Annotated in this window: 49 protein-coding genes and 1 tRNA gene (1 of these 50 only partly in view); 20 read left to right on the top strand and 30 right to left on the bottom strand. The window is 62.6% G+C overall.

The annotated features are described in order from the left end of the window. The first annotated feature begins 19 nt into the window (after positions 1 to 19). Genes VGM51_10350 through ndk form a run of 7 tightly spaced genes read left to right on the top strand, consistent with a single transcriptional unit; the run spans position 20 to position 6,614 of the window. Positions 20 to 928 carry an NAD(P)-dependent oxidoreductase gene (locus tag VGM51_10350; protein ID HEY3413440.1) on the top strand — a complete coding sequence of 303 codons (909 nt, stop codon included), beginning with the start codon at positions 20 to 22 and terminating at the stop codon, positions 926 to 928. Beyond that, positions 928 to 1,287 carry a holo-ACP synthase gene (gene acpS, locus VGM51_10345; protein HEY3413439.1) on the top strand — a complete coding sequence of 120 codons (360 nt, stop codon included), beginning with the start codon at positions 928 to 930 and terminating at the stop codon, positions 1,285 to 1,287. The genes VGM51_10350 and acpS overlap by 1 nt, the downstream gene beginning before the upstream one ends. A gap of 53 nt (positions 1,288 to 1,340) precedes the next feature. Next, positions 1,341 to 2,822: an NAD(P)H-hydrate dehydratase gene (locus tag VGM51_10340; GenBank protein HEY3413438.1), complete on the top strand. Its 1,482-nt coding sequence runs from the start codon at positions 1,341 to 1,343 to the stop codon at positions 2,820 to 2,822. Continuing rightward, a complete protein-coding gene (locus tag VGM51_10335) occupies positions 2,800 to 4,050 on the top strand; it encodes an FHA domain-containing protein (GenBank protein ID HEY3413437.1) in 1,251 nt (416 codons plus the stop codon). The genes VGM51_10340 and VGM51_10335 overlap by 23 nt, the downstream gene beginning before the upstream one ends. 3 nt (positions 4,051 to 4,053) lie before the next feature. After that, on the top strand, positions 4,054 to 5,469 hold the full coding sequence (locus VGM51_10330; GenBank protein ID HEY3413436.1) for an FHA domain-containing protein: 1,416 nt from the start codon (positions 4,054 to 4,056) through the stop codon (positions 5,467 to 5,469). Next, positions 5,466 to 6,158: a class I SAM-dependent methyltransferase gene (locus VGM51_10325; protein HEY3413435.1), complete on the top strand. Its 693-nt coding sequence runs from the start codon at positions 5,466 to 5,468 to the stop codon at positions 6,156 to 6,158. The genes VGM51_10330 and VGM51_10325 overlap by 4 nt, the downstream gene beginning before the upstream one ends. A gap of 33 nt (positions 6,159 to 6,191) precedes the next feature. After that, positions 6,192 to 6,614 carry a nucleoside-diphosphate kinase gene (gene ndk / locus VGM51_10320; GenBank protein HEY3413434.1) on the top strand — a complete coding sequence of 141 codons (423 nt, stop codon included), beginning with the start codon at positions 6,192 to 6,194 and terminating at the stop codon, positions 6,612 to 6,614. A 75-nt stretch (positions 6,615 to 6,689) separates the two neighbouring features. On the opposite strand, the gene VGM51_10315 is transcribed toward ndk, so the two are convergent. The 4 genes from VGM51_10315 to rpsU all read right to left on the bottom strand — a co-directional run bounded on the left by VGM51_10315 (position 6,690) and on the right by rpsU (position 11,223). Continuing rightward, on the bottom strand, positions 6,690 to 7,784 hold the full coding sequence (locus tag VGM51_10315) for a redoxin family protein (protein HEY3413433.1): 1,095 nt from the start codon (positions 7,782 to 7,784) through the stop codon (positions 6,690 to 6,692). Between the two features lie 65 nt (positions 7,785 to 7,849). Continuing rightward, on the bottom strand, positions 7,850 to 9,817 hold the full coding sequence (locus tag VGM51_10310; protein HEY3413432.1) for an ATP-dependent DNA helicase: 1,968 nt from the start codon (positions 9,815 to 9,817) through the stop codon (positions 7,850 to 7,852). An 11-nt stretch (positions 9,818 to 9,828) separates the two neighbouring features. Beyond that, entirely contained in the window at positions 9,829 to 10,905 is a 1,077-nt protein-coding gene (rlmN, locus tag VGM51_10305; protein HEY3413431.1) for a 23S rRNA (adenine(2503)-C(2))-methyltransferase RlmN, read from the bottom strand. Between the two features lie 117 nt (positions 10,906 to 11,022). Continuing rightward, positions 11,023 to 11,223 (bottom strand): 30S ribosomal protein S21, encoded by a 201-nt coding sequence (gene rpsU / locus VGM51_10300; GenBank protein HEY3413430.1) that lies wholly within the window; start codon positions 11,221 to 11,223, stop codon positions 11,023 to 11,025. Positions 11,224 to 11,473: 250 nt separating this feature from the next. On the opposite strand from rpsU, the gene metG reads away from it, so the two are divergent. Together metG and VGM51_10290 are read left to right on the top strand one after the other, a co-directional pair. Continuing rightward, entirely contained in the window at positions 11,474 to 13,447 is a 1,974-nt protein-coding gene (gene metG / locus VGM51_10295) for a methionine--tRNA ligase (GenBank protein ID HEY3413429.1), read from the top strand. A 238-nt stretch (positions 13,448 to 13,685) separates the two neighbouring features. Continuing rightward, the gene (locus VGM51_10290; GenBank protein ID HEY3413428.1) at positions 13,686 to 13,979 is read left to right on the top strand and encodes a hypothetical protein; all 294 of its coding nucleotides are present in this window, start codon (positions 13,686 to 13,688) and stop codon (positions 13,977 to 13,979) included. 6 nt (positions 13,980 to 13,985) lie between these two features. On the opposite strand, the gene rnd is transcribed toward VGM51_10290, so the two are convergent. Next, complete coding sequence (gene rnd, locus VGM51_10285) at positions 13,986 to 15,137, bottom strand: ribonuclease D (protein ID HEY3413427.1); 1,152 nt, start codon at positions 15,135 to 15,137, stop codon at positions 13,986 to 13,988. Between the two features lie 160 nt (positions 15,138 to 15,297). On the opposite strand from rnd, the gene VGM51_10280 reads away from it, so the two are divergent. Then, complete coding sequence (locus VGM51_10280) at positions 15,298 to 16,146, top strand: arginine deiminase-related protein (GenBank protein ID HEY3413426.1); 849 nt, start codon at positions 15,298 to 15,300, stop codon at positions 16,144 to 16,146. A 305-nt stretch (positions 16,147 to 16,451) separates the two neighbouring features. Here the strand turns inward: VGM51_10280 and VGM51_10275 are convergent, their stop codons facing one another. The 5 genes from VGM51_10275 to VGM51_10255 form a co-directional block, all read right to left on the bottom strand. Next, positions 16,452 to 17,498 (bottom strand): acetyl-CoA carboxylase carboxyltransferase subunit alpha, encoded by a 1,047-nt coding sequence (locus VGM51_10275; GenBank protein ID HEY3413425.1) that lies wholly within the window; start codon positions 17,496 to 17,498, stop codon positions 16,452 to 16,454. A gap of 105 nt (positions 17,499 to 17,603) precedes the next feature. Beyond that, positions 17,604 to 18,494, bottom strand: a complete 891-nt coding sequence (locus VGM51_10270) for an acetyl-CoA carboxylase carboxyltransferase subunit beta (protein ID HEY3413424.1) — start codon at positions 18,492 to 18,494, stop codon at positions 17,604 to 17,606. Further along, positions 18,452 to 18,832 carry an aspartate 1-decarboxylase gene (gene panD / locus VGM51_10265; GenBank protein ID HEY3413423.1) on the bottom strand — a complete coding sequence of 127 codons (381 nt, stop codon included), beginning with the start codon at positions 18,830 to 18,832 and terminating at the stop codon, positions 18,452 to 18,454. The genes VGM51_10270 and panD overlap by 43 nt, the downstream gene beginning before the upstream one ends. Before the next feature lie 18 nt (positions 18,833 to 18,850). Then, positions 18,851 to 19,804 (bottom strand): CvpA family protein, encoded by a 954-nt coding sequence (locus tag VGM51_10260; GenBank protein HEY3413422.1) that lies wholly within the window; start codon positions 19,802 to 19,804, stop codon positions 18,851 to 18,853. 96 nt (positions 19,805 to 19,900) lie between these two features. Then, positions 19,901 to 21,652, bottom strand: coding sequence for a ribonuclease J (locus tag VGM51_10255; GenBank protein ID HEY3413421.1), 1,752 nt, complete (start codon positions 21,650 to 21,652; stop codon positions 19,901 to 19,903). A 198-nt stretch (positions 21,653 to 21,850) separates the two neighbouring features. On the opposite strand from VGM51_10255, the gene VGM51_10250 reads away from it, so the two are divergent. Both VGM51_10250 and VGM51_10245 read left to right on the top strand, forming a co-directional pair. Next, a tRNA-Ala gene (locus VGM51_10250) sits at positions 21,851 to 21,926 on the top strand. Between the two features lie 74 nt (positions 21,927 to 22,000). Next, positions 22,001 to 23,872, top strand: coding sequence for a beta-L-arabinofuranosidase domain-containing protein (locus tag VGM51_10245; GenBank protein HEY3413420.1), 1,872 nt, complete (start codon positions 22,001 to 22,003; stop codon positions 23,870 to 23,872). 50 nt (positions 23,873 to 23,922) lie between these two features. On the opposite strand, the gene VGM51_10240 is transcribed toward VGM51_10245, so the two are convergent. The 3 genes from VGM51_10240 to VGM51_10230 form a co-directional block, all read right to left on the bottom strand. After that, a complete protein-coding gene (locus VGM51_10240) occupies positions 23,923 to 24,258 on the bottom strand; it encodes a zinc ribbon domain-containing protein (protein ID HEY3413419.1) in 336 nt (111 codons plus the stop codon). Positions 24,259 to 24,271: 13 nt separating this feature from the next. Continuing rightward, entirely contained in the window at positions 24,272 to 26,167 is a 1,896-nt protein-coding gene (gene dxs / locus VGM51_10235; protein HEY3413418.1) for a 1-deoxy-D-xylulose-5-phosphate synthase, read from the bottom strand. 184 nt (positions 26,168 to 26,351) lie between these two features. After that, positions 26,352 to 26,918 carry a biotin transporter BioY gene (locus VGM51_10230; protein ID HEY3413417.1) on the bottom strand — a complete coding sequence of 189 codons (567 nt, stop codon included), beginning with the start codon at positions 26,916 to 26,918 and terminating at the stop codon, positions 26,352 to 26,354. A 99-nt stretch (positions 26,919 to 27,017) separates the two neighbouring features. Here VGM51_10230 and VGM51_10225 point away from each other — a divergent pair, with 99 nt between their 5' ends. After that, a complete protein-coding gene (locus tag VGM51_10225) occupies positions 27,018 to 27,992 on the top strand; it encodes a D-2-hydroxyacid dehydrogenase (protein HEY3413416.1) in 975 nt (324 codons plus the stop codon). On the opposite strand, the gene VGM51_10220 is transcribed toward VGM51_10225, so the two are convergent. Next, complete coding sequence (locus VGM51_10220) at positions 27,986 to 29,590, bottom strand: D-aminoacylase (protein HEY3413415.1); 1,605 nt, start codon at positions 29,588 to 29,590, stop codon at positions 27,986 to 27,988. The genes VGM51_10225 and VGM51_10220 overlap by 7 nt on opposite strands. A gap of 204 nt (positions 29,591 to 29,794) precedes the next feature. Here VGM51_10220 and gpmA point away from each other — a divergent pair, with 204 nt between their 5' ends. Beyond that, the gene (gpmA, locus tag VGM51_10215) at positions 29,795 to 30,538 is read left to right on the top strand and encodes a 2,3-diphosphoglycerate-dependent phosphoglycerate mutase (GenBank protein ID HEY3413414.1); all 744 of its coding nucleotides are present in this window, start codon (positions 29,795 to 29,797) and stop codon (positions 30,536 to 30,538) included. Between the two features lie 73 nt (positions 30,539 to 30,611). Here the strand turns inward: gpmA and VGM51_10210 are convergent, their stop codons facing one another. From VGM51_10210 to hisC, 3 genes are all read right to left on the bottom strand, one after another. After that, entirely contained in the window at positions 30,612 to 32,993 is a 2,382-nt protein-coding gene (locus VGM51_10210; GenBank protein HEY3413413.1) for an HD domain-containing phosphohydrolase, read from the bottom strand. Positions 32,994 to 33,174: 181 nt separating this feature from the next. Next, complete coding sequence (locus tag VGM51_10205) at positions 33,175 to 34,194, bottom strand: glycosyl hydrolase family 18 protein (protein HEY3413412.1); 1,020 nt, start codon at positions 34,192 to 34,194, stop codon at positions 33,175 to 33,177. Positions 34,195 to 34,503: 309 nt separating this feature from the next. Continuing rightward, entirely contained in the window at positions 34,504 to 35,604 is a 1,101-nt protein-coding gene (gene hisC / locus VGM51_10200; GenBank protein HEY3413411.1) for a histidinol-phosphate transaminase, read from the bottom strand. A gap of 261 nt (positions 35,605 to 35,865) precedes the next feature. Here hisC and VGM51_10195 point away from each other — a divergent pair, with 261 nt between their 5' ends. The 3 genes from VGM51_10195 (at position 35,866) to VGM51_10185 (ending at position 38,679) form a co-directional block, all read left to right on the top strand. After that, complete coding sequence (locus VGM51_10195) at positions 35,866 to 37,938, top strand: DNA topoisomerase subunit B (GenBank protein HEY3413410.1); 2,073 nt, start codon at positions 35,866 to 35,868, stop codon at positions 37,936 to 37,938. A 79-nt stretch (positions 37,939 to 38,017) separates the two neighbouring features. Continuing rightward, a complete protein-coding gene (locus VGM51_10190) occupies positions 38,018 to 38,299 on the top strand; it encodes a hypothetical protein (protein ID HEY3413409.1) in 282 nt (93 codons plus the stop codon). Further along, positions 38,296 to 38,679: a PIN domain-containing protein gene (locus VGM51_10185; protein ID HEY3413408.1), complete on the top strand. Its 384-nt coding sequence runs from the start codon at positions 38,296 to 38,298 to the stop codon at positions 38,677 to 38,679. Before VGM51_10190 ends, VGM51_10185 begins: the two co-directional genes overlap by 4 nt. 459 nt (positions 38,680 to 39,138) lie before the next feature. Here VGM51_10185 and VGM51_10180 read toward each other — a convergent pair whose 3' ends face one another. The 7 genes from VGM51_10180 to efp all read right to left on the bottom strand — a co-directional run bounded on the left by VGM51_10180 (position 39,139) and on the right by efp (position 46,013). Then, positions 39,139 to 40,221, bottom strand: coding sequence for a cellulase family glycosylhydrolase (locus VGM51_10180; GenBank protein HEY3413407.1), 1,083 nt, complete (start codon positions 40,219 to 40,221; stop codon positions 39,139 to 39,141). Positions 40,222 to 40,250: 29 nt separating this feature from the next. Next, the gene (locus VGM51_10175; protein ID HEY3413406.1) at positions 40,251 to 41,678 is read right to left on the bottom strand and encodes an FG-GAP-like repeat-containing protein; all 1,428 of its coding nucleotides are present in this window, start codon (positions 41,676 to 41,678) and stop codon (positions 40,251 to 40,253) included. Positions 41,679 to 41,815: 137 nt separating this feature from the next. Next, positions 41,816 to 43,354: an amidohydrolase gene (locus tag VGM51_10170; protein ID HEY3413405.1), complete on the bottom strand. Its 1,539-nt coding sequence runs from the start codon at positions 43,352 to 43,354 to the stop codon at positions 41,816 to 41,818. Between the two features lie 64 nt (positions 43,355 to 43,418). After that, positions 43,419 to 43,811, bottom strand: coding sequence for a hypothetical protein (locus VGM51_10165; GenBank protein ID HEY3413404.1), 393 nt, complete (start codon positions 43,809 to 43,811; stop codon positions 43,419 to 43,421). Then, positions 43,811 to 44,239: a biotin/lipoyl-binding protein gene (locus VGM51_10160; GenBank protein ID HEY3413403.1), complete on the bottom strand. Its 429-nt coding sequence runs from the start codon at positions 44,237 to 44,239 to the stop codon at positions 43,811 to 43,813. The genes VGM51_10165 and VGM51_10160 overlap by 1 nt, the downstream gene beginning before the upstream one ends. Positions 44,240 to 44,254: 15 nt before the next feature. After that, positions 44,255 to 45,406, bottom strand: coding sequence for a hypothetical protein (locus VGM51_10155; GenBank protein HEY3413402.1), 1,152 nt, complete (start codon positions 45,404 to 45,406; stop codon positions 44,255 to 44,257). Positions 45,407 to 45,452: 46 nt separating this feature from the next. Next, a complete protein-coding gene (efp, locus tag VGM51_10150; GenBank protein ID HEY3413401.1) occupies positions 45,453 to 46,013 on the bottom strand; it encodes an elongation factor P in 561 nt (186 codons plus the stop codon). A 323-nt stretch (positions 46,014 to 46,336) separates the two neighbouring features. Between efp and VGM51_10145 the strand changes: the two genes are divergently transcribed. The 3 genes from VGM51_10145 (at position 46,337) to VGM51_10135 (ending at position 49,453) form a co-directional block, all read left to right on the top strand. Beyond that, the gene (locus VGM51_10145; protein HEY3413400.1) at positions 46,337 to 47,137 is read left to right on the top strand and encodes an Hsp20/alpha crystallin family protein; all 801 of its coding nucleotides are present in this window, start codon (positions 46,337 to 46,339) and stop codon (positions 47,135 to 47,137) included. 214 nt (positions 47,138 to 47,351) lie between these two features. Further along, complete coding sequence (locus VGM51_10140) at positions 47,352 to 48,287, top strand: peptidylprolyl isomerase (GenBank protein ID HEY3413399.1); 936 nt, start codon at positions 47,352 to 47,354, stop codon at positions 48,285 to 48,287. A gap of 182 nt (positions 48,288 to 48,469) precedes the next feature. Next, positions 48,470 to 49,453: a peptidylprolyl isomerase gene (locus tag VGM51_10135; GenBank protein HEY3413398.1), complete on the top strand. Its 984-nt coding sequence runs from the start codon at positions 48,470 to 48,472 to the stop codon at positions 49,451 to 49,453. A gap of 106 nt (positions 49,454 to 49,559) precedes the next feature. Here VGM51_10135 and VGM51_10130 read toward each other — a convergent pair whose 3' ends face one another. From VGM51_10130 to VGM51_10105, 6 genes are all read right to left on the bottom strand, one after another. Beyond that, entirely contained in the window at positions 49,560 to 50,414 is an 855-nt protein-coding gene (locus tag VGM51_10130) for an alpha/beta hydrolase-fold protein (GenBank protein HEY3413397.1), read from the bottom strand. A 36-nt stretch (positions 50,415 to 50,450) separates the two neighbouring features. Continuing rightward, entirely contained in the window at positions 50,451 to 51,341 is an 891-nt protein-coding gene (gene folP / locus VGM51_10125; protein HEY3413396.1) for a dihydropteroate synthase, read from the bottom strand. Next, complete coding sequence (gene mtaB / locus VGM51_10120; protein HEY3413395.1) at positions 51,338 to 52,657, bottom strand: tRNA (N(6)-L-threonylcarbamoyladenosine(37)-C(2))-methylthiotransferase MtaB; 1,320 nt, start codon at positions 52,655 to 52,657, stop codon at positions 51,338 to 51,340. The genes folP and mtaB overlap by 4 nt, the downstream gene beginning before the upstream one ends. A gap of 121 nt (positions 52,658 to 52,778) precedes the next feature. Beyond that, the gene (locus tag VGM51_10115; GenBank protein ID HEY3413394.1) at positions 52,779 to 55,142 is read right to left on the bottom strand and encodes a DUF2961 domain-containing protein; all 2,364 of its coding nucleotides are present in this window, start codon (positions 55,140 to 55,142) and stop codon (positions 52,779 to 52,781) included. 81 nt (positions 55,143 to 55,223) lie between these two features. Then, on the bottom strand, positions 55,224 to 56,132 hold the full coding sequence (locus tag VGM51_10110; GenBank protein HEY3413393.1) for a PfkB family carbohydrate kinase: 909 nt from the start codon (positions 56,130 to 56,132) through the stop codon (positions 55,224 to 55,226). A gap of 163 nt (positions 56,133 to 56,295) precedes the next feature. Continuing rightward, a protein-coding gene (locus VGM51_10105) for an S-layer homology domain-containing protein (GenBank protein ID HEY3413392.1) crosses the window boundary here: on the bottom strand, positions 56,296 to 57,671 show its 3' portion. The gene runs 616 nt beyond the window's last position; only the last 1,376 of its 1,992 coding nucleotides appear in the window; its start codon lies off the right edge, out of view — the gene reads right to left on this strand; its stop codon occupies positions 56,296 to 56,298.

Genomic DNA, 57,671 nt, shown 5'->3' with positions numbered 1-57,671 from the left:
GGCCGCCAGAGACCAAACAATGGAAATCTGGATTGCCGGTGCGACAGGTGTACTGGCCAGGCAGGCCGTCCCGATGCTGCTTGCGGCAGGACACACTGTCGTCGGCCTCGCGCGAGACGCCTCGAAATGGCCCGGGGCGCCCCCCGCTATGCGCTTCGTTCCGTGTGACGTAACGGTGGCGGGACAGGTCATTAAAGCATTCTCCGGCGAAAAACCGGACGCCATCATCAACCTGGCCACGTCGCTGCCGTCCGAGCGCCCCAAGCACGGATATCTCGTGGCGCACGATCTGGTCCGCCGCGAAGGCACCCGCAATCTCGCGGAGGCGGCCCTTCTCGCGGACGCCTACTTCGTTCATCTCAGCTCGCACTTCGTCGCCGCGCCTCAGGGCGACAACTGGATCACCGAGGACAGCCCCTTTGCGCATACAACGCTGATGGACAGCGCCATCGACGCGGAGCGGATCGTCCAGAAAGCCCTTAACCAGGGCATGCCAGGCTGTCTGCTTCGCGCAGCCACCGTCTACAGCGCGGACAGTACGCAAACAAAGGCGATCGTGCACGGTTTGAAGACGGGGATGCCTATCCTGATCGGCTCAGGCCGCAACTTCTGGTCGTTCATCCATCCGTACGACGTCGCCACCGCAATCCTGAGGGTCTTGGAGGCACGTCCGGCGGGCGAGTCGTTCTGCATCACCGACGACCATCCCGAGCATATGGGCGAGTGCCTTACATGGCTCGCGAAGGAATTGCACGTCCACCCGCCAAAGGCGATCGCACCGTTCCTCGCGAAACTGGCGATCGGGGGCGACATGGTCGACCTGATGACCGGATCCCGTCGTGTTTCCAACGCGAAGGCGAAAGGCATGCTTGGGTGGACGCCGCGGTACCCATCGTACAAGGATGGCTTCCCGGGCACGTGGATCTGATGGACTCACTGGGCATCGACCTCATCGAAATCAGCCGCATCGCGGCCGCGGCCAAAAATCCGCGCTTCGCCCTGCGCATCTTTACCGCGCGGGAGATGGCCGCCCTCACAGGTCATCCACGCCGGATCGCCGAAGAGATGGCCGGCAAATTCGCGGCCAAGGAAGCGACCATCAAAGTGCTTGGCCGACGCACCATCTGGAAAGAGATTGAGATACTGAATCTGCCCTCCGGCAAGCCGTACGTCGTCCTTCACGGGCGTTGCGCCGAAATCGCCGCCGGCCGGGAGGTCGTGGTCAGTATTACCCATTCGCGCGAGTTTGCCGCCGCCGTCGCCGCCTATGCGGGGGCGGAAGGATGATCCCGAACCGTCCGTACGGATACCCGGTGTTCACGGCCGGGGAGTGTCGCCGGATGGACGCCGAATCGGAGCGTTACGGGATCCCAACCGCGCTCCTTATGGAGAACGCCGGCCGCGCCGTTGCCGATGCGGTCTGCCGGAGTGCGCCGCGCTCGGTGTGTGTTGTCGCGGGCGGCGGCAACAACGGGGGCGACGCCCTGGTGGCGGCACGGATGCTGTACGCTCGCGGCTGCAAGGTTGGAGTTGTCCTGTCGAAACCCCTGTCCGACCTGAGAGGTCTCGCGGCCCTCAACGCGCGTCGTTGTGCGGATGACGGCGTAACGCTGGAAGCCTCAGCGGAGTCCATATCCGCGTACGATATCATCATCGACGGCCTGCTGGGGACGGGAATCGCAGGGGCGCCGCGGGGAAGAACGGCGGAGCTGATCCAAGTAATCAATGCGTCGGGCCGGCCGGTCATAAGCATTGATGTGCCATCCGGTATCGATTCCGATGCTACCACCGCCCCGGAACTGGCCGTCCGCGCCACTACCACGGTCACGATAGGCTGCTACAAACCCGCGCTTGTGCATTTTCCGGCGGCGGAGAATGCCGGGCAGGTCCTTCTTGCCGATATCGGCTTCCCTCCCCTGTCCTTTCTCGCGGCAGATTCTTCGGTCCTTTCAGGGGGATACGTTCGGGAGCGCGTGCCCCAATGGCCGAAAGACGCGCATAAAGGCAGGCGTGGCGCTCTCCTCGTGGTGGCAGGCTCCCGCGGTATGACGGGGGCTCCGGCTATGTCTTGCAACGCGGCGGTCAATGCCGGCGCCGGACTCGTGTACCTGGCTTGCCCGGACCCGCTGGTACCGGTGATGGAGCGGAAACTGACGGAGGCGATGGCGCGGCCCGTGCCGTCGTCCGGGCGGCCGCGTTTTTCACCGGAATCGATCGACCCGGTTCTTGATCTCTTGAAAGCCGCGAAGGCCGTTGTGCTCGGCCCCGGTTTGTCCCAGGGTGAAGGCGTCCCCGAGTTCGTTGCGGGCTTCCTGGCGAGGGTTGGCAAGCCCACGCTGATAGACGCCGACGCGCTGAACATTTTGGCGTCTCTGGGACTGACCCCTCCGCCGAATTCGGTTCTCACGCCGCACCCGGGCGAGATGGCAAGGCTGTTGGGGACGACCGTGGCAGAAGTACAGGATGACCGCGTTTCGGCGGTCCGCTCCGCCGCGCGGGCATTCAACGCCACCGTCGTTCTCAAAGGGGCCCACACGCTCGTCTGCGGCCCGGACGGCCACGTGGTCGTCAACACAGTCAGCAGCAACGTCCTTGCGACCGGGGGCTCCGGTGACGTGCTCAGCGGGGTCATCGGCGCGCTGCTTTCGCAGGGACTGTCACCGATGGACGCAGCGCTCGTCGGCGTCCGTTGGCATGGAACCATGGGCGTTCTGGCGGCGTCAAGACTTGGTGGAACCGTAGGCGCGGCCACGATGCTGAAACTGCTGCCCCGCGCGCGGGAGGAGATGCTCACCACCCATGAAGCCGAAGTACTGGTCTAGCCCCCTCGGTGTGTTGTTCGCATGCGTGGCGTGTCACGCCGCCGTCACTCTGCAGTTCGCCAAGCCCGGCAAATACTCCGTATCCCTTTACGAAGACAGCGCCGTCCGACTGAGCCTGCCCGCCGAGAACGTGAAATCCCTGTCCCTCACAGACGCCTCCAAAGCCCTCACGGGCAAGGGCAAGCCCACCGTCCGGGTTATCGACCAATCCACCGGCAACTCCGCGATGGCGCCTCTGCCACCCGAAGGCACGATCGTTATCAAACCGGAGAGCTTCAAGTTCATTTCGGAAGTGATGATACGGGTCGCCGATGCGAAGGGTGGTATACCGGATACCGCGATCGCAACACTTAGGGACGGCGCAGGCATGGAGCAGTCCGTTCAGCTAAGCGCCCGGGACGAAGGAGCGGCGGTGTTCCGGTACGTCGCCAGCGGCGATGGCGCCGTAACCGTTCAACAGGGAGCGCTAACGAACCGGCAGACCATCTCGTTGCGCCTGCCACTCAAGCGGGAAACGCCCGTTCTCGAGCTGCCTGCGGTCGTCACGCTGCCGGATGGCATGAAAACTATCGCGCCATCACAGAGCAAGACGACCACGCAGCCGCAAACCACGCGCCCCCCATCCCTCCGGACCGGCGGCTTCCTGACCGGTTTCATCGGTTTTCTGATTGCGCTTCTCGCGTTCGGATTCGTCGGCCTTTACGTCGCCCGCTCGCTCCGGAACAAGGGAGTAACCGTGCAGTCCGCCCTCGCCGCGGCAGGCGTGCAATTGCCGGACGATTCGGAACCGATCCCCGTTGTCACTGCGGAACCACCCAAGCCGGTGGACCCGACAATCTGTCCCTTCTGTGGCGCGCGCAAGGATCCGAATGCGCCGTGCGCCAACTGTGCCGTCGCTCCCGGCGCACCCGTTTCAGCGTCCGTCGCCCCTGCGCCAGGCGGTGTGCCGAGGCTCGTGTGCGTGGCAGGCCCGAAGGCGGCGTCGACGTTCAATCTGGTCGGAACCATGTCGATCGGCCGCGATCCCTCCCGCGACATATCGATCCCCGACGACGCCTCGCTGTCGCGCCACCACGCCAGCGTCGAAACGGTGGGCTCCAGCGTCACGATGGTCGACAATGGCTCTTCCAACGGCACGTGGGTCAACGGCCGAAAGGTGGACCGTCAGATGCTCCGGGGCGGAGACGAAATCGTGATGGGCGCTTCGCGCTTCAGGTTCGAGGCATAGGGAATGCGTTCGAGGATTACACAGCAATGGCTTGCGGGCACCCTGGGCGGCTTCATCGGCTGGTGTCTGACGGAACCGTGCCCATGGATAACCGCTGACCGCGAGCCCGGCCAGGCGGTTGTACCGGTAACGTGGAGCCGGTTGATCGTATTCGGGATCGTGGTCGGAATGTCGATCGGCGCAGCGATTGCCGCGGCGTACGGCTCGGGTTCCAGCGGCCGCCGGAACCGCTATATGGGCCTCGGGCTGCTCTACGGGGCGATCGGCGGCGGGATCGGGCTCGCGCTCGGACAGACCATCTACCAACCCCTGACCGGTATGGCCGAAGCGCTCACGCACAACAGCGTTTTCGGCCCGTTCGGGTACCTGCTTGAAATCTTCGCCCGATCACTTGGCTGGGCCGGAATCGGATTCGGCCTCGGCGTCCTCCAGGGCGGCATCAACGGCAGCACCCAGCGCAGCCGCAACGGCGCCATTGGCGGCGTCCTGGGCGGATTCGTCGGTGGCTGTGTCTTCGCCCTTATGAGCGCGACAGTCGAATCCACTACGGCAGACGGCCGCAGCCCCTTCTTCTTCCTGACCGGTGCGATGATGCGAGGGACCGCCCTCACGCTCACCGGATCGGCCATCGGCCTCCTCGTGGGGCTCACGGAGCGGTTCCTTCGGAATGCCTGGGTGCGCGTGAAGGTGGGGCGAAACGAGGGCCAGGAGTTCCTGATCGAGAAGTCCCCCAGCACGATCGGACGCGACGAGTTGTCCGATATACCGCTTTTCGGCGATATGCAGATCGCCAGACAGCACGCGAGCATCATTGGCAAACGTGGCGCGTTTATGCTGCAGGCCGCCGCGCCGGGCGTGTATCTGAACAACGTGGCCGTCCAGAGCGCACCGCTTTCCGATGGCGACGCGATCCGGATCAGCACCCGGGAGATCGAGTTCCACCAGAAAGGCGCGCCGAGGGCGATTGGCTTGAAGGACGTCGCCAAGCCGGCCATCGCTCCCAAACCCCTTGCGCCGGAGGGCATCTGCGAGTTCTGCGGACAGCGAAAGGACGCGCTGGGCGGCTGTGCCTGCTCTCCCGCCAGTCCGGCCCCGCCGCTGCCGGGTCATGCGCCCTCGCCGGCGCGGGTGTTCCAGTTGCGCGCCCTGCGCGGTCCCTACGTCGGGCGCTCCTTCCCCCTGGAGAAGCCCGAGGTAACGCTGGGCCGCGGCGATGACCGCGATATTCGCCTGCCCGATGACACGTCGGTATCCCGCCGCCACGCCCGCTTTGTGGCCGGCCCGACCGGTATGGAGATGCTGGACGAAGGGTCGTCGAACGGGACGTGGATCAACGGCGCGCGGATCACGAGATCGCCACTGAAGCCCGGCGACGAGGTGCGATTGGGCAACTCCGTGTTCCGGGTCGAGGCGGCTTGAGCGCCCCGGTCGTCGAGTTGTGGGCCCGGCGCCTCATCGACGCGACCTCCCTCACAAAGGGTCAGACGTTCCTGGATGTCGGCGGCGGCGACGGCGCCCTGTGCGCGGCCATCGAGTCGCTCTCTGGTGCGATCGGCGCCGTTGTAGACCCTGCCGTCGATCCCAGCACCGCCGCGCCGAACCGGGTCCGAGGCACAGCGGAAGCCCTCCCCTTTCCCGATGCCGATTTCGACGTCGTATTGTTCAATCACGTAGCCCACATGCTGAAACGCCCCGTTGTGGCGCTGCGCGAGGCAGCCCGTGTTGTGTCTCCCGGCGGTCGTATCAGCGTACGCTTCTCCAGTCCCCAGAACCTGCAGAAACTTCCTTTGGCACGATGGGATCCGGAGGGATTCGAGGCCCTGGCATCGCGCGCGCCGACGATTTCGCGGATCCTGACATGGGGCAAGCGCGCCGGGTTGGGGATGTCCGCGTTTGATCTTGTCTCCACACCATTCGCCGGAACGTATGAGCAGTGGATCGCAGGAATGAGCCACATCGTGGAACAAGCCTGGCTGGAATCGGGTTGCAGAGGCAGTGTGAGCCCGGTAGCGGCGTTCGAGGCTGTTGTACGGCGGGCATACATCTCCCCGGAGCCATTCGAGGAAACGCTGCTCGTGTTTACCCGACCATACCCGCCGAATGCATAATGCACAAGGCGCAATGATCGCCCAGGAGGATAGATGGAACGCACTCTCGTAATAGTGAAGCCGGACGGGGTTCGCCGCGGACTTGTCGGCGAAATCATCGGCAGGTTTGAGGCCAAGGGGCTTCGCATCGCGGCCCTGAAACAATTGACCCCGTCGCGTGGTCTTGCGGAAGCCCATTACGAAGTCCATCGCGGCAAGCCATTTTTCGCGCCCGTGGTGGAGTTCATCACCTCCGGTCCGGTGGTTGCGATGGTCTTCGAAGGCCCCGAAGGCACAATCGAGATGGTGCGCCTGATGATGGGCAAGACAAGCCCTCTGGAAGCGGCCCCCGGCACCATCCGGGGCGATTTTGCCAACTCGACCCAGCAGAACCTGGTTCACGGTAGCGATGCCCCGGAGACGGCCGCGTCTGAGATCGCGCTGTGGTTCAACCCCGCGGAGATTGTCGGCGAATAGCCGGCGTGAGGCGAGGGGATATCGATGGGGCGGGCTTAGCCCCGCGTAGGCCGTGCCCGCCCCACGCCTCAAGAGCTACTCGGTGCACGAGCCGAAGGTGTACGAATACAGTCCGAAGCCCGAAGACGGCGACGATAGCCCCAGAACGTGCTGGCCGAACTTCGCATTGTGCGCGATCGCATACATGCGCGGCGAATCGACGTTCAAATACGGCCGGCCCTGCTCATCGAACAGGATATCGGCGCCCTTGTCGGCCACCGGGAGCGGCTTTCCATCCTGCGTGACGTAGACCCTCAGCGGCGTACCGCCTTCGGGCTTGATCACCGCGTAAAGGTCCAACGCGTGGTAGCGCAGCAATATCGCGTCATCGGGTCGCGTGGACGTGTGGATCAGCGCCTCCGGCGTGGCGCGCCACGAGCCTACCGCCACCGGAACCCCGTCCTCGTACCGGCCGGTATCCGCGTAATCCGCCGCGACGTCGCGACGGTACCCACCCCGGTTGCCCAGTTGCCCCCTTTCGTAGCCGACGTACGTCTCCCCGGTAACCGGATAACAGACCGCGTCCGGGCGGTCGGTCTCGCGGACCACATCCATCACCTTCGGCAGGGCCACTCCCGGGTCATACCGCTTCAGGAGAGATTGTATCTCGCGCTCGGTTTCGGAGTATCCGCCCTCTCCGGCATGGTCGCTGACGATGTAGCCTCGGGAGTCGATGAGGTAGTGGCGGGGCCAGTACTGGTTGCTGTAGGCGTCCCAGTTCCTGTGGTCCGAGTCAACGAGAATGGGATATGTCAGACCGAAGCGCTTGACGGCTTCCGCCACGTGTTTGCCGTCGTGCGCAAACCCGAACTCCGGCGTGTGGATGCCCACGATGAGCAGGCCCTTGTCCGAGTAGCGCTTGTTCCATTCCTTCAGGTACGGCATCGTGCGAATGCAGTTGATGCACGTATACTCCCAGAAATCCACGAGGATCGCCGCAACGGGCTTGCCGTCCGGCGTCTTGTGCGTCCGCAGGATCTCCTTCAAGGTGATGGGTGACGTGTTGATCCAGTCCGCCTTGCCGCCCACAAACTCCGGCGCGCGAACGCGCGCCTCGCTCGGCGGCGTATTCAATCCGCAGCCACTCAGCAAGATCAGAGTCGCCGCGGCAAGAGCCCAGTTCCTGGCCATATTCGTGCCTCCTGGTATATAGAAGACGCAGGGGCGGCATGGCGTTCCAACCGCCCGGACCGGGATCAGCGCGGGAAGAGACGCTCGAAGACGGGGTCATCGAGGCTGCGGATGAGAGGAGCGTTGGGCAGCGACTCGCGAACCACGCGGCCGTACCGCATGGTCACGAGGCGGGGGTCCATGATGCACACCACGCCGACGTCCGTATGCGAGCGGATGAGACGGCCGAAGCCCTGTTTCAGCGTGAGGATTGCCGCCGGCAGGCTGTATTCATTGAACCAGTCCCTGCCTTCCGCTTTGAGGCGTTCCGTGTTGGCTTGGACCACCGGGTCATCAGGATGAGCGAACGGGATCCGGTCGATGATAACGCAGCTCAGGTTGGACCCCGGCAGGTCCACGCCTTCCCAAAAGGATGCGGTGGCGCACAGGATCGGATTGCTCTCGCCGCGGAACCAGTTCAGCAGCTTGGGGCGCGGCCACTCGTCCTGGGTCATGATCGGATACGGCAGGCGGACGCTCTTCAGTATCTCGGCCACTTCCCGCATCGCCTTGTACGCGGTGAAGAGGAAGAGCGCGCGGCCTTCGGTCCGCTTGAGCAAGGGCACAGCGGTCCGCGCGACGGTTTCGTTGTAGGTTACGGCGTTGGGCGACGGCATATCCGCCGGGGCGTAGAGAGCCGCCTGCGTCTCGTAGTCAAAGGCCGGCGGCAGGATGACGTCCATCGCCATGTCCAGCCCCCACCGCCCCTTCACGTAGTTCAGAGAGTTCTCCGTCGCGAGGGTCGCGGAGGTCAACACGGCGGTCTTGTGGGGCCAGAGAGACTCCCGCAGGTGGTCGTCGATTCCCAACGGCGCGGATTTGAGCGTGAACAACGTTTGCGCCTCGCCTTGCGCGCCTTTGGAGCGAAGGCCGGAGGTCTGGCACTCCAGCCAATGAACGAAATCGTTGGGGCCATTGGGTTCATCGCTCATAACCCCGGCGAAGTGTTTCCATCGCATCTGCAGCCCCTGTGTTTGCAGGAGCAGCGAGTCCCGCTGGAGGATCGATTTCGCCTTCGCCGCTTCGGCGCTTTCCTCGAAGAGGTTGTAATCCTCGACCGGGGTGTCCTTGATGAAATCCATCGCGTCGGCGAGGGCGGCGTCAAACTCCTGCGCGATCTGGAGCAGTTTCGGATCGCGCCAGATCCGTCGAGTTCTGAAACTGCCGTGCGCTGCCCAATCGGCGTAGTGTTCGTCCGCATCCGCCAGCACCTGCTCGACGCGCCACGGGATACCCTTGATACGCTTAGCGATCTTTCGGAGGAGATTGCGGGCGGCGTAGCGGCCGATCTGGACGGTGAACGCGTCGGTCGCGGCGCTTTCGATTTTGTGGGCCTCATCGAAGACCACGATGTTGTGCTTCGGCAGGACAAATCCGCCGCTGGCCACATCGGTCATGTACAGCGCGTGGTTCGCCACGATGATGTCGGCGCCCTCGAGCGCGGCGCGGGCATCCATATAGGGGCATCGGTGGTAGTGTTCGCACCGCGGCCCGTGGCACTCCTCGCTGGCGCACGTCAGCTCCTGCCGCCAGAGGCGGTTTTCAACCCGAAACGGCAGCGTCGCGACATCCCCATCCCACGTATTGGCGCGCCACAACTCAATGATGTCGTCCAGTTGCTGACGCTCTTCGCCGATGGGTGGCAGCGCCCGGTCGGCCTCTTCCATGTGCATGGGGCAAAGGTAGTTCTGCCGGCCCTTCGCGAGCGCGAAATTGAACGGACGGCCGTACGTCTCGGCGAGGAAGACGAGGTCTTTGTCCATCAACTGGGACTGAAGGGCGATCGTGCCGGTGGATACGACGGCGCATCCCTCCTGGCCCAGAAGGGGAATCAGATACGCCATCGTCTTGCCGCTGCCGGTCCCGGCCTCCACAACGGCGCTGATGCCTTCGGCGATGGCGCGCTCAACGACCTGCGCCATGCGCGTTTGCTGCGGCCGCGGCTCATAACGCGGCAGCGCTCCGAGAACCTGTTGTAGTTTCTCTTCGACCATTCAACTGGCCACTACCTGCTCCCGGCAAGCTGTCCACACGCCGCCGCGATACCCTGTCCACGCTCCCGGCGCTGCGTCACGGCGACACCTGCCCGCTCCAGCACTGCGCGGAACCGGCGGATGTCGTCGCCACGGGGGCGCTCGAATGACCCGCGTGATTCGGCTGGGTTCCACGGGATGAGGTTCACGTGGGCGGGAACCCCTGATATCCTGTTGGCGAGCGCGAACGCCTCTTCGGGCGAATCGTTCACCCCTTTCAGAAGCACGTATTCATACGTCACACGACGCCCCGTGACGTCAAAGTAGTAGCGGGACGCCTCCAGCACCTGGTTGAGCGGGAACTTTCGCCCCACCGGGACGAGCGCCTGCCGGGTTTCCTCTGTGCCCGCGTGAAGGCTCACCGCCAGAGTGATCTGGAGATTGTAATCGGCGAGGCGCCGGATCTCATCCGGGATGCCGACGGTGCTGACGGTGATGCCCCGCATCCCGATTCCCACCTCCTCGTTCAGGAGGCGAATCGACTTGACGACATTCTCGAGATTCCACAGCGGTTCGCCCATGCCCATGTAGACCACGTGGTTGACGGCACGAGCGCCCGGTTGCTGCGAAGCGTACCACGGAGCGGATTCCAGAGCCCGTGCCGCGACCAGCACCTGGGCCACGATCTCCCCTGCGCTAAGGTTCCGCGTCAGGCCCAGCGTGGCGGTGGCGCAAAAGGTGCAGCCCGCGGCGCAGCCCACCTGGGACGAAACGCACACGGAAACGCGGTCGTCCGAAGGCAGGAGGACCGTCTCCACGCGCACCCCGTCGAAATCGAGAAGGAATTTGGCCGTGCGGTCCGGCGCCCCGGTGGCGGCGACGACCTCCGGGGTACCAACGCGGGCGCGCTCGGCGAGTTTGGCGCGGAATCCCTTGGGCAGATTGCTCATCTCGTCGATACTTGCGCACTTGCCGGCATACAGCCAGTCGGCAATCTGGTTGCCTCGGTACGCGGGCTGGCCCAACGCGGCGGCCATCTTGCACAGGTCCTCGCGGCTATGTCCCAGAAGCGTCTGGGCCAGCGCGGAAATGACAGGAAAATCGCTCATATGTTCTCAGTATACCGCGGCTGGCGCCGCCGGAACGCGGCGTTCGATGCGGCCCCAAAAACCGCGAGGCCCGTCCGGGGGGACGGGTCTCAAAGCCTTGGTGCGCACAAAGCTCAACTAGCGGATGTTATCCTTTTCGGCGGCCTTCGCTATTTTGCGAAGGCGGGCGGCTGCCGCCTTTCGGCGACGCTCGCTGGGCTTCTCGTAATGCTCGTGCTCTCGGGCTTCCTTCAAAATACCAGATTCCTGAATCTGCTTCTTGAACCGCCGGAGGGCGCTGTCGATGGATTCGCTCGGTTTGACTTGTACTTGCGCCATATATCTCCCCTCCTTCCGGTTCAGATTCACCGATGCGGAAGGGCTGATATCCCGCGGTTGCCGATCATCGCTTCAAGCGAACTCACTGGCGCAGGAAAGCCTCCCCCTCGGTGTACGGACAGATATTCGCGCACCCGATGAATCATACCAAGGCGGACCGCATGATGTCAACCCGTCGTGTTGGGTCTGTCTATACTGATACGGATGTCCGCGCCTCACCGGCGCCGTTCCGTACTGGAAGCGAGTTCAAATGGCCGAAACGTTCTATATCACCACCCCTATCTATTACGTAAATGGATTGCCGCATATCGGCAACAGTTACACAAGCATCGCCGCCGACGTGCTAGCCCGTTATCACCGGCTCCGTGGTGACGACGTCCTGTTCCTTACCGGAACCGATGAGCACGCCCCCAAAGTGTTCGAAGTGGCCCGCGAAGCGGGGCGCGATCCGAAAGAATATGTAGACGACCTTGCCGCGGAGTTCAAAGCGACGTGGAAACGGCTGGACGTCGACTATGACCAGTTCATCCGGACGACGGAACAGCGCCACATCAACCTGGTGCAGGATATCTTCGCCAGGCTGCGCGATCAGGGCGACATCTACAAGGGCACCTACGAAGGCTACTACTGCGTCCCCGATGAAACATTCTGGACAGACACCCAGGTGGTGATGGATGACGCCGGGGTGGCGCACTGTCCGAACCCGGAGTGCCAGCGCCCCGTGGAGCGCGTCAGCGAAGACAACTACTTCTTCCGTCTGAGCGCGTACGGCGACCGCCTGCTGCAGTACATCGAGACCCATCCGAAATTCCTCGGCCCATCGTTCCGTGGAAATGAGGTCGTGCAGTTCATCAAAGAAGGTCTGCGCGACGTCTCCATCACTCGCAAGGGCGAAGGCTGGGGCATCCCGGTCCCGGGCGATCCAGGGTTCGTCATCTACGTCTGGTTCGACGCGTTGATCAACTATCTGACCGCCGTCGGCTACGGAACCGACGACACGACGTTCAAGAAGTGGTGGCCGTGCAATGTCCAGCTGATGGGTAAGGACATCTTCGTACGCTTCCATTGCACCTTCTGGCCCGGCATGCTGATGGCCCTCGGGCTTCCGCTTCCGGACCGCCTGATCGGCCACGGGTTCTGGACCGTGGAGGGCGAGAAGATCGGCAAGTCTAAAGGGAATGCCGTCGACCCGTACATCGTCGCCCAGGAACTGGCGGAACAGAGCGGCTGCGACGTGAAAGTCTCTGTTGACGCGGTGCGCTATTTCATATTCCGTGAGGTCCCGTTCGGACAGGATGCGGATTTCAGCCGCGCGGCCCTGACCAAGCGCTTCAATGGAGACCTCGCCAACGATCTCGGCAACCTCCTGAATCGCACGCTGTCGCTGGTCGGCAAATTCTTCGAAGGTGTGCTGCCCAAACCATCGGGACTCGACCCGGCGACTTCGGACATCGTGACCAAGGCCGCGGCCGGCGCGGCGGAAGCGTTGGACGATGTTCAATTGCAGGCCGCGATCGAGTCGATCTGGACCATCGTCACGGCAGGCAACAAGTACATCGACGAGCAGGCCCCCTGGAAATTGATGAAAGAGGGCAAGGCGGAACAGGCCGGCACGGTGCTCTATACCGTGCTGGACTGCGTTCGGTCTGCGGCGATTCTGCTCCGACCGTTCATGCCAAACGCAACGGAGGCGATCTGGAAACAATTGGGTTGCACCACCCCGCTATCGTCCGAGACCTGGGCCTCCGCCTGCACTCCGCAACGTCTGGCGCCGGGCACACGCGTTGAAACCGGCACACCAATATTCCCGCGGATAGACCCCGCCCGCAAGCCTGAAGCCAAGCCAGCGGTGACGGCGCCTGCCCCGGCCGTTGCGGCTCCGGATATCCCTGATATTGAACGAATCACCATCGACGACTTCAAGAAGGTCCAGTTGAAGGTGGCGAAGGTTCTGACCGCCGAACGCATTCCGAAGGCCGACAAACTGCTGCAGATGACGATCGACGTGGGCGAGGACGAGCCTCGAAACCTCGTCGCCGGCATCGCGCAGCACTACACGCCGGAGGAAATGATCGGGCGCACTATCATAGTCGTCGCCAACCTTCAGCCGGCGAAGATCCGCGGCATTGAAAGCAACGGGATGCTCCTCGCGGCCGAGGCGGATGGGAGGGTGATCCTTCTGGGCCCCCAGGGCGATCTGCCGCCGGGCGCTTCCGTGCGATAGCGCGCGACTCTTGACAGGGACGTCCACCGGGACGTCCCTGTTTTCGCGTCAAGGCCGTTTAGGCGCGCTCCCCATTGGGTAAGCCAAATGCAGGACCAACGTCAAGATATCTGTTCGGCTTGGGTAAAGTGGGCGAACAAATGTACCGATTACTCCATGATGGCACTAACAAGGCGCCCGGTGTGTCCAGAAATGGAGCATCGATTTGATACCGTTAGGGCGCAATACGGGGGTAGCAGTGGCGCACAAAACACATTCGCCGTCTCATGGCGAAACGCCGGACCAGTCGAAAGGTTGGACCCGGCGCGTGATGTCGCGCGACGAAATCACGGTGCGCACCGGGATGCAGGCGTACGATGCGCAACGGAGCAGCCTCGTGATGGGGCTCAAGGCGAAGGTTTGGGCCGGCGACTACGACCCGGACCTCGACGAAGTTGCGGAATCGATGTTGTCTGAGCGCGAAGCCGAGTGTGCTCTCGCCAAAGCCGAAGAAGCCGCCGACCACCAAGACCGCACCGGCGACAAGGGCTGACCCGAGTCAGTCCCGCCGCCACTCCAGATGAACTTCCCGCGTTTCGGGGATAATCCGCGCCGTCGCTTTGCCTTCCAGGGTCGCGAGGAGATCGTCCCCAAACGCCTTTCGCCTCCACCCACGCATCAGCGCGATATCGGCCTCTTCCCCGCGAACCGCAAGCTGGCTCATGTCACCGCGCGTCGCCACCATGCCGGTCGCGACAGATTTCTCAACCGCAAGACTTCGCAGACACACAAACAGGAAGTCAACCGTTGGCTCCATGGCCGAGGGGAACGACTGCCTTGTAGGCGCTGGCGGAGGGGCCGCGCGGCCGCCTTCCACTACCGCTTCTATCATCTGCCGGCCGTATCTGTCGGCCTGCTGCGCGGTCAACCCCCGGATGTCACGCAGGTGGCGCGCATCGGGCGGAGGGCGGCGTGCGAGTTCCACAAGAACTTCGTCGCGGGCAATGCGCCCGGCGGGGATATTGTCGTTCCGGGCAGTATCTTCGCGCCACGCCACCAGTTCGCGGAGGATCGCCAGGGTTCGCCCATTCAGGCGATCAACATTCCGGATGCGGAGATAGAGCGTTGTAGGATCGGCGGGAGCCCACGTTTCATCCCGTTCGAGCCGGGCGAATTCCTCCGTGGCCCAGTCCAGGCGTCCCAACTCTTCCATCTGCCGGCGCTGCTCTTCATAGACGGGGATCAGGTAGCGTACATCGTCCAGCGCGTATTCCACCTGTCCCGCCGCGAGCGGCCTTTGCAGCCAGTTGGTGAACGAGTGCTCCTTGCGGAGACGCTTGCCGGTCAAGCGCTCCACGAGATTGACAAAGGCGATCTGCTCGTCGCTTCCCAGAAGGGCGGCGGCAAGCTGGGTGTCCCAGATCGGCCGCATGGCGCGTCCCATGAGGCGATAGAAAATCGCAAGGTCCTGGTTGGCCGCGTGAAAAACCTTGATGGTGTTTTCGTTGGCCAGAAGCTCCAGCAGGGGAGAGAGGTCGGGAATCGCGATCGGGTCCACGAGGGCGGCGACATCCGGCGTCCCCACCTGGATGGCCCCTATATCGGGGTAGTAGCGTCCCTCGCCGACAAATTCGGTGTCCAGGAACAAGGCGGGCGCATCGGCTATGTCGTTGCAGAAGATGACCAGGTCGCGTTTGGATTCAATTAGCATAGGCTTTGCGGCGACGTCATCCCCGGCATCTCGGCGGGCAGAACGCGCACTCCTTTGTTAATGTAGCGCGTTGCAGCGTCCGATATCACATACGGCAGGTGTCGGCCGACCTGATGAAGCGTCGCCCGCCAACCATCGGCCCAGTAACCGGGAGGTCGCTATGTGCGCGAATGCACGGCCCAGGATATTGATGTGCAGCCCCGAGTATTTCGGCGTTGAGTACGTCATCAACCCGTGGATGGCGGATCAGACGGGAAAAGTGCGCCCTCGGGAGGCCATGAGCCAATGGTCGGCCCTTTACGATGCTCTGAGCCCGCTGGCCGATATCACGTGTATTGCCCCGTCGCCACACCAGCCCGATATGGTTTTCACCGCCAACGCCGGTATGGTGTTCGGCGACCGGTTCGTTCCAAGCCGGTTCCGCCATCAGGAACGGGCCGGCGAAGAGGCCCATTTCGCGTGCTGGGCCGAGCATGCCGCGTACGCTATCACCCCGTTGCCCGACGATGTGTTCTTTGAAGGCGCCGGCGACGCCCTCTACGACCGCGGCCGGCCTGTCCTGTGGCTGGGATACGGTTTCCGGACGGGGCTGCCCGCGGCGTCGGCTTTGCGCGATATCGTAGAGCCCTCCGGTCTGTCGGTTCAGCCGTTGAGGCTGGTGGATCCCCGATTCTACCACCTGGATACGTGTTTCTGCCCCATAAGCGGTGGGAGGCTCCTCTATTATCCACCGGCATTCGACCCGGAGAGCGTGCGTCGAATAGAGGGAGCCGTGCCTGAAGATCAGAGGCTCGCCGTGTCCGAGGAGGATGCCGAAGCCTTCGCCTGCAACGCGGTCTGCCTGAACGGGGCCATTGTGATGAACCGCGCGACATCGGGCCTGAAGGCCCGGCTTGGGGAATGGGGGCTGCGGTGCGTCGAAACCCCACTGGGTGAATTCATGCGGGCGGGGGGCGCTGCGAGATGCCTTACGCTCCGCCTTGACGAACCTGAGCCCGTTGCGGCGTAGGCGTTTCGTCGCCCAGGATGTCCCAGGCCGCCAAGAGGCTCCACTGGAACGCCCAGACCATCGCGAAGGCAACCAGGCCGCGCCAGAATATGGTCGCCGGGGCAATCCCTTGAACAGAGGAAATCGAACAGGCGGCTATGGCGGACATAGCGGCCAGACAAATGCTCCATCGGTAGTTTACGGCACCGTTCACTGTTGAATCACTCCTCTTTTCCTCGTTCCACATTGAGGAAAGAGTTTTCAACAGTTTTTTTCCGCTGGCGGCGGGATATTGTCGCGCAGCGGCTCGTTCACCTCGGCTGCAGTTATCCGACGGCCGTCAAGCCATCCGCTACCAGAGGAGCATCAGGAAGCGACCACTGGCCCATTCGCCGGAATTTCTCATATCGTTCGCGCAGCAGGTCCTCGCAGGACAATTCGGCAAGGGTATCGAGGGCGGCCACCACGGCATCTTTCACAGCAAGGGCCGTAAGCTCTGGGCTTCTATGGGCGCCGCCGAGCGGTTCCGGCAGGACTTCATCGATCACGCCGAGGCGCAGGGCGTCCTGGGCGGTCAGTTTCAGGGCATCGGCCGCCTGGTCCGCCTTGGCCGCGTCGCGCCAGAGTATATTGGCGCAGCCTTCAGGCGGGATGACCGAGTATATCGCGTGTTCGAGCATGAGGATCCGATCCCCCACCCCGAGTCCGATGGCGCCGCCGCTGCCGCCCTCGCCCAGCACAACCACTACGGTCGGGGTCTTCAGCATGGCCATCTCTTCCATCGCCTTTGCGATCGCCTCGCTGATGCCGCGTTCTTCGGACCCCAGCGAAGAGTCCGCGGCGCTGGTGTCCACAAATACGACGACGGGCTTTCGCGCGCGCTCGGCAAGCTTCATCAGGCGAACGGCCTTGCGATAGCCTTCGGGCTTCGCGCTGCCGTAATTCCGGCGCACCTTCTCCTTGAGATCCCGGCCTTTTTCATGCCCCAGGACCAGCACGTCGCGCCCCGCAATACGGGCGATTCCGCCAAGGATGGCGGCATCATCCGCGTATTGGCGATCGCCGTGAAGCTCCAGGAAGTCCTCGCAAAGAAGGCGGATCATGTCAACCGTATGAGGGCGGTCGCGATGTCGCGCAACTTGTGTTTTTTCCCAAGGCGTCAGCTTGCTGAAGATGTCTTTCATGAGGCGCTCCCGGTCACGTTTGAGTTGCTGCAGGCCCGCGTCCAGTTTCGCAAATTCCGCGGCGTAGTCGCGGCCGTGGTCTCGGCACCATTGTTCCAGGCCGCCGTCCTGCAGTTGGGCCTGGATGCTCACCATCTCCGCGTCAAGTTCGGCGATTGGCTTCTCAAAATCGAGGGCGTTTTTCAACATATCTGATGAGTTTCGAGTATCAAGTTCGAAGTACGTGGCCAGACAGCGGACGGTAGTCCGCCGGAGTCCAACGGATGTGCAATTCGGTGCGTAAGGCGAAGGCTTCTATGCGGCCCACTGCAACGTACGGGCGATGGTATCCTTAAGGTCCTTGCGATGAACGATGGCGTCAGCCTGCCCGTGCTCCAACTGGAACTCGCTGGACTGGTAGTTTGCAGGCACCTTCCCGCTCTGTACCTGCGCCGATACGCGCTGTCCGGCGAACCCGATCATCGCACCGGGTTCGGCATAGGCAACGTGGCCCAGGCTGGCCCAACTCGCCAACGTGCCGCCCATGGAAGGGTCGGTGAGAACGGAAATGTAGAACGAGCGGGTTTCGGCTTTGAACCGGCCAAGCACGGCGGACGTCTTTGCCATCTGCATCAGGCTGAGGATCCCTTCCTCCATGCGCGCGCCGCCGCCACTGCCGCATACCAGCACCAGCGGGATCCGCCGGTCGATCGCACGCTCCGCGCACAATGCGATGCGCTCGCCCACCACGCTGTTCATCGTGCCCATCTTGAAATGAGGATCCGTGATGCCAAGCGCCACGGTAACACCCCCGATGCGGGCCTCGCCGGTGACGATGGCCTCGGACAAGCCCGTCTTCTCCTTATGCCCCTCGAGTTTCTCGAGGTAAAGAGGAAACGCGAGCGGGTTCACCGTGGTCAGGTCCTCATCCCAGCGCTCGAAGGCCTCGGGCTCATCCGCGAGAAGATCAATACGCTCCTGCGCCGTGAGCCGGAAGTGAAACGCGCATTTCTTGCAGACCTTCCAGTTCCGCACGAGTTCCGCGCTGTACTGGATCTCGCCACATCTGGGACACTTGTCCCACATGCCTTCAGCCACATCCGCGATGCGCTGCCGCACTTCGTCGCGTTTGAATCTCTTTCCAAACCAGCCTTCAGCCACGTTCAGACCTCCAAAGCCGTCAACGGCGGCTCCGAATCGAGCCATGACGCAAACCGGTTGTTTTCGTCCACAAGCACCATCTTGGGCTTGGACGGCGCATCCGTCAGGCAGAACGATGCGATGATCACCTTGTCGCCCACCTTCGCGTGATGGGCGGCGGCGCCGTTCAAGGAGATCACGCCCGATCCGCGCGGACACGGGATTACATAGGTTTCAAGCCGCGCGCCGTTTGTTACGTTCCACACATGCACGTGTTCGTTGGGCTGCAGTTCGGTCCGCTCCATCAGGTCCTCGTCAATACCCACACTTCCCACATAGTCGATGCAGCAATCCGTAACGGTAGCCCTGTGTATCTTGCTCTTCAGTATGGACAGTAACGTCATCCCGTCAACCACCGCTCCTCAATCCGTGAAATCCTGTGTAAACATCGTGCCGCGCACATCCGTGCGCATGGCGCCTATCCCCACTTTGCCGAACTCCGGGTCCAGTATATTGTCACGGTGACCCTTGCTGCGCATCAGGCGATCGTGCGCGGTCTCAACCGTCAGAGCAAGCGCCAGGTTCTCCCCGGCCACCCTATACGTGATGCCGGCATCCTGCATGCGGGTGAAGGGCGTCGTTCCATCCGGCGAGTTATGCGCAAAATAGCCTTTCGCCAGCATATCCGCCGAATGCCTCCGGGCGATTTTCCGCAACCGCTCATCGGCGGTCAACGGCTTCAAATGCCGCTTTTCACGCTCCGCGTTCAGAAGCCCCAGCATGGCCGCCTCCGCAACCGGGTCCGGCGCCACGTGGGTGGTCTTGAACTGCAGGCCACGGGACCCCAACACCTCACCGGACGGCCCGTACAAGTCCTGAATCTCGCTGATCGCGTCGCCAAACGTGTTGTACGCCGCCTTCTCCGAAGCCATGACCACCGAAACCATCGGCGGTCCCAGGCGGGACGCCTCGGCGTCGGACGAAGCGCTTCCGCCAGGGGAAAGGCTCAGCATGGTGGCGAAAAGCGCGGCGGCGACGAGACCTTTCATCCCGGCGGGCAGAAGCCCCAGTATTCGATTGGCCTGTGCCTTGCGGGTCTCCTCGGGAAGCCGTTTGTGCCACCAATGCACGGCCTGGCCAAGGACCAGTTGAACGCCCAGCCACAAGAGCACAAAGGCCACGCCCTGAGTGATGCCCGGCCGCCAGCCCCGTGCGTGTGACAGCGTCGAGCCCAACGGTCGAAAGAGCTCGATCGCAACCCCGAATGCAACGAATATCGTCAGTACCTCCGCGAATCCCGCGAGGAACCCTCGGCGCAGACCCGTGAGCGCATAGACGATGACGATGCCCAAAATCACGCCGTCAACCCAATTCACGGCGTTAGTATAGCACCGTCCCGGCGGCCGACCCGTCCGGCGGGACGAGAGAGAACCGGGATCCACTGCGTCGCGGCGGACGTGCGGCGCTTTCCACTAGACCTCCACAATCACCGGGAGAACCATCGGCTGGCGGCGCGTTTCCGCCCGGAAGAACTTGTTGAGCGCGCGGCGCAGGTCGGTCTTCACAACGGTCCATTCACCGGTATAATCAGGCTCGATGTCGGCCAGTTCCTTCAGGACGACTTCCTTCGCCCGCTCGTACAGATCCTCGCTCTCGGTTTCGAGAACAAATCCGCGGCTGACGATATCCGGCGCCGAGACGATGTCCCCTGTCGCGCTGTGGAGGGCGAGCGTTACGATAACGATGCCTTCATCGGCGAGATGCCGCCGGTCTCGCAGGACAACATCGCCGACGTCGCCGACGCCGATCCCGTCCACCATCACGCTTCCGCTGCTGGGCACACGCCCCACGATCTCGGCGCCCTCGTCGGTAAACTCCAGGATATCCCCCACCTCCGGCGCGAGCACCTGGTCCGGTTTAAACCCGAGGTCGGCGGCCATCCGTCCGAACGTAACGACGTGGCGATACTCTCCGTGCACAGGGACCAGGTATTGAGGACGCGTGAGGTTGATCATCATGGTCAACTCGTCGCGACTGCCGTGTCCGCTCACGTGGATGCCGGGGTTCTGCTCGCTGTAGATCACATTGGCGCCCAGGCGGAACAGGTTGTTCACCACCCGGTACACCTCGTTCTCGTTGCCGGGGATGGGGGTGCTGCTCAGCACGACGGTATCGCCCGGATCGATCTGAATCTTCTTGTGGTCGTCCGTTGCCATGCGTGAAAGAGCCGCCAGCGGTTCACCCTGACTCCCTGTCGTGATGATCGCCACCTGGGAAGCCGGCTGCTGCTCAACTTGCCCGGCCGTGATCAGCGTGCCGTCCTGGGCCTCGATGTACCCGAGGGCGATGGCGATCTTGACGTTCTTCTCCATGCTTCGGCCGACAACCGCAACTTTCCGCCCGTGCTTCTCCGCAACCTTGATGACCTGGCCCACGCGGTTGATATTGGACGCGAACGTCGCAAGGATGATGCGGCCGGTCGCCGTCCTGAAGATCTCGTCCAGCGCTTTGACCACCGTGCGCTCGCTGGGCGTGTGCCCCGCACGGACGACGTTGGTCGTGTCCGATACAAGGGCCAGTACCCCTTCGTCGCCATAGCGGCTGAAGGTCGCGTAATCGCTCGGCCGGTTATCCACGGGTGTCTGGTCGAACTTGAAATCGCTGGTCTGGATGACCGTGCCCATCTCCGTTCGAATAGCCAGGCTGCACGCGTCCGGGATGGAGTGGGCAACGTGGATGAACTGGACCTCGAAGGCGCCGGCCTTGACGGTTTCGCTGTCTTGGACCTCATGCGCTTCGATGTCATCCCACATGTCGTATTCATCGAATTTCGACTTGATGAGCGCCATGGTGAGCCGTGTTGCGTAGATCGGGACGTTTATCTGCGCGAGAACATACGGCAAGGCGCCGATGTGGTCCTCATGCCCATGGGTCAGGAATATCGCCCTGACCTTCGCCTGATGCATCAGCAGGTACGAGATGTCGGGGATGACGACGTCTACACCCAACTGTTCCGCCTGCGGGAACATAAGGCCGCAATCGACGACGATGATGTCGTTGCCTTGCTCGTAGACTGTCATGTTTTTGCCGATTTCGCAGGCCCCTCCGAGAGGGATAATCGACAAAGCGGTGTAGGGTTCGGTCTCTGGGATCAATTGGGCGTGGTAATTGGTTCCGGCTTTCGCTGCACCCGTGGGGGTTGCTGTCTCCATCTCGTCGTCCATAGGCTTTCTTCTCCGATTGCTGTTTCCCGCCCCCCAGCAGAAGGCCGCGATCTCCCGATTGAGGGACCCCGGTGTTCCGCCGAAGGGCAGGCGCCGAATAGTCGCGGCACTGTATTCCACTATAGGTCACCGTTGAACGGAACGGCCATTCCGGGGGTTTGACGCGCTTCCCCTCGCGTGTTATACTAAGCGTGGTCCGGGCCTGTGGCTCAGTTGGGAGAGCGCCTCGTTCGCAACGAGGAGGTCGGGGGTTCGAATCCCCCCAGGTCCACCATTCAGGGGTCGTTCGCGCGATGCGCGGGCGGCCCCTTGCATCTTGCCGGTCTTTTTCGCCTGAGGATTCCACACATGAGCCTTTACCCAGTCAATCGGCCACCCCTGAAGGCCGAAGCCCTCATACCGCTCCCTCTCGGCTCCGTAAAGCCGCTCGGCTGGCTGTTGGACCAGTGCCGCGTGCAGGCGAACGGGCTGACCGGACACCTGGAGGAATTCTGGCCGGATGTCGGCCCGGACTCCATGTGGCTGGGCGGCGAGACCGAGGGCTGGGAACGCGGCCCGTACTACCTGGATGGACTCATCGCCCTCGCTTACGTACTGGACGATGACCGGCTGAAAGCCATGGCTAAGCGGTGGACCGATTCGATTCTGGGGATGCAGACCGCCGACGGCTGGATCGGCCCCGTACAGGCGCTGGACAGGAAGCCTTACGATCAATGGCCTGTCGCCATTGTCCTGAAGGCCCTCACACAGCACTTTGAAGCGACCGGAGATGAGCGCGTGCTTACGGTCATGACAGGCTTCGCCCGCTATCTGAAGGACACGCTGGATGAACGCCCGCTGTTCGACTGGGGACAGCACCGCTGGGCCGATCTGGCGATCAGCCTGTTGTGGCTCTACCGGCAGACCGGCGAGGCATGGATCGCGGACGTAGCCGACACCGTCCGCAAGCAGGGTTACGACTGGCGCGACCACTTCGAGAATTTCCGGTACACGGTGAAAACCCCACCCGAAGACTGCACGCGGGACAACCACGTCGTCAACAGCGCGATGGCGGTCAAGTCCGGCGGCACTGCCTGGAGTATCACAGGTGACGACGGCGACCGCGCCAGCGTCTACCGGACGATGGAGATGCTGGACGAGTACCACGGACAGGTCACCGGCGTTTTCACGGGCGACGAGCATTATGCGGGGAAAGACCCGTCGCAGGGTACCGAGTTGTGCGCCGTGGTCGAGTACATGTATTCGCTGGAGTTGCTGACCGCGTGCCTCGGGGATCCCGCGTTCGGAGATCGCCTCGAACGCATCGCCTACAACGCGCTTCCCGCGACGTTCACGCCGGATATGTGGGCGCATCAGTACGACCAGCAGGTGAATCAGGTCCTGTGTACAGTCGCACCGCGACAATGGACGAACAATCTGCCGGATTCCAACACTTACGGCCTGGAGCCCAATTTCGGCTGCTGTACGGCCAACTACCACCAGGGCTGGCCGAAACTGGTTGCCCATATGTGGATGGCCACGCTGGACGGCGGATTGGCGGTTGTTGCGTACGGCCCGAGCGTTGTGAAGGCCAAAGTGGCCGGTGGAGTTGACGTCACGATTTCCGAGACGACCGCCTACCCGTTTGCCGGCTCGATCCGCTTGACCGTATCCATCGCCGAAGCAACCACCTTCCCCCTGCTCGTTCGCGTTCCGGCCTGGGTGAAGGGCGCGAGCATCACCGTCAATGGAACGCCCCTCGAGGACGTCAAAGCGGGAACGTACCATCGAATCGAACGGGAGTGGAAGGATAAGGATGTCGTGGACATCTACCTGCCGATAGAGACCCGGGTCGAGCGCCGCTATCACAACGCGGCATCCATCGTCCGCGGCCCGCTGGTGTTCGCCCTGCAGATGGGTGAGGAGTTCCGAAAACTGAAGGGCGAGGAGCCCCACGCGGACTGGGAAGTGTTCCCGACGACACCGTGGAATTACGCGCTTGACGTGAAGGCCGGCTTCACCACCGAAACGCGACCCCTCGGACCTGTTCCCTTTGCCCCGGAATCCGCCCCGGTGGTCCTGCACGCGAAGGCGAAGCGCCTGCCGGGGTGGGATCTGGTTGAGAACTCCGCGGGTCCGCTCCCGCAAAGCCCGGTAACCTCGGAAGAGCCGCTGGAGGACGTGTTGCTGATCCCTTACGGCAGCACAAACCTGCGGATCGGCGAGTTCCCAACTCTGTAATCCTGAACTCGCAACGCTAAGCCCGGGCGCAGTCAGCGCCCGGGCTTTGTTTATTCGGCTTCCCCGCCACCTTCGCCGGCCATTTCATCGGCCATGGCTTCCTCGAAGTCGTCCCCGAAGTCCTCCCCCATCTCGCCGCCCATCTTCTTCATAAAGCGGGCCACCGACGCGGGATCGTCCTCGTTCACGGATCCGGCATCGAAGGAGTCCGCCAGAGTGTCCAGGACCTCGTCCTCGGACCGAAGGCGGGAGAAACGGGACACCAGCCTCGAGGCCCGGGGGCTCCCGCATCGCGTGCAGGAAACCGGGTCGTCGGCCGCCACCACACCCACCAGCACGGTGAAGCGCTTGCGGCAGTCGGCGCAGCGATATTCGTAGAGGGGCAAGGATACGATTTCCCTAGAGAACGGGGCTCAGTCCCGACACCACCGGGCCGAGAATGCGCGATACGGTCGCCGCTATCCCCTCCGCGTCCAGACCATATTTCCCCATCAGAATCTGGCGCGGACCGTGTTCGATGAAGCGATCCGGCAGCCCCAGCCGCGTCACGCTGGCATTGCGAATCTGGCGCGTTTCCAGCATCTCGAGCACAGCGGACCCGAAGCCGCCCTGGAGGCAGCCTTCCTCGATCGTTATGACGTGCGGGTGGTCGAGAGCGATCCGCGAGATGAGGTCGACATCGAGCGGCTTCACAAAGCGGGCATCTACGACCGATGCCGAAATGCCGTCCTTCGAGAGCAGGTCGGCGGCGGCAAGCGCGGGATAGACCATCGAGCCGATCGCCACCAGCGCGACGTCGGACCCCGTCCTCCGGACAACCCCCTCGCCGATGGGCAGTGCCTGAATATCGGCGCTCACCTCCACGCCCTCGGCGTTCGTTCGCGGGAAGCGCAGCGAGGTGGGGCCAGGGTGATCCACCGCCGTCTTGAGCATGCGCCGCAATTCCTCTTCATCTGACGGCGCCATCACGACGAGATTTGGCACGCATCGCATGTAAGCCATGTCGAACACGCCCTGATGCGTCGGCCCGTCCTCTCCGACAATGCCCGCGCGGTCCAGTGCATATGTGATCGGGAGGTTCTGAATACACGCGTCGTGGATGATCGAGTCATACGCGCGCTGGAGGAACGTGCTGTAGATGGCGACGACCGGCTTCATTCCTTCGGCGGCCATCCCGGCGCCGAACGTTGCTGCGTGCTGCTCGGCCATGCCCACGTCGAAACACCGGTCCGGGAACTCGCTCTGAAACTTGACGAGCCCCGTGCCTTCCAGCATCGCTGCGGTCACGGCAACGATCTTGTCGTCCCGGCGGGCCAGTTCGCGCATGGCGCCTACGAACACTTCGGAATAGGTGGGAACGTTGGCGCGCTTCTTGGCTGCCCCCGTCTCGATCTCGAACGGCGCAACTCCGTGGAAATGGACGGCGTTCTCCTCTGCCGGTTGATAGCCCTTTCCCTTCTGCGTGAGAACATGCAGAAGCACCGGGCCGGTCAGGCTCTTCGCGAGGGCCAGTGTCTCCTCCAGAAGCGGGATATTGTGGCCGTCGATGGGGCCAAGGTACGTGAAGCCCAGGCTTTCGAAAAAGGTGCCCGGAGTGCCGACCGTGGTGACCGCGTCGCGGGCTTTGTCCGCGAACTCGACCATCTGCCCGCCCATCGGCAGTTTTCGCGCGATTGATTCGATGCGCCCTTTAGCCTTGATGTATGCCGGATTGGTCCGGATACGTGTGAAGGTGGCATGCAGCGCGCCGACGTTCGGCGAAATCGACATCTCGTTGTCGTTCAGGACAACCAGCAAATTGGTGTGGAGGTGCCCGGCGTGGTTAAGGGCCTCAAACGCCATCCCGCCGGTCATCGCCCCGTCCCCAATTACCGCAACGACATTGTTTTGCCCGCCTGAAAGGTCGCGCCCGATGGCAAAGCCCAGCGCGGCGCTGATGGACGTGCTTCCGTGTCCGGCGCCGAAGAAATCGTGCGGGCTCTCGGTGCGTTTGCAGTAGCCGCTCAACCCTCCGTACTGGCGCAATGTCGGGAACGCCCCAACGCGGCCGGTGACCAGTTTGTGAACGTACGCCTGATGGCCGACGTCCCAGACAAACTTGTCTGTCGGGCTGTTGAAGGCGCGATGGAGCGCCAGAGTGAGCTCCACCGTCCCGAGATTGGGAGCTAGATGACCACCGTTTACGCTGATGATGGAGATCAGCCTCTCGCGAATCTCCGCGGCAAGGGCTACCACTTCGTCGCGGGTCAGTTTCTTGAGGTCATCCGGACCTCCAATCGTGTCGAGCAAAGCCATATTTCGCCTTTGAGGCCTATACGCGGTGTGCGCGTGGGAAGTTTCCTCGGGTATCGCGGTAGGTGCGGGGGGGAACCGTTCGCAGCAGTTGTGGGCGTCCGGTCGACGCACCCATTAAGTCTACCATTTCAAACGCGGCGGGACAAGGCGTTGTCACGCCCCGCGCCGCTGGGGCGAAGCCGATCTACCTGCGGCGCAGGCGCCGGATTCCGGCGACCGACCCCGCGGCTACGACACCTTTGATCGCCTCCCCGGGGAGGAACGGATAGAGGCCCGCCCAGAGAGCGGCGCGGAATCCGTGAACGAAATGCGAAAGCCACAGCGTTCCCGCGAGAAGCACGATGGCGGAACTCAGCCACGCCGCCAGGACGGCTATCGGGTACGATTTCGCCCCCCTGCGGCTGAGTGCGGACGCGGCTGACGCGGCAAACGGCATCGCCGCAAGGTATCCGGCCGTGGCGCCGGTCAACGCAGCGATCCCCGCGCTCGATCCGGCGAACACCGGGAGGCTGGCGGCGCCCTGCAGAAGGTAGGCGCACACGGCCTGGAAGGCCATCGCGGGCCCGAACGAGAGGCCGACGATCGCCACTGCGAGTGTCTGACCGGTGATCGGAACGGGGCTCCAGGGAAGGACTACGCGGAAATGGGCGGCCAGTGCGATCCCCCAACTGGCCAGGAGCAGCTTGAGAAGGTAGGCCGGCCAACGGACTGAAATGGCCCGGGACCGGGCCGATGCGTATATGGGTGTCATTACGCATTCTATGCGCCGCTCCAAACGCGCTCACAAGTGCATTTGCGGGCCGGCCCGATGTGGACGACCGTGTACCCGGCTGTCTATTGTGACGGTGCTATGCGAATCGTCTTGAGTACGGCAACCTGGTACGCCGGGGATGAGAGTCTGGTCGGCCCGTTCGAGTCCTCACTGCGAGCGAGCGCCGCCGGTCACGAGGTCGTTTTCGTGGCTCCGGGCGGCGATCTGGTGCGCGAGGTAAGGGATGCCGAAGTGTTTTTCCCGCTCTCCGGCCATTTCTTCACGCCCGATGTGCTTGACGCGGCGGTCAGCCTGAAATGGGTTCACCTGGCCAGCGCCGGCGTTGACCACGCCCTTTACCCCGCGTTGCTGAAGCGTCCCATCGTTCTCACCAACGGGGCCGGCGTCTACTCCATCCCGATTGCCGAGCACGTTTTGGCGATGATGCTCGCGCTGTCCCGGCGTATTCCGGAGATGATCCGCCAGCAGGATCGCGCCAAGTGGTCCGGGCTGCGCGGCGGCGAGCTTAACGGCTCGACAGTCCTGATCGTTGGCGTTGGCGGAATCGGCGCCCGGGTCGCAGCCCTCTGCAAGGCAATGGGAATGAGGGTGATCGGAACCCGACGGCGAAACGATATCGTGACGCCCAATGTGGACACCGTTCTCCCGGCCGGCGAATTGCACGGCGCATTGGGCGAGGCCGACTGGGTTGTCCTGTGCGCGCCTCTCACCTCCGAAACGCGCCATATTATCGGCGCCGCGGAACTGGCGATGATGAAGCCCACAACGAGGCTGATCAACATCGCACGCGGAGCCCTGATCGATGAGTGCGCGATGATTGAGGCTCTCAGGGAAAACCGAATCGCGGGCGCGGGGCTGGATGTGTTCGTCGAAGAGCCGCTGCCGTCCGACAGCCCGCTATGGAATCTGCCGCAGGTCATCGTTGCTCCGCACAGCGGCGGAGCGAGCCCCAACAGTCTGGCGCGCACACTGGACCTGTTTCAGGACAACCTTCGGCGCTACCTGGCCGGCGAACCCCTGAGAAACGTGGTGGACAAACAGGCCGGTTACTGAGGCCGGCCGAAGCGCAGGCAGCGGCCGGGCAGGTTGCCGGTCACGCGCCCATCGTGAACAACGTCCACACCGTTCACGAATACGTGCGGGATTCCAAGAGCCAGGGCGAAGGGATCCGCGAACGTCGCGGCATCGGCCACGGTACCGGCATCGAACAACACGATGTCGGCGGCATAGCCCGGGGCGATGCGTCCCCTGTCCGCGAGGCCGAGACGCCCCGCGGGGAGGCTGGTCATCTTGCGCACCGCCTCTTCCAGTGTGAGAACCCCCTTCTCACGCACGTATCGCGCCAGCACGCGGGGCATCGTGCCAAACGTCCTGGGATGGGGCTTGCCGAGCGCCAGCGGACCGGTGAGTGCCCGGGCGGTGGCGTCTGAGCCCACCATCACATACGGCGCCCTCATCACCGTTTCAACATCGTCTTCAGAGATCGTGAAGTGTACCATACCCACGTGGCACCGTTCCTCGACGAGAAGGCGGACAAGCGCCGGGTACGGTTCAACACCCCATCGCTGCGCGATCTCGAAGACCGAAAGCCCCTGCGTCCATTTGTTCGCCGCAGACTTGACCGACGCCACAACGATGTCCTTCCAACCCTGAACAGGATCGGCGTATCCGTCTTCCACGGCGCAGGTCGTTTCGGCCTTCAGACGCTCCGACAGGGCCGGATCCTGGAGGCGATCTATCAGGCGGTCGTCACCACCGTCGTGCGCCCACTGGGGAACGTTCACGCTAAGGCCGGTGGACGTGGCGACGTATGGGTATTGATCGGCAGCCACATCCAGACCACGGGCGCGCGCCGAATCAATGAGCGCCAGGGAGCCGTGAACCTTGCCCCAGTTTGCCGGGCCGCAGGATTTGTGATGTGAGATCTGAAGCCGCGCCCCGCTCTCCTCGGCGATCGCGATGGACTCCGTAACCGCCTCCAGAAGATGGTCCCCTTCGCTGCGCATGTGGGTGCTGTACACCCCCCCGGCTTCACCTACCGGACGGCAGAGTTCGGTCACTTCGGCGGTCCCGCCGTAACAGCCCGGAGCGTAGATGAGTCCGCTGGAAAGACCAACCGCGCCCGCCGCCAAGCTCTCGGCGACGAGGCTTCGCATGCGCGCCATCTCGCCTTCCGTCGCCGGCCTGTCATCGTAGCCCACCACGCCCGCCCTGAGGCTGCCATGTCCCACGAAAGTCATGAAGTTGGGCGCGATTCCGCTGTTTTCGAGGGTGGCGAAATACTCCTCCATTGAGGTCCAGTCCGCTTCGCTGCCGTTTTCGGAGAGAAACTGGAGGATGCTCTCGCGGTCCTTCGGATCGAGCAATGGGGCGGAAGCCGAGCCGCAGTTCCCGCACACCTCGGTGGTGACACCCTGCGTCGTCTTGCTTTCGGCGGTGGGGTTCACCAGGAGGTTGTGATCCGTGTGGCTGTGCATATCGATGAAGCCCGGCGCGAGGCAAAGGCCCTCTGCGTCGATATGACTGCGGCCGGGCCCGGTGATTTCGCCGACTTCGACGATCCGGTCACCCTTCACGGCGATCCCGCCGCGGTACGCCGGCGCGCCGGACCCGTCCAGAATCTTCGCGTTGTGAATCACCAGATTATACATCGCACCACACCTCCCTGCCTGAACATGGCCGGGTCGATCTGCGACCGAACGCCGTATCGCACCCGGTTTTGTTCAGAATGGGCGGACCCGGGCAAACTCCGTCAAGTTTCCCGCCAACGGAGGACGTTTGCCGCTGTCCGCCCGGCATTGCTACCGTGATTTGGGCCATGGGCCACGCGTTTTTCGTACGAAAGGAACACAGAGTTGTATAAGATCGTGTTGCTCCGCCACGGACAGAGTCAGTGGAATCTGGACAATCGTTTCACAGGCTGGTATGACGTTGATCTCAGCGAGCAGGGTCGGGCGGAGGCCGCGGCCGGCGGCGTCCTCCTGAGGGAAGGCGCCTACGAGTTCGACGTGGTCTATACGTCCGTGCTCAAGCGGGCCATTCGCACGATGCAGATCGTGATGGACGAACTGGACCAGATGTGGGTGCCCGTCGTCCGGGATTGGCGCCTCAATGAGCGCCATTACGGTCAGTTGCAGGGGCTGAACAAGGCCGAGACCGCCCGGCAGCACGGCGAGGACCAGGTGAAAATCTGGCGTCGTTCCTACAGCATCCCGCCGCCGCCGCTGACGCCGGATGACGAGCGCTATCCGGGCAAAGACCGCCGATACGCCGGATTGACCAAGGCGGAATTGCCGCTCACCGAAAGCCTCAAGGAGACGGTCGCCCGCGTCATCCCCTACTGGGAAAACGTTGTCGCGAAGGATGTGAAGGCCGGCAAGCAGGTCCTCATCGCCGCCCACGGCAACAGCCTGCGCGCCCTGGTCAAACATCTCGACAACATCTCCGAAGAGGACATCGTCGCGCTGAACATCCCCACCGGCATCCCGCTGGTCTACGAACTGGATTCCGACCTGAAGCCGATCAAGAGCTACTATCTCGGCGATCCGGAAGCCGCCAAGCGCGCCGCCGAAGCAGTCGCCAACCAGGCCAAAGGCTGAGACAATCTGAAATGGGGAAACGAGGAAATGAACAGGTTCATTCCCTCGTTTCCCCATTTCCATACGCCCTAGTTCAGCCTGTCTGCTTGCGGCTGTTCTTTTCCGCGAACATACGGTTTTCGGCTTTCTCGATCAGGTCTCTGGCGTTGAGGCCGTCGTCCGGATAGAGCGCGAAGCCCGCGCTGGCGCCGAGGTGCTGCCGATCGGCGAACTTGATCCTTCCCACCGACTCGGTGAGGCGCCGGCACACTTGGGATACCAGGTCGAAATCCGCGTTCGGAACCACCAGAATGAACTCGTCGCCCGCATATCGGGATAGAAGGTCCTTCGACCGAACGCCTCCCTGCATCGCATTGGCGGCCACTTTCAGAAGCTCATCGCCGGCGGGATAACCGACTGATTCGTTGACCAGGCTGAAATTGTCCAGATCGATGAGGACCACCGCAAAGGCTTCGTGGGTCTTGCGGGACTCTTCGAGGCGCCGCGTGAGGGCATTGTTCAGGCTGAGGGCGTTCGCAAGCCCCGTCAACGGATCTGAAAGAACCATCTCCTCAGTCTGTTCGAGGCGCCGCGCACTGTAGATGTTGTTGGCCGCGTGCTCCGCGATCAGTTCCATCAAGCGGGCGTGGTCGTCGGTGTAGATGTTGTAGCTGGAATGGTACACGCTGATCGTACCCAGGGCCTTCCCGTTAGCGCGCAGCGGAACGACCAGAGACGCGTTGAGTTCAAGCGTTTCGGTGTGGGGAATCTTGCGGCCCACGTCATTCGTCGCGGGACCGTTGACAATTCGTTGGAGGTCCTTGTAGACGCGTCCGCTGAGGCCTTCCCCAACGGTCACCTTCATACCGTATAGAAGTTCCGCATACCGTCCCGAGACGGCGGCGACCTGAAGCTGGTCCGTATCCGTATCGAGAAAGATGGCGCAGGTGTCGAAGGGCACGAGCATCTGGATCTTCTCGATGATCGTATTGAGTGAATGGTCCAGCGTCAGCGGACCGCGGACGGCGTGGCTGAGATCGTAGAACGTGTAGAACTCGGAGTTCGCTTTGGCGATCTTCTCCATAACGTCGTCGCTGATCTTCCGTGTGTGGACGATGTCGCCCAGCCCTTCGGGCTCACCATCCGACAGTGCGGCCAAACGCGCTTCGCATTCGTCCATCACCTTGAGCAACCCCTCCACACACTTCGGGTCGAAGTGGGAACCGGACTGTTTGCTCAGGTAATCCAAAGCCTCTTTGTGCGTCATCGCCTTCCGGTAGGGCCGGTCGGAGGTCAGCGCATCAAAGACATCAGCCAGCGCAATCACACGGGCGCCGATGGGGATTTCCTCCCCCTTCAGGCCCTGCGGATATCCGAGACCGTCGTAGCGCTCGTGGTGCCCCAAAACGACGGGTACGACGGGCCACGGAAACTGAACCGGCCCGAGGATAGCGGCGCCGATTTCCACGTGCGTCTTCATCCGCTCGTATTCCTCGGGGGTCAGCTTGCCCGGCTTGGTGAGGATATGCTCGGGGACTCCCAGTTTGCCGATATCGTGCACCAGCGCGGCGCATCGGACGGCCTCGTGCTCGTCGTGCGAAAGGCCAAGGTATTCTGATATGGCCAGGGCATACGTCTGAACGCGGGAGAGGTGCTTATTCGTGTAGTGGTCCTTCGCGTCGATGGCGGTGGCGAGAGAGGCGATCACGGAGTTGTTCAGGTTGGCCAGTGCGCTGATGTGCTCGAGGTCCTTACGGATCTTGTCCATGTAGAGGCGGTACGAGTAGTACACCACATAGATCGGCGGAAGCACCAGCGCAACGATCCAGATGAGCTTCCACTGGCAGTACACCCAGAGCCCAACGACCACTGACGAGGCCGACATGAGCGACTGTGGCGCCGTCCACAGGAAGTTTTCGTGCCACACCTGTGGAATGTTCAGCCCTTTCGTCGTCGCGACCACGGCCGCAGTGCCCCAAGTGTTGATGAGGAAATACACCGTGGTCGCCACCAACGCAGGCATGATCGAATCCTGGCTGATCGTGCCGGGCGTTCCACCGGTCCAGATGAACGCCAACCCGGCAGCGCAGGCGCTCAGAGAGTGGTTGAAGGTGTTGAAGGTAAGCTTTGTCATGTCCGGCCACGTGAAACGCCGGCGCTTTGTGACGGGGTCGTGGCGGATGAAGTTTCCGCTGGCGCCCTCTATGACTCCGACGAACGCGCCGGCAGCAGGGCCGAAAAGCATGATTACACCGAGGAGGCCGGCAAAACTCAGGCTCATGCGGCTCTTGTCCGCCGTAAGCTCTATTTGAACCAGCTCCAGGGCGGAGCATATGGCGCAGGCGGCGAATAGGTCCACCGGGTCCATACGTACCAGATCCAGATATCTCAGCGAGATGAACGCCGCCGCCGTCGCGGCGACGACCGTCAGAACGATGACGTTCTGGCTGGATCTCGGCAATGTTTGAAAGCGCATGGCCATTGACGGCTCCTCGCTGCGAAACCACGGGGTAAACCCCGCTCAGAATTGCGACACGTATCTCGCCGGACAATAAAGCAAAATGATTACGGGATGGGAAGGCAGCGGCGGCCAAGCCGCACCCCTCCACGAACCAATGCCGCGGGTGTCTCTAGAATCTCATGGAAATGAACATTTGTCAACGACCGTCTTTGAAGCGCTTCAGGGGCGCCCAGTACCCGGACGATTCCTCGCCGAGGCGCCAGATGGAAACGCCGGCAATACCAAATTCCTTTGCCAGTGCAAGCCGCGCCTGCCTCGTGCGTTCGTGCTCGAAATACACCGTGTGCCGAACGCCTGCCGCGTCCGTATACTCGAACCAGCAGGTCTGAGCGTCCGCATCCCACTCAGGCGTCAGGTGGTAGGTTTCAAGCAATTCATATGCCCTTGCAGCAGTGACTTCGGTCGTCTTGCCCGTTGCCGGCCAATCATAGCCATAATTTGGCACCCCCATCACGACCTTTTCCTTGGGAATCACCGCTGTGGCATATTCCATCACTTTTCGGACCCACGGGATCGATGCGATCGGCCCTGCCTTTCCGCCGCTCCAATGCTCGTCATAGCACATCAACTGAAGTTGATCGGCGTGCTTTGCGAGGAAGGCGTAATCGCCGAAACCGGCCCATTCCGCGGCGGGCGTGTCAGCCGTTTTCGCGGGCAGGTCCAGGGTCACAATGAGCTTCCCGTCGTGGAACGCCTTGCATAGCGCCTCGATGAACGCGTTGTACAGCGGCCGATTCGCCGGCGCAACGCCCTCGATGTCAACGTTGACGCCGTCGGCGCCGGACGCCTGAATCGTCTTCAGCAAAAGGGCTACGTTTGCCCGGACGGCTTCCTCATTCGCAAAGATCGGACGGGCAACCTCGGCGCGGAACGGGCTGTTCGCCACAAGCGGGGTCACCTTGATGCCGTGAGCGTGGGCGAAGCGGATGAGTCTCTTATCCGAGTTGTCCGTAAACTTTCCGGAGGCGTCGAAGGACAGCCACGTGGGAGCGAGGGCTGTGAAACAGTCCGCGTGGTCCGCGAGCGTCCAGTAGGGCGAGGAATCCCCTTCCGGCAGCCAGAAATAGCCGGTCACGTTACGTTGTATTGGTTTTGCTGTCACAGCGGCGGCCAATGCCAGATACAGTGTAATTATCGCGATGAATCTTCTACTCATGTCTTTGGCTTGGTGGCATTCAAACATTAGACCGGACGCGTGAATATTCGGGGTCGCCGATGTGCTTCAAACGGCGGCGATGCTCGAAGCCGGGCGATGGTGTGGCGTAGCGGGCAAATTCGCGCCAAGTGACAGGCATTCGGCTTCGCTGTCACGGTAGCGGTCAGGAGACGGCGAAGTACAGTATTTTGGGGAAATCTTAAGCGTAGTGGTGTCTTGCCGAATCGGATAGCGCGGACGAGGCATACCGGGGGAGGGGCAGACAGCACGGCCCGGGCAGATCAAGCGCTGCCCGGGCCGGAGGATCGACTATGCTGCGAGGATCGCTTTGAGTTCGCTCAGGAAGCGTTGGTTCTCTTCGGGAGTGCCGATCGTCACGCGCAGATAAGTTGGCAGTCCGAAGATGTCGCCGGTCCGCACGATGACGCCTTTTCGGAGAAGGGCCATATATACCGGCCGGCAGTCCCGCTTCACATCTACGAACACGAAATTGGCTTCACTGGGAGCGTACGGCAGCCCCATGGCTTCAAATGCCGCGTAGAAAGCCTTCTTGCCTTCGGTGTTGTTCGAGGCGCTTCGCTGAAGATGCTCCGTGTCCGACAGCGCGGCGGTCGCGCCGACTTGGGCCAGGCTGTTCACGTTGAACGGCTCTCGAACCTGCTCCACGGCCCTGATAATATCGGGCCGCGCGAGGCCATACCCCACGCGGAGGCCGGCGATACCGTATATCTTGCTGAAAGTGCGCAGCACGATGACATTGCGGCCGTCCTTGACGTACTGAATGGAATCCGGGTATTGGGGTGAGCCGACGTACTCGCAGTAAGCCTCGTCCAGAACAATGAGCGCCGAATCGGGCACGCGGTCCATCAAGCGCTCGACCTCAGCCTTCGTATTGATCGTTCCGGTCGGGTTGTTCGGGTTGCAGACGAAAACCATCCGTGTTCGCTCGTTGACCGCGTCCGCCATCGTCTCCAGGTCGTAGGTCAGATTCTTCAGCGGCACTTTGACGCATTCGGTATCGTTCAGGACCGCAGCCGACTCATAGCGCACAAACGACGGATCGCCCTGGACGATGTTGTCACCTTCGCGAAGGTACGCAATCCCCAGGTAGTGGATCAGTTCGTCCGAACCGTTGCCGATGGTGATGCACCCGGCGGGGAGGCCGAAGCGTTCGCTGAGAGCGTTTTTCAGCGTGAACGCCGCGCCATCCGGATACAGATTGAGCTCGCCAAGCGCGGATTTCATCGCCTCGACCGCCTTTGGCGATGGCCCGAGGGCGTTCTCATTGGATCCGAGCTTGATGACATCGGTAAGGCCGAATTCTCGCTTTGTCTCTTCAATCGGCTTGCCGGGCGAATATGGGACCAGGCGGTTTACGGCCGGCCTCGGCGAAAGTGTGTTATCTGACATGCTGCTTATCCTTTGCTGCGATGATGGCTCACCGGAGACCGGATTGTCCCTCCGATGATCGGGTGGCGTTTCATTCATTCTAGCGCCTCGCGCCAGGGGCGGCGGAGGCGCCCAAATCCGGTGTCCCGCACGCTCATTTACGCCCCGCCTGCGCTTGAGTCCGTACCCCCCCACGGACTATACTGAAAGTAGTGAATTCAGGGCATTATTGAGCAATTACGGGCTTTTGAAAACGAGGGAAATTTGGCTACACCGAAGGATATGAACCGCCAGCAACTGGAGGGCGAACAGTACGACGCCGATCAGATTCAGGTATTGAAGGGGCTGGAAGCGGTACGACGTCGCCCGGCCATGTATATAGGCAGCACAGACCTTCGCGGTCTGCACCACCTCTTCATAGAAGTGGTGGACAACTCCATCGATGAGGCATTGGCGGGGTACGCCAAGAACATCGACGTTGTGATCCACGAAGACGGATCCCTCAGCGTTGCGGACGACGGGCGCGGCATCCCCACGGGCATCAACAAGGCCGAGGGTGTTTCCGGATTGGAACTTGCTCTTACGCAGCTTCACGCCGGCGGCAAGTTCAAGGAAGACGGAAAAGCCAGCGCCTACAAATTCAGCGGCGGCCTCCACGGCGTCGGTGTGTCGTGCGTGAACGCGGTATCCGAGTGGACGATTGTTGAGGTGGAGCAGCTAGGCAAGAAGTTCCGCATGGAGTTCTCGCGGGGCCCCAAAACGACCGAACTGATGGAGGTCGGACACTCGGACAGGACCGGCACGACGGTGCGTTTCATGCCCGACCCGGAGATTTTCTCTACGGTGGAGTGGCACGACGACCTTATCCGGGATCGCCTGCGTGATCTTTCCTACCTCAACAGCGGCATCCGCATTACGCTGGAAGACCTGCGAACACAGCCGGTGGACGAAGATGAGCCAGCCTCGGACGAGCCCGTGGAACCGAAGGGCAAAGAGGTTTTCTACCACGAAGGCGGAATGGCCGCGTTCGTAGAAGCACTGAACAAAAACAAGGACGCCATCCATCCCCCCATCGTGCTCCAGCGCAAGACGCAGGACCCGTTCGGCCGCGATGTGGAGGTGGAGGTCGCACTTCAGTACAACGATGGGTATCAGGAGAACCTCCGTTCCTACGCGAACAACATCCACACCCTGTTTGGCGGAACCCACGTATCCGGCCTGAAGACGGCCCTTACGCGCGTGTTCAACAGCTACGCCCGCAAATCGGGCGCCCTGAAGGAGAAGGACTCCAATTTCGCTGGCGACGATGTCCGCGAGGGCCTCACCGCCATCATCAGCGTTCACCTTGTGGACCCGCAGTTTGAAAGCCAGACCAAGGTAAAGCTCGCGAACAACGAGATCGAGGGCATCGTGAACTCGCTGGTCGGCGAAGGACTGTCGGAATACCTCGAAGAGAACCCCGCGATCGGCCGCAAGATCATGGAGAAGGCGACCACGGCGCAGCGCGCCCGGGAGGCAGCGCGCAAGGCCGCCGAACTTGTGAAGCGCCAGAGCGCGCTGGAGAGCGCCGCGCTGCCGGGCAAACTGGCCGATTGCAGCGAACGCGACCCCAGCAAATGTGAACTGTACCTGGTGGAAGGCGATTCGGCGGGCGGTTCCGCCAAGATGGGGCGCGACCGCCGGTTCCAGGCGATTCTGCCGCTCCGGGGCAAGGTTATCAACGTTGAGAAGGTGCAGGCCCACCGCGCGCTGGAGAATCTGGAGATCCGTTCACTGATTACGGCTCTCGGGACCGGCATCCACACAGGCAGCGTTGAGGACGACGCGGAGGAGACTGAGGACACCGAATCCAAGGCGACGAATGGAAACGGTAACGGTAAGGACTCCGGCGTCCAGTTCGATATGAGCAAACTGCGTTATGACCGACTGATTATCATGACCGACGCCGACGTGGACGGCGCGCATATCCGCACGCTGCTGCTCACGTTCCTCTTCCGCTACATGCGCCCGCTCATCGAAGAAGGGCACGTTTACATCGCCCAGCCGCCGCTTTACCGCGTTCGTGTGGGAAAGGAAACCCTATACCTCTACGACGACAAGGCGCTCAAGGACATCCGCAAGGAGCTGAAGGGCAAGAAACATGAGATCGGGCGGTTCAAGGGCCTTGGCGAAATGAACGCCGAGGAACTGGCGGAAACTACGATGATGCCCGAAGGGCGCACCATCCTGCAGGTGCAGATGGAAGACGCCATGGACGCGGATGAGACGTTCACGATGCTGATGGGCGACAAGGTCGAGCCCCGGCGCGAGTTCATCGAGGCCAATGCGCGCTACGCCAAGGACCTCGACGTGTAATCTCAGGCGGTTGTCTGGTACAATATCAGCGGGAGCGGATCATTCCGCTTCCGCTGAGTTAGTTTTGGAGGTTGCCCGCATGACACTCGTGCTTGAGTTGCCGGAGGAATTGCAACGCCGCCTGAGAGCGATCTCTGAGGATCGCCATGAGGCACAAGAGGCGGTAGCTGTCAAAGCGATTAACGAAGGGCTTGAGTCCCTTCAGGCGAGCGTACCTAAGCATCGAACTGGAGCCGAGGTCGTCGCGTCCTGGCGAACAAGCGGGGCGATTGGAGCTTGGAACGACCGCTCCGACATTGGAGACGCGGTGGAGTTCGCACGAGAGCTCCGCCGACGCTCGAACGAACGGATCAACGAATGAGGCTCGTCGTCGATACAGACGTACTCGTCGATGTCCTCCGCGAGTATGCTCCGGCGCTTCACTGGTTGTCTGCGCAGGACACAGACCCGATCGTCACCGGCTATACGGCGCTTGAGTTGTACACGGGTTGCCGAGATGCGGCGGCCGCGCGAGGGGTCTCAGCGCTCCTCAAGGATACAGAGATCAGATGGGCAACGGCGAGTGGTTGCGACGAGATGCTCGCGCGCTACTCTGCGCTCCGACTCAAATCTGGTCTCGGCATCGTTGATGTTCTTATCGCCCAGACCGCGATCGAAGCCGGCGCCACGCTTGCGACTTTCAACACCAAGCACTTCGCCGCAGTGGAAGGCCTCACCGTGGTGGAGCCGTACGAACGTTAACTCAAGGAGATTTCATGCGTCGAAAAGATTCAGCAACGCCATCGTTCTGGCGGGTCAGTCCAGTCGCACTGTTTCTAGCGTTTGGCGTTCCGAACCTGTTCCTGCTCATGGGACTCGCACAGTGGAGTGGAAACTATCCGTCGGAATGGATCAGGCCTTGTCTTCTAACGATGCCTCCATTTGTCTGCGCGTTGCTGGCATGGAAGCTTACCCTGCGCCGAAGGCGGAGACGGGGCGTCACCATATCGCTGCCTTCCGAGGATAATCTGACCTGGGCTGTGGCCGCAGCGTTTGGTACCCCCCTGTCCGATACTGCCAGGTTGTTTGCACGGACAAAGTGGGGATATGCTGGAAGTCCATTGGCTGTATTTGATGACATATGCCTCGTCGTCGCAGGCGGCCTGGTCTATGTGCTGTACACGATTACACGAAAGCTATGGCAGCGCTCCCAGGGCTCTCCTACCCCTTCAAACCCAGCGCTTTGAGGGCTTCTTTGTCCAGTTGATCGTCCTTGCCGTTGGTCACGCCGAAACCGCCTCCATCATCCCAGATCGTCCACGGCACCTTATAGGCTTCCAACGCCACGCGCACGTCGTGCAGCCACGTCAGCCGGTCAACGGTGGGGCCGTTCTTGTATGCGCCGAATTCGCCGCACGTGAGTGGCACGTTGTACTTCTTGCCCCACTCGATGTACGGCTTCATGTCCACCGCGATCTTCGCCGCGTCCCAACGCTCTTTGCCGTATTGCAGGATGTAGCCCTTCTGCGGTTCCGGGTACTTCTCCGCGACAGCCGCCACCGCCTCAGGAGAGGACGGGTATGGAACACCGCTCAGGCCCTTGACGCCATCCCACGACCATGTGGCGCCCTGGTGCGTGAACAGGAACGGGTTGTAGTAGTGGAAGGTGTACACGACGTTTGTGTCGCCGACGGGCTTGAACGTCTTCATCACCTCCAGCACATTCCAGTTCCCGGGGGCAATCTGCATGTTCGGTGACGCGAGGAGCGTGTGGCGCGGCGCCGATTTGCGCATGGCGGCCAGGCAGCGGCCCTGCAGCGCGTCCCATACCGCCGGCGTGTCCGACAGCGGCTCGTTGCACACTTCAAGGAAGAGATAGTTTGGATCGTACTTCGACAGGTGCTTTGCCAGCGCGCCCCAGAAAGCTACGAAGCGGGTGCCCCACTCGGGATCGTTCCACACACGCTTGTCGGGGTCGTGGATGTCCACGCTAACGGCAAAGTGATTGGACAACAGGCGGCCGAGCACGGCGTCCAATCGTTTGAGGCCATCCGGGTCGAGGATCGCCGGTGAATCGGGCAGCCAGAACCGTTTTGGATCGACCGTCAGACGAACGTGTTTGAATCCGGCCTTCGCCAATGCCCGGACCAGTGGCTCCGAAACCGCGTCCTCGGATGCGTACCGGTACGCTCCGAAATTGAGGCCGTGCGACATGCGCTGCAGGCGCACCGCCGGCACGCCTTTTGCAAACCCGGCGCCGGCAAGGCATCCTAAACAGAGCGCGAACGTAAATCTGGCAATCATGATACGTCTCCTGTAAAAGACTTGCGGGCCTACCGGGGATCCCCGGGTGGTGCGAGGTGGCCGGTACGGCCCGCGTTCTCGCGATACTGCGGCCAGTCGATCTTCGTCGCATTGTATGTACCCGGCCCGCAGTCGAGAATGATAACATGTCCGAAGCCTTTCCACGTATGCGACGGAACGTCGGCGATGTAGCGCTGGCCCGTCGCGATCACCACGTTCAGGTGACCGTTGCCGCGCAGATCGCACAACGCCGGGGCGCCGAATATGCTTTCGAAGCGCATTCCTTCCTGGGTCGGCGCCGCACAGGTGGGAACCTGCCACAGAAGCGTCCCGCTCTCGCCGTCCAGGGCGTACACATAGCCGTCCGTTCCGCCCACAACGACGTCCTGCGTCCCATCGCCATTGACGTCACCGATTGCCGGTTCCGCGAAGATGCCGCTCCCGGGAGTTGCGGCGAAACGCCAACGGATGGCGCCATTCGGGTTACAGACGGTCAGCACTCCCGCCGCATCACCGGCCACCGCGTCCACTTCGCCCGTTCCACGCCTCAACCGCCCAACGGCGACTCCCGACGTGAGGGGCGCCTTGCCGCACACTGTCCTCCACAGGAGACGGCCGCTGCCGCTCCAGCAGTAGAGCGCTCCATCGTAGCCGCCGGCGATGACCTCGTCGCGCCCGTCGCCATTGATGTCCGCGGCCGCGATGCCGCCGCGTATCAGGGTGCCCTTCGGGAGTTCCGTGGAAGCCCTGTCGGCCGGAAACCACCCCCTGATTGGCGACCCGACTGCGGTCCAGGCATACAGATGGCCGTCGTAAGTCGCGGCGACCACTTCGTGCCTGCCGTCCCCATTGAGATCCGCGATGACAGCGGGAGAGTCCATGGCAAACCCCTTCAGCGCATACCAGGGGAGCGCGGCAAAATCGGTCTGGGTTCGCGCGAGCAGCGCGCCTGAGGCGGAATAAAGGCGCAGAGATCCGTTCTGAAATGCGTCCCCCTCCCACACACCCTGTGACGCGTGCAGCACCTCCAACCGGCCATCCCCGTTCAGATCGGTGATCAGAGGCGCGGCGTAAGCGTGCCCGTACGCGAGGCCCTGCCACGTATCCTCGTTGACCGGGTACCACGGGGCAACCGCGCTGCCGTCGCCGCTCCACACATACAGACGCGATACCAGCCAGGTCCCAGTCGCCCGCATAGCGGCCGGGGCGATGTCCTGTCCGCATGCCGCGAGGATTTCGGCGCGACCGTCGCCGTCCAGGTCCGCCATCGCAAGCCCGAGCGTCGCGTCCCGCGTATGCCGGGGCCAGCCCCGCAGCATGTCGACCTTGCCGTTCCGCCATCCGATCAAGGCGACTTCATTCACATTGAGGGGGTCGTACCGCTGCCGCGTGATGTCCCCGATGTTGTCACTCGTGACTGCAATCTCCGGGCGGCTGTCACCGTCGACGTCCGCCACAGCCGGGGATGCGCTGGATGTGAAAGGCAGACGGATCGATGCGAGAACGGAAGGGCGGTGCGCTGCGGGAGTCGCGGCCGCCGTTGCTGCGGCAATGGCACATAGCAGAGACGGGAGGGAAAATCGCTTAACGGGATTCACTCAGCCTTCCGATACTGAACCACGCCTCCAACTACCGTGAGCGCCGGGGACATCGTCTCCAGCCTTCTCGGATCGCCCGTGAACGGGTCCTCATCCAGAGCGATGAAGTCGCAGGCCATTCCGGGCTCGAGAGTGCCGGTACAATCCTCCTGGAAGCCACTGACCGCGCTTCCCTTTGTATAGAGGTCCCAGGCCTGCTCCACCGAGAGGCACTCGTCCGGCACGAAGCCCTGCGAGATGTCGGCGCCGCGCCAAGGGGCGTCCCGGGTCACCGCGCGTCCGATGGCTTCCATGGCGTTGAGTCGCTCAACCGGGCAATCGGTGCCACCCGACATTCGAATGCCCGCCTTGAGCATGGAGGCGAACGGGTAAATCCAGCCCTTCCGCTCCTCGCCGAGGCGTTGGACCGTCCAGAAATCCGTAACGATGAACTGCGGCTGTATGCAGCACACAATCCCGGTTTTCGCGAGGCGGGTGATCTGGTCCGGCCGCACAATGCTGGCGTGTTCGATCCGATGGCGGCGCGACCTGGTGGTTTCGCCCGCCGCATTCGTGATGGCATCGATTGTGACGTCCATGGCTCGGTCGCCGATGGCGTGGATCACCATCTGGCAGCCGGCCTGCTGCACCGCGCGGCACATGCGCTCCAGTTCATCGGGGGTGTGGATGAGTTCGCCCGTATTGCCCGGATCGTCCGAATAGCCTGCCGTCAGCGCGGCGGTGCGGGCGCCCATGGAGCCGTCCGAAAACATCTTGACGCCGCCGATGCTGAGCCAATCGTCGCCGAAGCCGGTTGAGAGCCCGAGCCCTTCCAGATTATTCAGCAAGCGATAGGGAATCTGAATCCGAACCCGGATCTTCAACCGGCCCTGCCGATGGAGCGACTGAAGCGCCCGGATCTCATCGGCGGTGTCGACGAGAACGTGGGCGCCTGTGAAGCCGCCCTGAACGGCCAGTTCCATTGCGCGCTCGCATATCTCAAGCCACTGACCCCGCGTCGGAGGCGGAACACAGTCGTAGACCGGGTCCATGCGCTCTTCGGTCAGGAGGCCCGAGGCGGATTCCAATCCCGCCAGCTCAAGTGCTTTGCTGTTCACCACAATGGCGTGGTAACAGACCCGGGAAACAAGACACGGACGGTCCGGGGCGATGGAATCCAGGTCCGCTTTCGTCGGGAACGCGTGGGTCGGGAACAACTCGTGATCGAAGCCATGACCCATCAGCCATCCGTCCGGCCGGCCGGCGCCATGGATTCGCAGTCGCTCGCATACCTCGTCAACGGATCGGCTTCCGGTGAGATCCGCCTGCCAGAGATCGTTCTGAGCGTTCCACAACAGGTGAACGTGGGCGTCTACCGGCCCGGGAAGGGCCGTGCGGCCTTCAAGGTCTACCCTGAGGGCGTCTGCCGCAAAGGGGTGGTCCAGTGCGGCGCCGCCAACCGCCAGCACATAACCCCTCGCATCGCACAAGAGCTCGTTTACGAGTCCCGACGGGCCAAGTGTACGTATGGTCCCGTTGTGAAATAGGATCGGCATGATGGTTCCTCGCGCGAAAGACGAAACGTGCAATGTCCGCAACGGCGGCGCAAGCCGCTCCAAGCTAGAACTTTTCGTGACCTGGTGTTGGGCACCAGACCTGGCCCGTTTGGGCGTTGTATTGGTACGGCTGCTGTGTCACGGGGCACTTAAGCATTTGCGGGCCGATTCCCTGACTGCGCAGCGACGGCAGCGTAGCCGGCGGTGGTTCGGTCTCGCCGGATTGGGTCCGGGCCATGGTGATGGCCACGCGAATCTGATTGAGATTGTTGCGGCAGTCTACTTCTGTACCCTTTTCGAGGCTCTGTCCCAGGTAGGTGGTCGGACCCCCGGGACGTATCGGCGCGGGCTCGGGCTTCTGAAGGCGGAAATACAGGAAAAACCCCACAGCGATGAGCACTGCGACAATCAAAAGCCCCAGCATGCCTTCGCCGCGTTGCGCGGACCTGTGGTTCATTACCGTCCTCCGTGGCAACTCAGGGAAAACAATGGTTGCCCGTATTCAACCGGCTGGCCGTCCTCGACGTGCACCGCCAACACCTCGCCATCGGAATCGGCGCGAACATCGTTGCGAATCGTGAGTGCGTCGATCGTCCCCAGCAGATCGCCGGCACGTACGGCCTGCCCCAGCGTCACCTGAGGCGCAGCCTCGTGAAACACGCCGACAACCGCGGCTTCAACAATCGCGTCGGCTTCGGCCGTATGCGAGGCGCCCACCGGGGCGCTGTGATCAACCGGCGCGGGCCCGGCTTCCGGTGCGGCGAGTCGAGGGGCGACGGCGCCGCGTTCGAGGGTAATGCTCCAGGAATCAGCCTCCAATTCCAGGCTCGCAAGCTCGGACTGGGCGAGAACGTCCGCCAGTTCATCAATCGTCTCAATTCGCAAGTAACGACTCCTCTACTACAGTTTGGCCTCAAAACACCAGTATTCAAGAATTCGGGCCGCCAGGGTGATCAGCGCGAGCGCGGCAAGCCCAAAGGTTACCCATTCCATGAGGGGGATGTCGAGCGCGCCGCGAATCTGTGATCGAACTATGGACGTATGCGCTGGGTCGAACGCCAGGCGCAGCGTAACTTTGTCGATTGACGCCATCGCCCTCGCATACCACGCGTGCAGCGCATCCGCCTCGTACAGCATAAGCGCGGGAACGCCAACCAGGGTGAGCGGTGCCAGAATCTTGTGCTTCTGGACCTCATGGAAATTGTAGATGGGACAGTCGGCGCAGGCGACCTTCTGATACGGAGCTTTGTGATAGGTCGATTTGAACCGGTCAGCTAACGTCGGAGCGGGGGCTTTGCCCGGGGCGCCCAGCCACTTCGCCGCGTCTTTTCCCATTTTCTGCCGCGCCTCGGCGAAAACCTTGTCCGCAATGCTCTCGTCGCAGATACAGCCGCTCTTATAGCGCCAGCAAGACTTGTGGTAGCCGTTGCGCCCCGGCATGCACAGTTTGTTGATCTCGTCCTTGCAGTAATGCGTTTGCCAGCACGAGCTGTAAAATGGAACCTTCAGGCGGCTGCCAGCGCGCCTCGGCGCCGCCAGCGAATCCTGTAACCGCTCCCCTATCCAGCCCGCCAGAAGAAGGCCGCCTGCGCTGAGAAGCGCCAACCCGGTCGTCCGCCAAGCAGCCAGAATATCGGCGCCCGGATGGTTCTGCCGAACCATGCTGCGGGATGCTTCGGAGAGAAACGGGACAGCGAAGTATGGCAGCGCCGCGTACAGGAGGCCGCCGGCAATCGCGAACAGAATCCAGCCCCAGTCCCAGCCCCAAAGGAGGGCGACCAGGCTGAGCGAACCGACAACGCCCGAGATCAGCATCGCCTGGGAGGCAACCTGGACGTTGTGGGTCAGTTGTTTCGACAGCGCCGGGTCGAATGTGTTGGGGTACTGAGAAAGAGGGCCACCGTACGCGGCATAGGCCATGTAGGCAAGGGACGCGATGAAGACCAGCGCCGCCAGCCGCGCAATCAGCGCGAGGACGTCGTTGGCAATGTCCGCCGCGGATCGTGATCGCCGCGGTCTGCGGTCAGTTGAGGCGGGTCGTTTGACGGACATGGTGCGATCTGCCGGGCGTTGCGCACCTCGTATGCGCGTTCGGAAATCAGCCGGTCACGCGGCCAAGATACTGGTCCGTGCGGGTATCAACCTTGACCTTGTCGCCGACGTTGAGGAACAAAGGAACAGTGACTACCGCGCCTGTCTCCAGCGTGGCGGGTTTGCCACCGCCACTGGCGGTGTCGCCCCGAAGGCCGGGATCGGTCTCGGCGATCTCAAGTTCCACCGAAACGGGAAGCTCAACGCCTAGCACATCGCCGTTGTGCGTCAGGACCGAGACTTCCATGCTTTCCTTCAGGTACTTAACCTGTGATCCGAGTGTGGCGGCCGAGATCTCGGTCTGCTCGTAGTCCTCGGTATCCATGAAAACATAGGCGCTGCCGGTCCCATAGAGATACTGCATTGACTTTCGTTCGAGGATGGCCTGTTCCATCTTCTCTCCGGCGCGGAACGTCTTCTCGATCACGCTGCCCATCCGGACCTCGCGCAGTTTGGTGCGCACAAAGGCCGGGCCTTTGCCGGGCTTCACGTGCTGAAACTCCACGATCTGATAGATTTTGCCTTCCAGATGGATACTCAGGCCGTTCTTGAAATCGCTTGTGTCAATCGCCAAATTCAACCTCCATACGCGGATAAGCGCCGACCGTCTCGGTCCGCGCTCATCCATGTTACCATTCTGCCGCGCGTGGGTCAAACGCGGCGCCTCGGGAGGGGGTGCGGACCAGGAAAGCGTCGGGTATTCGCGCACGCTTCCATCGGCCGGATCCCGGGCACGAGGGCTCCCGGGGCCCAAATCGGCGAAGAAACAAGCACGGGCGACGTGCGGGCTTGAAACCACGACGGGGTTATGGCGTAAAGTGTTGTGGAGCCGTCCCGCAGGTCCGCGCCGTTTGCGCGCCGTCGGGCGGTGAAGCAAAGGAGAAGGTGGTTATGGACCGGAACCGTGGTTTCGACATCAGTGGACTGCGTCAGCAGATCGAAGACCTCCTGGAGGACTTCAGCGGCGGCGGACGCCGCCCCCAAGGCGGGCGCGGGGCCGGCGGCGATCAGCCCCAGCACCTGACCCTTAATATCGTGGACTCCGAGGGAGCCTTTATCGTTACGGCGCCGCTGCCCGGCCTTGCTCCGGAGGAGATCGACATCTCCGTCCGCGGCCAGAGCCTCGCCATCCGCGCCCACCAGAAACCCGCGGGTGGAGAGCGCCCGAACTACTTGCGCCGCGAATGGGGCGCCGGTCCGTATCAGCGCACGGTTGAACTCGGTGCGCCGGTGGATGCGGAACGCGCCGAAGCCAGTTTCAGCCACGGCGTGGTCACCATTACGCTGCCGAAGGCCGATCCCAACAAGACACGGGTGATTCCGTTGCAGGGTGAAGAGACCCAGGCCGAGGGCCAGTCCGTCGAGCCTGAAACCGATATCACCGTCGAGGAAGCTCCCGTCGAAGTGGCTTCCCCGGTGCCGGAGACCGTCGAAAAGGCGGAGGAAACAGCGCCTGCCGCAGCGCCCAGGGCGGACACTCCGGCCGAAACCGCGCCGGAGGGTGAAGCCGCCACAGAAACCGCGGAAGGCGAAGAGCCACCCACCCGCTTTTACATGCGCCCGCCCCGCCGGCGTGGCGGCCAATCGCGGGCCGCGCGGGAAGCTGCCAAGCAGGCTGCCGCCGCGGAAAAGGCCGGCGCGGAACCGGCTTCAGCCGAAGCGCCCGCTCCGGAACCGCCTGCGGCCGAGTAAGCTCACCGCGCCGGCTGTATTGAAGCGCGTCCCTGCCCTCTCCGGGCGACGGGCGCGCTTCCGCGGTTTTTGGAACGCCGGGGCGCCTCATTCTACAATCAAGTGGCGTTCGAATTTCAGTTTCCTGGAACCGAACGGAGTGATCGGTCGCCTTATGGATTGACGGCCGAATATGCTGAGCGGCGCGGATTTCCCGTGCAAGAGGAGCCCTGGATTGAAACTCCCAGTTTCTGTTACAACGTTCTCGTGTGCCCTGGTGACGTTATTCGCGTGCGCGGGCTGCGGATCCGTGCTCGCCATGCCGCCGGGCGCTGTCGCCACCGTCAACGGGGTTCCAGTCCTCAAATCAACCATTGACAGTCATCTCTGGCGTGAATCGGGCGCTGTAACGCTGGATTTCATGATCAAGTCGCGGATTCTGCTCGATGAGGCCGCCAAGCGCGGGATCACCCTCTCCCCCGAGGACCTGCAAACCCGCATGCTTGAGTACAAGACGACATTTCTGACCGCGGCAGGGCATACTCCCCTGGACTGGCAGAATTTTGTAGCCCGATTTGGCCTGAAGAACATCGAAGCTCAGCAGAGGGATAGCCTGCTGGCCGTTCGGATTGGGGATGACGAGGCCGCCAAAACGGTGCTCACCCCCGACGAAGAGGCGAGGGTCCGCGCGGACCTGACGCGAGCCGCGCACAAGGTACGCGCCCGAATCGCCCTGGTAGGCATCGGCGCGGAGTTCGGAGGCCGTCTGGAAGCCGCCGCGAAGGAACGGGCCGATGCGGCGCGGGCCGCTCTCGATGCCGGCAAAACCTGGGACGCGGTAAGCCTCGAGTTCTCCGATGACGTCAGCACGCGGAGCCACGGAGGCGATCTCGGCTTTGTGACCCGCGAACAAGTTGAGAAGCCCCTGGAGGACTTCCTGTTCTCCGCCAAGCCAGGTCCGGAATCGCGCCGGATCCTCCGCTTGGGCAGCGGTTACGCCGTCGCGGAGGTTGTGGAGCGCAAGGACATTCTGCCAACCGAGGCCGACATCAAGAAGGCGATGGACGAGACGCTGGCTCGCAAGAAGGGGATCGCGAAGGAAGTCTCCACCTGGTTTCCGAAGGCGGAGAAGGCCTGTTCGATTCAGCGTCAGCTCCCTTATCAACCATAGGCCGCCCGGTACGGCTCGCACTCAATTGACCTTGCGCGTCGATTGGGATAGAATCATCGTGGATTGCCAAGCCGGGTTGATGGGCCCCTGGCCTTCCCCCGCAAGCGCAAGAGTATGTTATCGGCGCAACCTTCCCCGCGGAAGGTGCGCACAGTTTCCCCTAATCTGAAAGGAGTGTCCGCTTGAAATCGAAGATCACTCGTGGCCTACCCGCTGTCATGCTTCTCGTCAGCGCAGTAGCGGCCCTGGCTGCGCCCGTAACCGCCCCGAAATCAACCGCGAAGCCTGCCGCCAAGGCGCCGGCGGCGGCCAAACTGCCCAAAGGCGTCGTGGCCATGGTCAATAAGACCCCCATCTATGAGAAGGACGTCCTCGATCGAATGTGGCGCGAAGGCGGCCAGTCCGTGACAGACCGGGCCGTGAACCAGACTATCGTTCTGCTGGAAGCCCAGAAGCGCAAAATCGCCGTGACGCCGAAGCAGGTCCAGGCCGAGTTTGACGTCCAGAAGCAGCAGTTCACCAGCCAGGCCGGCCGCCAGCCCGCCGATTGGAATAAGATCGTCGATCGCTACGGCAAGGCGAACATGCTCGCCGACATGAAGATTCAGCTCCTGGCTCGCAAGATCGGCGAGGACGAAGCGAAAACGACGAAACTCACCCCCGAGGAGATCAAGACGGCCGAAGACCAGGTGGAGAAGGACGCCCATCAGGTTCACGCCAAACATATCCTCGTAGGCATCGGCGACCAGTTCGACAAGCGATCCGAAGCGGACGCTCAGAAGCGCATGCAGGAAGTCCAGGACAAACTGAAAGCCGGCGCGAAGTGGGATGACCTCGCCAAGGAATACTCCGACGACATGAGCAACAAGGACCGCGGCGGCGACCTCGGGTTCTTCAAGCGCGGACAGATGGTCAAGGCGTTCGAAGACGCGGCCTTCTCGATGAAGAAGGACGAGATTACCCCCACCCCGGTGAAGACAACTTTCGGCCTCCACCTGATCCAGGTGGTCGAGATCAAAAACGACCCGGTGACTCCGGAAAGCAAGAAGGCCGCCGTAGCCAAGGCTCTCGAAACCAAGAAGCAGCAGGCCACCTCGTCCGGCACATGGTTCAACAAGATCCGCGGTACGTACAAGATCGAAACCAAGTTTCCGCCGGTTCAGTAACCAGCGCGGGTTTGGCTTTCACGAACGGGACCGGCGAATTGCTCGCCGGTCCCGATTTCGTCTATATACCTGTCGTCACACCGGTGACACGATGGGCCGCGGTCCCCTATCGATGCGTCTTGGGAGCCTCGTCGTTTCCGCCGAACAGGAACTCCAGCGGTTTGTCAACGCGGGCTGCCCACGAAACCTCGTTGTGTACCCCGCCGGGAATGACCTCCGCCACGAAATCCGTACCTTCGCGGTAACCGCCCTGCACCAGGGCCGATCGAGCGTCGCGGAACGCCTGCACCAAACGCTGGCCGGCATCTCCGGGTATCTCGTCGGTTCCGACGTCCAGATACCAGTGGATTCGCGATGGACGCTCGGACTCCATACGCGTTCGAATCTCATCCGCGAATTGCATTGCGGGGGACAGCCCCGCCGCGCCGCCGAAAACGTCCGGCCTCGTGAGTGACCCCCAAACGGAGATCAGAGCGCCCATGCTGCTCCCCATCATCGCGGTATCGGCGGGCCCCCGTTTTGTTCGGAACCGGTTGTCAATGAACGGCTTGAGTTCAACGGTGATGAACCTGACGTACTGGTCACCCGTCGGCCCGGGCATATACTCGGACATACGCTTCGGGGTGTTCGCGATACCCACCACGATGATCTCCGGGATGCGTTTAGCCGACCACATTTGCGTCAGTGTTTCGTCCAGCCGCCACTCCTTGCCGATGAACGACCCCTTTTCATCGAACAGGTTCTGAAGGTCATGGGCGTACAGCACCGGATAGCGCCTCTGCGGCGAGGCGGCGTAACTCGGCGGCAGCATCACTGTAACCTTGCGCACGTTCCCAAGAACCGTGGATGCAAACGCGGGGAAGTCTCGAAAATCGCCGGTCCGTGTGCTGGGACGATCGTCGGCGTGGGCGAGGGCAGGCAAAGCAAGAATCAGGCAGGCGATTCCTCTGAATGCGTTCATGCGATTCCTCCTACAGTGGATCGGGCATCGTTTGAACTACGGTTGCCCGCAATGTACGATAGCATCCGCCGTTCGGGCAGTTCGAACAGCGGCCGCCACGTCGTGTACGCGAACGATGGCAGCGCCCGATCGAATGGCCAGCGCCACAGTGGCCAGCGTCGCCTCGAGGCGATCCTCCGGAGCGGCGCCGTTCAGAACGGCGCCGAGTGTGCTCTTTCGGGAGGTTCCCACCATGACCGGCCATGGGAGGCAGGTGATCAGGTTCAGGTCACGGATCAGCCGAAGGTTGTCCCCGACTGTTTTTCCGAACCCGAAACCGGGATCTACCCATATACGGTCTTCGTCGATGCCCCCGGAAACAGCGGCCTCCGCGCGCGCGGATAGGAATCCCGCGACACTTGCGGCGATATCCGCTCCGCGGCGAACCTCGGCGGTGGACCATTGCATGGCCGTGGTGTCCAGCGGGCCGTGCATCAGGCAGATGAAGGCATCCGACTCCGCCACCACGCGAAACATGTGCGCGTCGAACCGTCCGGCGGATACGTCGTTTATGATCCGTGCGCCGGCCCGGATGGCCGCTTCCGCAACCTCCGATTTCCGCGTGTCAACCGATATGGGAACGGAGGATCGCTCGGCGAGGCCCTGGACAACCGGGATAACCCTTTCAAGCTCTTCCTCCACCGGCACGATGGGCGCGCCCGGACGCGAGGATTCGCCGCCGACATCGAGGATATCGGCTCCGTCGGCGAAAAGGCTCAGGCCGTGTTCCACCGCATCCATCGGTCGGTTGTGCCGCCCGACAGACTGGAACGAGTCCGGGGTAACGTTCACGATCCCCATCACCAGGGTCGGGTGGCGAAACTCGCCCTTCCACGGCATGTTGAGGCTTCGGCGCACCCTGTCGCCTGCCGGTTCCGTTCGGTTCATACTCGTACGCCGAGCGCTTCCCCGCCCCGGGCGCCGGTGATCCGTATAGGTACGATCTGGCCCCGAACATCCGCCTCACAGTCCCAGTGCACGCGGATGTAATTGCCGGTCAGGCCGGAATAGAGTCCGGTGGCCGCCGCGCGCGGTTCTGCGAGAACGTCGACAACGGAACCCACGGAGGCTTCAGCCCACGCCTGGGCGCCGGTATCGGACAGCGCCATCAGGCGGGCGGTTCGCTCCTTGCGCGCCACGCCGCCCACCGAATCCTCCATCTCCGCCGCCGGAGTTCCGGCCCGAGGGCTGAACGGGAAGACGTGAATTTTACAGAATCCCATGTCGGCGCAGAATCGCATCGTCTCCTCGAACTGGGCGTCGGTCTCGGTCGGGAAGCCCGTGATGACGTCTGTCGAAAGCGCCACATCCGGAAGACGCCTCCGGACCCGCTCGATCAACCCGGCGAAGTAGGCCGTGTCGTAATAACGGTTCATCGCTTTGAGCGTCGCGTCGTCCCCGGCCTGCAGCGGGATATGCAGGTGATGGCAGGCGCTGCGAACCGCGGCGATGGTATCGAGCAGCGGCAAGGTAACCGTCTTCGGCTCGATGCTGGACAACCGGATGCGGTCAAGGCCCGGTATGCTTGCCATACCCTGAAGGAGGTCCTGGAGACGGCGCGAGCCGTCCCGCCACGAGCCGATGGAAATCCCGGTGAGAACGATCTCCCGATAGCCGTCGGCGGCCAATTGCTGGGCCTCCTCCAGGATGCCCTCAAGCGGGCGGCTCTCGCGGAGAGGGCGTGCTGTCGGGATGATGCAGTACGAGCATCGATAGCCGCACCCGTTCTGGATCATCAGGATGGCCCGCGTTCGCCCGAGGCTTGTGAGGCGGCATTGGGCAGCGTTAGCGGGAATCGCGTCTTCGTCCAGCATTTGCAGCGGGGCGTTGAGCCCTGGCCTGAACGACAGCGTCCGTCCAACCAGAGCCGCTTTGTCTCGATTCGGGACCACAAGGTCCACGCCGGTTGTCGAGCGAAGATTGTCCCGCTCCAACTCCGCCGCGCAGCCGGTCGCCACGACCAGAGCGGCCGGATTGTTGCGTTTCAGCCTGCGTATCTGCCGGCGTGACTTGCCGTCCGCCACGTTCGTAACCGTGCAGGTATTGATGACCACAATGTCGGCGCTCGATGCGTCGTCGGTGATCTCGAAGCCTCGCGCGGCGAAATCCGCGGCGATACGGCCGCTTTCATATTGGTTGGCTTTGCAGCCCAGCGTGGAGAGAGCGACACGTGGGCGCCGCCCGGAATGGTCTGTTTCTATCACCCGATCATTCTAGACACGATGCCCCGCGCGAGCACATGGTGCTCGGGCGGGCATCGCCGGACGCCGGGGCGGCGGGCACCCGGTCCACCTCGGCACGTCGCGCGCTGGTGAAGGACAGGCCCTAAGACGCCGGCGGGATCGGGGCGAACTGGAGGAGCCTGCCGGGGTCCGGGAGGCGCGCCGACACCGCCCACGCAAGGTCTTTCTGCGCAACCTTGAGGACGATCGTGTTCCAGCCTGCCTTCAGGGATACCGGCACGCGGTCCTCGTCGAGGCGGAACCCGCGCACAACGTTGTTGGTGGTGACGAGCGCCCCGTTCGCCCAGACCTGTACTCCGTCGTCCGATCCGATCATCAGCGGCAGGGTCTGATCGTGGGGTGATTTCACGGCAAATGCAACGTAGGCGGCGACGTTCACATGAGGGCTCAGCGTCGCGGCCAGGTCCAGCAGGCCATTCGGCGCGCGCAGTACCGTCCATTTCAGGCTTCTGGATCCGACGGCGTAGGCCCTCGACAGATCGGGGGCTTTCCCATCCGCCGGAAGTGGTGTTTTGGCGCCTTCCGCGCCGGCGATCGGAAACGGACCGAGGACGGCGAAGTCCCGAACGAGCGGCGAGCGGGGCTGGACCCGGACGGCGGCAATCGCGATGGAGGATCCCGACGTTATCCGCACGCCGAGCGCGTGTTTTCCCTCCGTCAAGCGAACCGCGCCGGCGCTCACCTTCCGAATGGGAAGCGGGGCGCCCGTGTCCCGCATGGGCGTTCCTACGGGACTGCCATCGAGGATGAGTGTCGCTTGTGACGCTGTTCCGGCCCCGGACAGGTAGACATCCACGTCGTAATCGTCCGTGAATCGTGCCTCCACACCAAACGAGGCGCCGGATCCGGCGGCACCCTTTATCAGGGTTCGGCCCGCGCCGCGATAGCTGCCCAGCGTCTGCCATGGCTCCTTCCGAATGGTCGCGCCGCCTGTCCCGACCCAGTTCGCATCCGCCGCCTGGATAGCGCCCTCTATCGGCGCCACGAACGGCCTGGGCAGAAGGGCCGAGCCACGAGGCAACGCCCCGGCCACATACTTCGATCCGGCCTTGCCATACCAGTAAATGACGCTGGAATACTCCGAACCGGCGACGTCATCGGTCCCGCCGTGCTCGATGTGGAAGTCGAGAAATCGCCGGAATGGGATGGCGTCGGGAATCTCGAACCGCCAGGCCGCGATCTCATTGTCCGTTTTGTGGCTGAGGCCGTGCAGCGCCACGTCGACGAGCCCGGTCTGGAAATACCAGCCGCAATTATAGAAATCTTCTGTACCGGTGCCGTAGATGTCCGGCGATTTCGAGCCATCCACGTAAACCTTCTCGTCGCCCTCCAGGAACCAGAGGCTTCCATTACCCCGCATACTCTCGGTCACGCCCACAACGTGGCCAACGCCCTGGAGTCTTCCGAAAACGTAATCCCTGCCGCCGACGTTGACCGCGGAGTGGTAATTCGCGTGGAAATACCCATAGGGCGTCGCGGGCACCCCCGGACGGGCCAACCCCGAAAACGACGCCTGGAACGCGGAGCGCGACTGGTTCTCAAGCTCGATTCGCGCGCTCCGGGCAAATGGCATGCGGAAGTAGCAGTAGCCGCCGGTCTCCTCCACTCCGAGGGGTAGCGATTTCCACCGGACACCTTCGAATCCCATTCCGAGAAAATCGGCAAGCGGCGCCTCAACCGCGGACTTCTCGCCGTCAAAACTGATCCGCAGCACGGTCTGCCGCAACGTGGACCACGTCACCCCCGCGGGGAAGGCAAATCGGAGGGAGGTGATCGTTCCCGGCCCCTGTATCGGCTGCGCCCACCGCCCACCCGGCGGAAGGCTGACGAAACGCTTCGGGAGCGCGACAGCGCGCGAATCCGCCAGCGGCGCGCCCAGATGCGACCACACATCCTCCGCCTTGGCCGCGTATCCCGCGTCCGATTCGCTCAAGTCCCCTCCGAATGGAGTGACCTTCGAGTCTTGCGGCAGTTTCTGCCATGTCACCTGGTAGTAGAAGTTCCCCGCATCGGTCGCCGTGATCAGGCAAGATTTCTCGAAGGCTATGGGCACATAGGAGTACCACCCGCCGCTGCTGCGACCGGCGATCGGCGGCGTGAAGCCGCGAACCTTCGCCTCGAAAAGGTCCTGGAACGGAGCGTCGACGACAACCGCTCCATCAACGGTAATCCGCAGCCGTCCGCTCGGATTGGCCGACCACAGCCTCCGAACGATTCCGGGGCCCTTCAGATCCGCGAGCACCTTGACGTTTCCCTCAACGCGCACAAAATGCCCCGCATCGGCGTTTCCGCCGGTCGGATCGTGGCTGGACACCTGGTACGTGCGGACTCCCGGCTTGAGCAGCGGCAGGTCATCCAGATCGTAGAGCTGCCGGAACGGGCTGGCGGCGAACGCCGGCGCGCAGAGGATGCCGAGCAGTGACAGTAGAACAAAGCGTTTCTGCATCAGATGGCCTTTCGAACGGACTAGAGCTAAGGTGGCGCCGCTTCTGGACATTGCCGGGGACCCCAACGGCTACGCGACGGGTCAGGCGCGCTCGTCGGTCATCGTCACGCGCGGCGCCAGGGCCTTCACCTCTTCACGCGTCACATAACCGGCAACGTCATAGCGCATATTGGCAACGCCGGCGGCCAGACCCTCACGGACTGCCTCTTCCCAGGATGTCCCCTCGTGGAGCGCCGCGATTGTGGCGGCAAGGAGGGCGTTTCCGCTGCCGGCCGGATTCCAGGGGCGAAGGGGCGGCGGCGAAAAGCGCATCGCACTGCCCTTCTGCAGCAACAACGCGCCCCGCTTCCCTTCAGACAGAAGGATGGTGGTGCCCGCCTCACATTGAGCCACCGGGTCAATGCCGGCCTCCAACGCCTCCTCCATCTCCTCCGCATTCGGCTTCCACACGTCCGGCACCGCGCGAAGGGCGGAAATCAGGGCCGGACCGCGAGCGTCCACCGCGACGAGCGCACCCTCCGAGTGTGCCGCATCGACGATGTCGTGGTAGAGGTCGGCGCTGGAGTTGGCGGGCAAACGGCCGGAGATGATCACCCAATCGCCTTTGCCGGCCAGTTCCTTCACTTTGGCAAGAAGGCGCTCCGTATCGGCGGGGGTGATGTCCGGGGCCCGGCCCGGCAGCTCGACCATAAAGCCTTGCGTTTCGTCCAGGAGAAGCACGGTTCCGCGGGTTTCGCCCTCAATCTCCACGAAATCATGCTCCAAACCCAAACCGTCCATCAGGCGGGCGTGCCACTGGCCCGCGCCGCCACCCCGGAAGCCGGTCACCACGGTGGGAGCGCCCATCTGGCGGGCAACCACACCGATGCGAACACCGGACCCCCCGGGAGAAACCGTCCAACGCGTGGGCTCAACCTTGCCGCCAAGCGCGAAACCGTTGGTGACGAGTATTTGGTCCAGGGACGGGTTGGCGCTAACGCAGATAATCACGGGTGGCTCCTCCAGGTTACAGCGCGATCGCGGGTCGATCGACGTTCGCACAAATTGTAGGATGAGTTGCGGCCCGGCGAACAGCGGCGCCAAAACGAACAATGCGGGACGGCAGGCGACAGAGTATCAACCCATCACCCACCGCCCCGCATCGATCACCGTTCTAGAACTTCACCTGGAACTGGGCGACCGCCACGTTGCCGCGGGCGTCCTGTCCATCGGTCAGGAAATGGTGCTTGTAATCAATGATCTGGTAGAGAACCCTGAGCGTCGTATTGTCGCCGAGGTCGCTGCCGAGACCGAAGTTGTAGTAGGATTCGCGCGGGTCTCCGTTGGCGGATCGGATGCTTGAATTGGCGAGGTCCTTGTAGAGAACCTGCTCCAACCCCAGATCCAGAGTCGTGGCGCCCGTGAGGTCGTACTTGAGGCCGGCCTTGATGTGCTGGAGTTTGGTGTCACCGGAATTGTCCAACGCATTGCCGATGCCCGATGCGCTCAGCCCGGTTGAACCGTCTACAAGCGTATTGACTCCACGGACCACCGAACGGTAGCTGTCGTACGCGCCCTCCAGGGAGAGGCGGTTGGTCAGCTCGAGTTCGGCATTGCTCACGAAACCCTGAATGTTCGTCGGGTTTTTCCAGGAGCCGATGCTGCCCCAGGCGCCCGGAGCGCCGAAGAAGGGATCGATCCGGCGGTACCCGGCCGTGAGGTCGAGACGGCCGAACTCCCGGGACAGGCGACCGTCGAAAGCGTTGCGTTTGTTGTTCGGCCAGACGCCGCCGCTGCCGCCGAGCTTGGGCTCGTCGGTCAGAAGGCTGGAAGCGAATTCGCCTTTGAACCTAAGTCCCATGGCGAGGTTCAGTTTGGCGTCAGCGCCATAGATCTCAGCACGCTTGACGTTCCGCGAGTTGGAGCCGTCGAAGTAGGTCTGTTCGGCGGTTCCCGCCTCGATATACGTTCCGCCGAGGGTGTTCTCATTGCCGAACGCAAAGTTGGCGTGAACGCCGGCGGACTGCCTCAGTTCGATGAATGCCGGAGGGATGCCCGGGAAGAGAGCGAGCGGCACTTCCTTTAGCGGATTCTGGGGGCGCGGCGTGAAGTTGGTCGTGACGAAGATCGGCATGCCTGTGGAGGTCGCGTCGTTACCATGCTGGCCGGCATAGGCGACGAAGCCTACCGGACCGATGTTGAACTTGCCCTTTGCGCCGCTGAACACGATTTCGCCGTTATCGGTCTTCGTGAGCTTCGTGTAGGTGTCGTAATCCTGCAGGCGAAGCGTGTATGGCGTGAACTTGATGCCGGTCTTGCCAAGTTCCGCCTGAACCTGCCCGAGGATCGGAGCGTGGAACGGAGCGGACACATAAGCCTTCCACGGCGTGATCTCGCTGTTGAGGCTGCCCTTGCCTGCAGCGCCGTACGGAAAATCGACGCGTGGGGCTGAAGCGAACCCTCCGAGGTAGTTGCCGACGTTCAGAACGGTGTTGGCATAGATGCCCTTGTTCACCCGAAGCCTCAGCGCCAGGTCCATATCGTAGTAAA

The sequence above is a fragment of the Armatimonadota bacterium genome, assembly GCA_036504095.1.
GTDB lineage: Bacteria > Armatimonadota > DTGP01 > JAKQQT01 > JAKQQT01 > DASXUL01.
The sequence above is the reverse complement of the archived record's forward strand: the minus strand, read 5'-3'. Positions and strand labels throughout refer to the sequence as shown.

Bases quoted from the DNA above. Each gene is read 5' to 3' on its own strand.
- VGM51_10350 (HEY3413440.1), top strand. From the start codon at position 20: ATGGAAATCTGGATTGCCGGTGCGACAGGTGTACTGGCCAGGCAGGCC.
- acpS (HEY3413439.1), top strand. From the start codon at position 928: ATGGACTCACTGGGCATCGACCTCATCGAAATCAGCCGCATCGCGGCC.
- VGM51_10340 (HEY3413438.1), top strand. From the start codon at position 1,341: ATGGACGCCGAATCGGAGCGTTACGGGATCCCAACCGCGCTCCTTATG.
- VGM51_10335 (HEY3413437.1), top strand. From the start codon at position 2,800: ATGAAGCCGAAGTACTGGTCTAGCCCCCTCGGTGTGTTGTTCGCATGC.
- VGM51_10330 (HEY3413436.1), top strand. From the start codon at position 4,054: ATGCGTTCGAGGATTACACAGCAATGGCTTGCGGGCACCCTGGGCGGC.
- ndk (HEY3413434.1), top strand. From the start codon at position 6,192: ATGGAACGCACTCTCGTAATAGTGAAGCCGGACGGGGTTCGCCGCGGA.
- VGM51_10315 (HEY3413433.1), bottom strand. From the start codon at position 7,784: ATGGCCAGGAACTGGGCTCTTGCCGCGGCGACTCTGATCTTGCTGAGT.
- VGM51_10310 (HEY3413432.1), bottom strand. From the start codon at position 9,817: ATGGTCGAAGAGAAACTACAACAGGTTCTCGGAGCGCTGCCGCGTTAT.
- rlmN (HEY3413431.1), bottom strand. From the start codon at position 10,905: ATGAGCGATTTTCCTGTCATTTCCGCGCTGGCCCAGACGCTTCTGGGA.
- rpsU (HEY3413430.1), bottom strand. From the start codon at position 11,223: ATGGCGCAAGTACAAGTCAAACCGAGCGAATCCATCGACAGCGCCCTC.
- metG (HEY3413429.1), top strand. From the start codon at position 11,474: ATGGCCGAAACGTTCTATATCACCACCCCTATCTATTACGTAAATGGA.
- rnd (HEY3413427.1), bottom strand. From the start codon at position 15,137: ATGCTAATTGAATCCAAACGCGACCTGGTCATCTTCTGCAACGACATA.
- VGM51_10280 (HEY3413426.1), top strand. From the start codon at position 15,298: ATGTGCGCGAATGCACGGCCCAGGATATTGATGTGCAGCCCCGAGTAT.
- VGM51_10275 (HEY3413425.1), bottom strand. From the start codon at position 17,498: ATGTTGAAAAACGCCCTCGATTTTGAGAAGCCAATCGCCGAACTTGAC.
- VGM51_10270 (HEY3413424.1), bottom strand. From the start codon at position 18,494: ATGGCTCGATTCGGAGCCGCCGTTGACGGCTTTGGAGGTCTGAACGTG.
- panD (HEY3413423.1), bottom strand. From the start codon at position 18,832: ATGACGTTACTGTCCATACTGAAGAGCAAGATACACAGGGCTACCGTT.
- VGM51_10255 (HEY3413421.1), bottom strand. From the start codon at position 21,652: ATGGACGACGAGATGGAGACAGCAACCCCCACGGGTGCAGCGAAAGCC.
- VGM51_10245 (HEY3413420.1), top strand. From the start codon at position 22,001: ATGAGCCTTTACCCAGTCAATCGGCCACCCCTGAAGGCCGAAGCCCTC.
- dxs (HEY3413418.1), bottom strand. From the start codon at position 26,167: ATGGCTTTGCTCGACACGATTGGAGGTCCGGATGACCTCAAGAAACTG.
- VGM51_10230 (HEY3413417.1), bottom strand. From the start codon at position 26,918: ATGACACCCATATACGCATCGGCCCGGTCCCGGGCCATTTCAGTCCGT.
- VGM51_10225 (HEY3413416.1), top strand. From the start codon at position 27,018: ATGCGAATCGTCTTGAGTACGGCAACCTGGTACGCCGGGGATGAGAGT.
- VGM51_10220 (HEY3413415.1), bottom strand. From the start codon at position 29,590: ATGTATAATCTGGTGATTCACAACGCGAAGATTCTGGACGGGTCCGGC.
- VGM51_10210 (HEY3413413.1), bottom strand. From the start codon at position 32,993: ATGCGCTTTCAAACATTGCCGAGATCCAGCCAGAACGTCATCGTTCTG.
- VGM51_10205 (HEY3413412.1), bottom strand. From the start codon at position 34,194: ATGAGTAGAAGATTCATCGCGATAATTACACTGTATCTGGCATTGGCC.
- hisC (HEY3413411.1), bottom strand. From the start codon at position 35,604: ATGTCAGATAACACACTTTCGCCGAGGCCGGCCGTAAACCGCCTGGTC.
- VGM51_10195 (HEY3413410.1), top strand. From the start codon at position 35,866: ATGAACCGCCAGCAACTGGAGGGCGAACAGTACGACGCCGATCAGATT.
- VGM51_10190 (HEY3413409.1), top strand. From the start codon at position 38,018: ATGACACTCGTGCTTGAGTTGCCGGAGGAATTGCAACGCCGCCTGAGA.
- VGM51_10185 (HEY3413408.1), top strand. From the start codon at position 38,296: ATGAGGCTCGTCGTCGATACAGACGTACTCGTCGATGTCCTCCGCGAG.
- VGM51_10180 (HEY3413407.1), bottom strand. From the start codon at position 40,221: ATGATTGCCAGATTTACGTTCGCGCTCTGTTTAGGATGCCTTGCCGGC.
- VGM51_10170 (HEY3413405.1), bottom strand. From the start codon at position 43,354: ATGCCGATCCTATTTCACAACGGGACCATACGTACACTTGGCCCGTCG.
- VGM51_10165 (HEY3413404.1), bottom strand. From the start codon at position 43,811: ATGAACCACAGGTCCGCGCAACGCGGCGAAGGCATGCTGGGGCTTTTG.
- VGM51_10155 (HEY3413402.1), bottom strand. From the start codon at position 45,406: ATGTCCGTCAAACGACCCGCCTCAACTGACCGCAGACCGCGGCGATCA.
- VGM51_10145 (HEY3413400.1), top strand. From the start codon at position 46,337: ATGGACCGGAACCGTGGTTTCGACATCAGTGGACTGCGTCAGCAGATC.
- VGM51_10130 (HEY3413397.1), bottom strand. From the start codon at position 50,414: ATGAACGCATTCAGAGGAATCGCCTGCCTGATTCTTGCTTTGCCTGCC.
- folP (HEY3413396.1), bottom strand. From the start codon at position 51,341: ATGAACCGAACGGAACCGGCAGGCGACAGGGTGCGCCGAAGCCTCAAC.
- VGM51_10115 (HEY3413394.1), bottom strand. From the start codon at position 55,142: ATGCAGAAACGCTTTGTTCTACTGTCACTGCTCGGCATCCTCTGCGCG.